Origin of the sequence: Phytohabitans sp. LJ34 (assembly GCF_052068095.1) — a bacterium.
Classification (GTDB): Bacteria; Actinomycetota; Actinomycetes; order Mycobacteriales; family Micromonosporaceae; genus Phytohabitans.
In genome coordinates this window covers 1-44,388 of the sequence record NZ_JBQHDG010000042.1, presented here as the reverse complement: position 1 = coordinate 44,388, position 44,388 = coordinate 1, and the positions used below count along the sequence as shown (strand labels likewise).

Below are 44,388 nucleotides of genomic sequence, written 5' to 3'. Positions count from 1 at the left end.
AAGACCCGAAGTCAGTCCGTCGTAGGGTCAGACCCCCGACGGGAGGTGCTCACAAACATCATCTCTGTCCGTCGTGGTCCAGACCGCTGCTCCCGCGGCCTCACCCGTCCACCGCTGGTCACGCTCACCCCGGATGGCGCCGCGCACGGCCCGTTTGTCCACAATGCCCCACCGAAGCGACGGGCGCCAGGGCCGGACAGACACGCCGTCACCACGAGTAACCGCCACAGCGGCGTGAAACAGGGTCCGATGCCAGATCTTGGAGAGTTAGGGCGCCATTTCAACCCTAAGTCTCCTAGATCTCAAAGCCCGACCCCGGACGCTGGTAACGCTACGTCAGGATGTCGGAGGGGTAGAGGCATACGGCTGTCCGCGAACGGACCCGAGGGGCTTGCACCGCGGACCCGGCAGTGGACGGCCGGCGGTTTCGGCTCGCTCCGCGAGCCGCCAGCCGGCAGCGGTGCCCGCGGGAGCACACGGTCTACAACTGACAGTGAGCGCGGGCAAATCCAGAAAGGGCAGACACCCTGACTCCGAAAGGTCTAGAGACCTTTCGGGGTAGGGATCAGGGCGCTGTCCACAGACGTCCCCCAGTCGGCGGCGATGGCGTCGAGCGGCCTTCGTCGCCGCCAGTAGCCACCAAGACGGCATCCACGGCGCGAGCTTCGAGATCTAGAACGGTTAGGTCGGCAGATCAGCCCTAACCGTTCTAGATCCGGAAGCCCCCTCCAGGCCGGTAACGCCGCGTCACATGCGGTGCGGCGACAGCCGGGCCGGGCCGCGGCACCGGTCCGACAAGGTGCGGCCCAGGGGGCTCGCTCCCGGGTCAGGTGCGCGGCAGCGGGACCTTGGACCAGTCGGTGTCGGAGGCCAGGTAGAAGCTGGTGTACGACGGCTGGTTGTAGGTGGTCTGCTGCCTCGCGACCTCGGCGCGGTACTGCGGGTCGTGCATCAGCGTGTAGAGCTTGTGGCCGGTGACCTCCGTGCTCAGGAAGACCCGGATCGCGGTGCTGTCGAGCGTGCGCACCAGCAGCTCCTCGCGCCAGTCACCCAGCACGTCGGCGACCAGGCCCGGGTTGCCCTTGGTGCCGTTGTTGGTGGTGGTGCCGGTGGCGGTGAGCAGCCGGCCGCGTTTCCAGTCGTCGACGGTCGTGTCGGCGGGCGCCTGGCCGTTGACGATCTGGGTGGTCAGGTCGGCCGCCCAGCGGATGCTCATGTTGGTGCCGGGCGTGGTGGGCGCGAGCAGGTCGCCGTCCGCGGAGAAGAGGCCGATGCCGAGGTCGGCCGCGTTCGGCGGCATGGCCGGCCAGGCCTCCAGGCCGGGCACGGCCGGCTCGACGTCGCCGACCATCGCGCGTCCGGTGTCGCGGCCGGTGTAGTCGCCGAACAGGACCTCGCCGGTGGCCGCGTCGCGCATGGCGTGGCCGTACGGTGCGAACGTGCCGCCCTCGTGGCAGGTGTAGATCTCCAGGCCGGGGCGGGCCGGGTCGATGTCGGTCACGTGCATCGCGTCGCCGTGGCCGAGGCGCACGTTCTGGCCGGCGACCGCGCTCGCCGGTGGGCCCACCGCGAACGAGCTGTACAGCAGGGTGCCGTCGTGGTCGATGGTGGCCGCGCCGTACACGATCTCCTGCTTGCCGTCACCGTCCACATCGGACGCGCTGAGCGAGTGGTACCCCTGCGTGGTGAGCGTCTTGAACTCGGGGTCGGTGCCGTCGCGGCCGTGCGGGCTGTCGTTGAACGGGTTGGTCATCGGCGTCCAGCCGCTGTCGACGTACCACCGCTCGCGCAGGCGCCGGCCGTCCCAGTCGTAGGCGACCAATGTGGACCGGGTGTAGTAGCCGCGGGCGAAGACCGCCGAGGGGCGCTTGCCGTCGAGGTAGGCCACGCCGGCGAGGAAGCGGTCGACGCGGTTGCCGGGCTCGATGCGGGACATCGCGTAGTCGCCCCACATGAGCCCGTCGTCGTGGCGGCCCGGCTTGTAGTCGACCGTCTGGAGCTCGCGGCCGGTGGCGCCGTCGAAGACGGTCAGGTACTCCGGACCGTCCACGATGAAGCCTTCGAAGTTGCGCAGGACGTTGCGGGCGCTGCGGGCCGGTGCGTACACGTCGATGAAGTGGTCGACCAGCGCCTCGGCGTCCACACGCGACAGCGGGTAGGCGTACGCCGGCGGGATGCCGAGCGCGGCCTCCAGTGTGGACGGCCACCGGCCGGCGACCACCTCGGGGTGCCTGTCCCAGCCCTGGAAGACGCCGACGAGGCGCTCGCGGTAGTCCGCGGCGCTCAGCCGGTAGTCGTCGGCGTGCGAGTACCCGGCGCGGATGTCCCGCCTGGGCATCGTGACGTAACGGGTCTCGCCCGCCGTGCCGTCCCGCTTGTACCGGGTCACCCGGGTGCCCGGCGCGGTCTTGAACATCATCTCCGAGCGGCCGTCGCCGTCGAAGTCGTACACGAGGAACTGGGTGTAGTGCGCGCCGGCGCGGACGTTGACGCCGAGGTCCACGCGGTACAGGAGCGTGCCGTCCGCCTCGTAGGTGTCGATGTAGACCGGGCCGGTGTAGCCGACCTGGGACACGTCCTTGGAGTTGGAGGGGTCCCACTTGACCACGTACTCGTACTGGCCGTCGCCGTCCACGTCGCCGACGCTGAGGTCGTTGGCGGAGTAGGTGTACGCCTCGCCGCGCGGGGTCACGCCGTCGGCGGGCTTGCGCAGCGGGATGTCGCGGGAGGCGCCGGACCAGGGGGTCACCGCCGCGCTCCGGGCCACCTCGCGGCCGCGGACCAGCGTGCCGATCCGGTACCGCGACGTGGCGGTGCCGGCCGCGTCGAGGTAGTTGGTGCTGTCGGTGACGGTGGCGATCGGCCGGCCGTCCCGGTACACCCGGAAGTCGGCGCCGGTCAGGCCGGTGGCGGAGTGGCCGGTGGCCTCGTGGCCGAGCAGCCGCCAGCTGAGGAAGATCCCGCCGTCGGTGGTGGCCGCGACGAGGCCGCGGTCGAGGCGTTCGAGGCGGGGGCCGGTGCGGCCGTGACCGCCGGCCGAGGCCGGGACGGCGCCGAGGGTCATGAGGGCGATCGTGCAGGCGCTCGCGAGCAGCGCGCGGGTCCGGGTATGCATCAGCGCCTCCGTTGGTGGGCGGCTGGGTATCGACGGGCACAGTGATGAAACGTTTAAACAAAGTAGAAGGCTATGGATTCAGGAAAGCGCTTGTCAAGGCTCTGGCCTGCGCGATCGTTAGGCCGTTTTGTCCAGCTCGACCGCTGCCGCCGGATCTGTCTCGCGAAGCACGGCGCGGGCCAGCAGGCGCTCGTAGCCGTCGCCGTGGCGGGTGACCTCGCGGGCGCTCTCCCGCCACAGCTCGGGATCGCCGTCGATCGTCATCAGGACGCCGACGAGCTCCTGGCGCAGGCAGTCGAGCGGCGGGTCGTCGTAGTCGTACCACCCGGTGGTCGTGAGGTGCCGCACCAGCGGGTCGCCGGGGCCCACCTCGTCGGCGAAGTACCGGATGGCGGCGACCAGGTCGACGTCGCGGTCGGCCTCGTCGCCGTACTGGTTGAGCGCGGCCAGCGCCCACAGCCACAGGCGACCGCCCGGCTCCTCGGGGTGCACCAACTCGGCCGCGCCGGGGACGCCGGCGGCGAGGAGCGCGGTGGCCGCCGCGAGCCGGGGCAGGCCGGAGGCGTCCGGGTCGGGGGCGATCCGCATGGCCGCCGCGAGCCGGTCGCGGCGGCTGAGAAAGGTGACGGCCGCGGCGCGCACGTCGTCCGGTGCGGACCGGTCCACCGCCAGCCGGGCGAGCGTCTCGAGCGCGCCCTCGTCCGCTGTGGAGTCGTCTTCGGCCAGCGCGGTCGCGGCCGCCGCACGGACCAGCGCGGTCGTGTCCGGCGCGGACATCGCCTCGACGCCTACGGCCGGCTCTCCCGCGGCGACGAGCATCGCCACCGCGAGCGCGCGGGCCTCGTCCGGCGCCGCCGGGTCGCCGAGCATGGCGCGTAGCACCGCCAGGCCTTCCGGATCGCCCTCGTTGGCTACGTGCCGCGCGGCGAAGGCGCGGACGACCGGGTGCGTGCCGGCGCCGGTGGGGACCGGCACGCCGGTGGCGTACAGCTGGATGCCGAGCACCGCGTGCAGGCGGACCCACCAGGTCGGGCCGTTCGCCGCGAGGTCGGCGAGCACCTCGGCGCCGTGCCGGGCCAGGCCGTCCGTGCCGTGCTCGGCGAGCGCGGCGGCCGCGGCGCAGCGGGTGTCCACCGGTGCCGCGGGGGCGGTTGCCAGGCGGGTCAGGACCTCGGCGGCGTTGTCGAAGTGGCGGCGCAGCGCACCGACGGCGAGCTCGCGGCCGTCGCCGGTCGTCGCGCGGTCGGTGACGATCGACTCCAGCGCCGCCAGGCCCGCCGCCCGGCGCGGACCCTCGTCCTCGCCGGCCAGCCACCGCGCGACCGGGATGCGCACCGCCGGCGCCAGCGCGCCGTCGCCGGCGAGGCGGACGAGCGCGTCGTAGTGGTCGGCCGAGTAGAGGGCGTACGCGGCGGACAGCCGGTTGTCCTCGGGGACCGCGGGGTCGCGCGACAGCTCCAGCGCGGTGTCCACCGCCTTGGCCGCGCGCACCAGCAGGTCCGCCATGAACTGGCTGTCGTCCGCCCGCATCGTGGACTCGCGCAGCAGGGCGGCGAGATGCCCGGCGGCCGCCGCCTCGTGCGCGGCGGTGACCGGGCGCATCGTGGTCAGGAACGCCTGCGCGACCCCCAGTCGCAGCACCGGGTCGCCGGCGAGGTGGATCGCGGCGTCGTGCGCCTCGCGGTCGCCGTGCTCGACGAGCTGCTGGGCCGCCTCCAGCCGCATCTCCACGTCGAGGTCCGGGTCCGCGGCGAGGCTGGCGAGGACCCCGGCGGCCAGGCGGGCGGCGGCACCCTCGCGGCTCCGCATGACGCCGGCCGCGGCGACGACCCGGGCCCGCGGGTCGGCCGACCGGTCCTGTGCCCGCCGCTCCAGGTCGGCGCGCTCCGCCGCGCCGCCGTGCTGGTACAGGTCGCGGGCGGCGAAGTGGCGCACCACCGGGTCGGCGGCGGGGTCGTCGAGGAGCTCGGCGAAGGCGCGCAGCGCGCCCGCGAGGTCGGCGGGCCCGCCGTCGTCGGCGAGGGCCTCGGCGGCGCGGTAGCGGGTGCCGCTGGCCAGGCCGCCGTCGGCCGCCCACCGCCGGAGCGTGCGCCGCTCGGGCGGGCCGCCGGACTGCACGAGCGTCTTCGCCACGAGCCCGCGCTCGACCCAGTCGTCGCCGGCGTCGCGCACCAGCCGCTCCATCAGCGTCCGGGCGGCGGCCCGCTCGCCGCCGGTGCCGAAGCGGAACAGCCCGTCGAGCACCTGGCCGCGCAGGCGCCCGGTCGTCCCGGCGTCCGCGCCCAGCTGGGCGAGCCAGGCCCGGTCGGCCGCGGTGCCGTACTCGGCGAGATCGACCGCGGCGTGCCCCGGCACGATGTCCCACGGGTCCGCCTCGGGCGGCCGGCCCGCCTCCACCAGAGCGGTCAGCGACCGCCGCCCGGTGGCGCGCTCCACGGGGTCGCCGTGCAGCGCGAGGCCGCGGGCGGCGGCGAGCCGCACGTCCGGCGGGTCCGCCGCGCCGACGGCTTCGGCCACCGCGGCGAGGCCGGGCGGTCCCCCGTACGTGGCGAGCGCGCGCAGGGCTTCTTCGCGCTCGTACGCCCTCACGTTGGCGTCCCTCGCGATCGCCCGCAGCACGTCGAAGCCGACACCCCGATCGGCGGCCGCGCCGTCGCGTAGTAGCGCAACCGCGACCATGCCACGCGGACCCGTGCCCACCGAAGGGTCGCGAGCGAACGCCGCGGCCTGGTCGGCGCCGGGCCCGTGCGCGACGAGGTCGACCAGGATCGGTCCGCGATCGGACTCCTCCGCGCGGTTCAGCAGGCCGCGGACGGTGTCCACGATGGACTCGCGCTCGTCCGGACCGGCGAAGCGCAGCATGCCGCCGACGGCGGCGCGGCGGATGCCGGGCGCCACCGCGCGGTCGGCGGCGACGGCGGCGAGGCGCCGCCGGGCGTCCGGCCCGCCGTACTCGGCGAAGGGTGCGACGGCGAGGATGTCGTCGGTGAGCAGGCCGTCGAGCACGTGCACGGCGCCGGTCCGCTGTGCCGCGTCGCCGTGCCGGGCCAGCGCGGCCGCGACCAGCACGCGCCAGTAGCTGGACCCCTCCTCGGTGGCCCGCGCGAGCAGGCCCGCGCGGTCGGCGTGCGTGCCGTGCTCGGCTAGGGCGACCGCGGCGTCGTGGGCGGCCCAATCCTCCTGGTCGCCGCCGGCCAGGGCGCGCAGCGTGTCGAGCCCGCGGGCGGCCACCGGCCCGGTGCCGAGCCCGGCGGTGACCTCGGCGAGGGTGGCCCGCTCGGCGGCCGTCAGGTCGGTGTCGTCGAGCGCCGGCAGCAGCGCCTCGACCGCCTCCGGCCGGCCCGCGGCGGCGAGCAGGCGGGCGGCGGTGCCCCGGAAACCGGCCGGCTCGTCCGCGCTGCCGGCGACCGCGGCGAGGCGGTCGGCCGCGAACGGGTGGGCGGCCACGGCCGCGACCGTCTCCTCGTGCCGGAAGCTGCCGTACCGCCGGCCGGCCTCGCGGCACCGGGCGACGATGTCGGCGGCGGCACGGCGCTGGAACGCCGGGTCGAGCGGCACCCCGTCGGCGAGGATCTCGGCGAGCGTGCGCAGGTCGACATGGTCGCCGTCGAGCAGCGCCTCCACCGTGGCCGCGGCGGCCGGCTCGCGGCGGACCGCCGCCGCCACCGCGAAGAGGCCGAAGCCGCGGGTGGCGCCGTCGTCCACCGCCGCGAGGCTCTCCGGCATGCCGAGGGCGCGGTGCCGGGCCGCCAGGTACTCGGTGAAGCTCGGGTGGGTGAACTCCGCGTCAGCGCCGGCCGGACCGACCAGCCCGGTCTCGGCCAGCAGCGCGGGCACCAGATGCGCCCACGCGGGGTCTGCGGCGACGAGCCGGCGGGCCCGGTCGCCGTCCCCCAGCACGTCGGTGACCCACGTGGTGGCGATGCCGGCCAGCGGGGCCGGGTCGCCGGCCAACCGCCGGTCGGCGAGGTGGCGGAGCAGGTCTTCGGTGTGCAGGAACAGCTCCCACAGCAACGCCTGGCCGCTCGGGTCGCCGCGCCACACCCGTGCGCGCGGGTCGTCCGGGTCACTCTCGGCCACGTCGCGGGGGCTGCGGCGGCGCCGGAGCGAGAGGTCGACGTACGCCTCGTACAGGCTGGCCCGGCCGGCGGGCAGCGGCTGGTCGAGCGAGCGCCCGAAGACGACCGCCGCGATCGTGGCGAGCAGCGGCGTGCGGACCAGCCCGCCCAGCCGGTCGGCGGCGACCCGGGCGAGGAAGCGGCCGGCCAGGTCGCCACCGTTCGGGTGTACCGCGGCGAACCAGCGGCGCGCGAACACGGCCAGGCCGTCCACATCGAACGGTCGCAAGTGGAACTCGGTCGCACCGGCCGCGCGCAGCGGGGCCAGCTCGCCCTCGCGCGGCGGCCGGGTCGTGACGACGATCCGGTGCGGCGCGCCGGGGTCGGCCAGCCACATCGCGAGCCGCCGCACCACGTCGCGGCGCTCTCCCGCGTCGACGACCTCGTCCAGCCCGTCGACGACCACGAGCCAGTGACCGCCGCCGGGCGGCGCCGCGGCGAGCAGGGCGGACAGGTCGTCCTCGGCGAGGCGGGCGGTGCGGGCCAGCCCGGCGGCGACCGCCCGGTGCAGGTCCGCCGAGGGGCCGAGCAGCCGCGCCGGCACGACGAGCGGGAGACCGGCCGGGCCGGGCGTGCCCTCCCCGGCGGCCAGCCACCGCTCGGCGGCCTCGGCCACCACCCGCGAGACCACTGTGGACTTGCCCGAACCGGCGCCGCCGACCAGCACCGCCCCGCCCGGCGCGGAGACCACCTCGGCCAGGTCGACCTCGGTGACCCGCGGCTCGGCGGGTGGTTTGCCCTGGTCGGGTGGGCCGGCGACGGCCGCCGCCCGCTCGATCCGGCCGGCGCGGAGCGTCACGTACACCGCGGCGAGCTCGGGCGCGGCACCGCCCAGGGCGGCGAGGTAGGGCAGCGCCCCGGCGTACGCCCGCTGGGCCCGCAGCAGCGCCGGCAGCACCGGCGGCCGGGCGGCTGGCCGCGGCGGCGGTGCCGGACGGCCGGACCGCCACTGGAGCACGGCCACGACGACGCCCGCCACGGCGACGACCAGCCCGCCGAGCGCGATCCACTCCTCCAGGGCCATGTCACGGGAGCGTACGACCGCTGGGCTACCCGTGGAGGGCCCGCCGGAGTCGGATGCCCGCCACAAGCGTCACCAGTGTGCCGCCCGCTCCGGCGAGCACGAACGTGACCGGCGCCGACGTCGCATCCAGCAGCACGCCGCCGGCCACATAGGACAGCGCGGCGGCGGCGCCGACGGCGCCGTACAGGGTGCCGAAGACGCGGCCCATGAGCCCGACCGGCACGAGCCGCTGCACGAGGGTGTTGCTGGCGACGTCCATCGCGGCGATGCCCAGCCCGCGCACCGTCTGGAGCGCGAACGCGGCCGCCACCGCCCAGGCCAGCCCGGTGAGCAGGTTGCCGACGCTGCTCACCGCGAACCCGGCCACCAGCAGCCCGGCCATCGCGAACCGGCCGGCGTACCGGGTCAGCAGCGCGTACCCGGCGAGCAGGCCGATCCCGACGCCGGCGAGCAGGACGCCGACCGCCGCGTCACCGGCCCGGAACGTGTCCTTGGCGAGCACGACCAGCGCCACGTCGTCGATGCCGGTGAACGCCACCACGCCGCAGAAGCCGAGCGCGACGACCCGTACCGCGGGGGTGGCCCACATGTAGCGCAGCCCCTCCCGGGCACCGGCGAGCAGCGCGGGCGCCGCCGTGGCGGGCGGGATCGGGCGGAGCGTGGCGAGCAGCACGGCCGAAATGGCGAACGTGGCGGCGTCGACGAGCAGCGCCCCGCGTACCCCGGCGAAGGGAAGGAGCGCGGCGGCGAGCAAGGGGCCGACGGCCTCGGCCCCGTTGGTGCCGAGGCCCAATGTGGAGTTCGCGCCGGGCAGGTCGCGGTCGGCGACGAGGGCCGGCACGGCGGCCCGGGAGGCCGGTAGGAAGATCTGGCCGGCCAGCGCGCGGAGGCCGACCAGGACGAGCAACAGCGGCAGGTTGTCGAGCGAGAGGGCGATCAGCACGAGCAGCGCGCCCTGTGCCAGCTCGCACCCGATCATGACGCGGCGCAGGTCGAAGCGGTCGCTGATCGCCCCGGTCAGCGGCCCGAACAGCGACGGCGCGAAGTCGCCGACCAGCAGCAGCACCGAGACGGCGAGCGCCTGGCCGGTCGAGTCGGCGACGTGCACCATGAGCGCGACGAGGCTGAGCGCGTCGCCCGCGCTGGACAGGAAGCGGGCCGCGAGCAGCGTGCGAAACAGTGCGGTCCTCCCCCGTCACGGCTGGCGCGACACGAGGCGCCGGCTCTCCTCCAGCTCGACCAGCGCCGCGCGCACGTGGTCGAACGAGGCCGCGGCGCCTCCGTCGATCGCCGCCAGCAGCGTCGCACGCCGGGCCAGCTCGGCGAAGAACGACGCGGTCATCCCGGCGGTCGCCGTGACGATCTCCGCCACCTGCGGCTCGGTCAGCGACAGCCCGCGCCCGTACAGGCGCAGCAGCGCCGCGCGTCCGGCCTCGTCGGGCAGCGGCAGCTCGACGGCCAGGTCGACCCGGCCGGGCCGCTGGGCCAGGGCCGCCTCCAGCAGGTCGGCCCGGTTGGTGGTGAGCAGGAACGCCACGTCGGCGTCGCCGGAGAGCCCGTCCATCTCGTTGAGCACCTGGAACAGCAGCGGGTTGTCCATGCCGTGCCGCATGTTACGCGACTCGGCGACGAGGTCGACGTCCTCCATCACCACCAGGGCCGGCTGGAGCAGGCGGGCCAGCCCGCACGCGTGCTGGATGAACTGCTGCGCCATCCCCGGCAGCAGTACCACCGTGAAGTCCGGCAGCCGCGACATCAGATATCGGACGGTGTGGGTCTTGCCTGTGCCCGGTGGGCCGAAGAGCAGCACGCCCCGCTTGAGCGGGTGGCCGGCGGCGCGCAACAGCTCGCGGTGGCGGGCCATCCCGACGATCTGGCGGTCGACGGAGTCGAGCGTGCCCGGCGGCAGCACCACGTCGTGCGCGTCGAGCGCCGGCCGCGCGTGGAAGCGCAGCGGCCCGACACCGCCGTGGCCGAAAGCGACCTCGTCCGTCTCGAAGGAGACGACCTGGCCGCGGAAGACGTTGTGCGTGACCATCAGCCGCCGCACCTCGGCGAGCATGCCCTGCGCGGCCGCGGGGTCGGCGGACAGCACCTCCAGCTGCACGGCGGGCCGGCCGTGCCGCGCGGAGCTGCCGCGCAGCAGGGCGACGAGCCGCGCCGGCCCGTCGGAGACCAGGAAGATGCCGAAGTTGACGACCCGGCGCTCCACGCCGACCCCGGCCGGCGCGGTCGCGTAGTCGACCCCGCCGGGCGAGAACATGTGGTGCCGCGCGGACAGCTCGACCACCTCGGCGAGGCTGTGCATGTCGCGCATGCCCTGGCCGGCGACCCCGATCAGCTCGGCGGAGCGGCCCTCGCCGGCGAGGTATGCCTCGAGCGCCACCTGCACGTTGGCGTGGTCGAAGGTCTGGTAGGACTCCGCGACCACCGGCAGCCCCGTCGGCTCCACGCCCAGGTGACCGGTGATCATCGCGATCAGCTCGGAGGGCCGGTCACCGGCCCGCTCCAGCACCAGCTGGAGAAACCGCTGGAACAGCCGGCCGAACTCGGCCAGATCCGCATCGTTTGGCATCGACCAACCTCCCCCGTTGAACCCACGATCCACGGCGTGCGTGCCTTTGGGCAAGGCCGCCCGGAGCAAGCTTTTCCGGCGGTTAGCCGCACCTTAAGGTTTGCTTCCGGTTGATCCGGCGCCGGTGGGGTGCGATCCGCCGCAAAGTGGCGCAATCCACCGCCATGCTTCCTCAAAACCGGCTTAAACAAAGGGTTTCGCGCGTTTGACGTGCCTCGACGCGCCGGGAGTACGCTCCGCCCGCTGGGCTGACGTTGTCACCGCCGCTGCTCGGTACCCCCGCTCTCCGCACCCTGGAGTCCCGCTCATGGCACACCACGTCCGGATCCGTTTGGCACTCGCGACGCTCACCGTGTTCGCCACCGCGCTGGCCGGCTGCGCGGGCCAGCCCGGCGAGCAGGAGGTCCTGAACGAACCGCAGGCCGCCGGCGATCTCGGAGCGCCCAACGAGTACTCGGAGTCGACCCCGGCACCCGATCCGACCACGCCCGCGGCGCGCGACAAGCCGCCGGCGACGAGCCCGGCCACCCGGCGTCCGGCCCGGCAGCCGGCCCCGCGCACCGAGGAGACCGGCGAGTCCGACCAGACCGACGCGCCCCGGGCACCGCGGCCGCCGGCCGCGAACACCCGGACGACCCGCCCGCCGGTCACCACCGGCCCACCCCAGCCCGGACGCGGAGACGGCACCCACCCGACCACCCGGCCACCGGTCACCACTGGCCCGCCGCAGCCCCCGACCACCGCGCCCCCGCCCCCGCCGCCGACCACGTCCGCGCCACCCGGCCTGGACTTCGGGCCGGACGAGTGCGCGGAGGGAAACGACCTGCCGCGGCACGACGGCTTCCAGAACGGCGGCCGGTGCGTGGACACCGAGATGGGCGAGCTCGCCGACGCCGCGAACAACCCGTCGCTGCTCATCACCGACGCACCCGAGCGGGTCGGCGTCAACCAGCCCTTCACGATCCGGGTCAGCACCCGCAACCTCGTCCGCGACCGCTTCCTGCCGGCCGGGCGCGGCGGGTACTACGTGGACATGTCGATCCTCAACGAGCGAGGCCTGGTGCGCGGCCACTTCCACACCGCCTGCCGCGTGCTCACCAGCACCCGGGTGGCACCCGAGCCCGCGCCCGCGCCGGCGTTCTTCGTCGCGACCGAGGACAGCCGCGGCGGCACCGAGCCGGACATCATCGAGATCCGGGTACCTGGCCTGCCGCAGGAGGGCACCTTCCAGTGCTCCGCCTGGGCCGGCGACGCCTCCCACCGCGTCCCGATGATGCAGCGCGCCAACCAGATCCCCGCCCTCGACTCGGTACGCGTCGAGGTCCGCTGACCCCCGGCCGCCACAAGCGGCCGGCGCGATCGGGATGCCACGTCGGGCCTCTCCTTGATCGGCGCGTTCGAACAAGGAGATTTGAGCTGCCGCGACGCCCGTCGTGGTCCAGACCGCTGCTCCCGCGGCCTCGCCCGTCCGCCGCTGGTCACGGTCACCCCTTTGCCCGGCGGATATGCGGCCCGCGGTGCAGGGGTGTTTGTCCACAATGCCTGTTGCCGAACAGGCGGCGAGAGACCGAAACAGGCCTTCGTCTCCCTGAGTAACCGCCGCCGCCGTGCGTGAGTGGCTTGCGTCTGGACCACGACGGGCGTCGCGGTAGCTCACCGAGCCCTCGCGTCGGTGGCGCGGGGCGTGAGCGCGAGCCCACGCCCCGGACCGATGGCGCGGCTACCGCGTGAAGGCTTGGAACTCGGACACGCGTACCTGGGTGGCGAACGGGCTGGCCGTCGCGCAGTCGGTCGCCGCCGTCGGGTCGGCGTCCTGTTCGCCGGCGTAGGACGGGTTGCCGGTGCACTGGCTGGCCACCACCTCGAGGCGCAGGTGGGTGGCGGGGGTCGGGGCGAAGCGGAACTGCCGCAGGTTGAGCGTCGGCGCGGTCGGCCGGAAGCTGAACGACGGGAACGCGTTGGTCTCGCTGCGGTACACCCGCCGCCAGCCGGCGTCCGTGGCGCAGTCGGCCGTCGTGGCGTCGCAGGCCCACACCGCGAACGAGCGGAGCGCGGAGAACCTGTTCTGCACGTTGGGGTCGACGTCGCCGGTGATCGGCGGGCGCAGCAGCGCGCTCACGTTGACCACGCTGACCTTCTGCGGCAGGTCACCGGTCAGGTCGACGGTGAGGGTGCGGCCGGCCACGCCGTCGAGCGAGGCCCAGTTGGTGCCCTCGGTCTCGTCGATCAGCTTGTCCACGTTGACGCCCGGTCCGCTCACCGTGGCGCCGCCGGCCGCGGAGGCCAGGTTGCGCGGCAGGTTGACCTTGAGCTCCTGGGCGCGGCCGGGCAGGAAGAGCGTCGTGAACTTGCGGTGGCCGTACCCGGGGCCGGCGGCGACGAGGTTGAACTGCTTGCCGCCGAGGATCTCGAACGTGTCGGGCAGGGCGGTCTCCGGGTCGGTGTCGGCGACCGGGGTCACCCGCGCCTCGTAGTCGCCCACGTACAGCCGGATCGGCGCACCGTCGGAGTCGCCGAGCGGGCGGAGCGTGACGGTGGCGTTGTCCGCGTACGGGGAGGCGAAGCTCGGCACCGGGTCGGCGTCGCTCGGGCCGCTGGTGGCGTCCCGGCCCATGCCGGCCTGCGCGAACGCGTTCCACATCAGCTCCTGGTTGGCCCCGCCGAAGCGGACCAGGTCGGCGGCGAGCATGTTGTCGCGCATGTCCAGCATGCTGAACTGGCTGCCGGCCTGGAGCAGGAACGAGTCGAACAGCAGCTGCGCCCACCGCCGGTTGCCCGGGCAGGAGCTGACCTCGACGAGGCCGTCGGCGCAGCGGGCCTGGAGCGACGGCGTGCCGTTGCCGTACTTGGCGAGCAGCGCCGCGCGCAGGCGCACCTGGGTGGCGCTCCAGATCTCGCCGTCCGCGTGCACCTGCTGGCCGACCAGGTCGTACCCGACGTCGGAGTAGTTGAGCGGGCTGCGGGTGGAGTCGTAGTTGCGGATGCCGGTGGTGGTGTTGCCGGTGACGTACGCGCCGGTGATGAAGGGGCTGTCGCCGGGCGCGCGCAGGCCGTACTCGTACAGGTACTCGGCGGCGATCAGGTCGCTCCACGACTCGCCCATCGCGCCACCCTGCGCCGAGCCGATGCCGGTGTCCGGGCCGGCGATCATGCGGTTGGTGATCGCGTGGGTGTACTCGTGGCCGATCACCGTCATGTCGTAGTCGCCGTCGACGCACGGCGGGTACGCGCCGCCGGCCTGCGGCTGCCAGAGGAACATGTTGGTCACCGGCGGGAGGCCGTCGCGGCCGGTGTTCTGGTTGGCGTTGTTGCGGCTGCCGCCGAGCGCGTTCGACTGGGCGCGGCCGGTTTCCGGGTCGGCGCCGAGGCCCTCGCCGGAGACGTTCACCAGCTGCATGTTCCAGGCCGACTCGGTGAAGCCGAGGTGGAACGCGAAGTCGTGCATCCGGTTGTGCATCGCGAAGAGGTTGGCGATGGCCGCGTCGGCGTCGTTGCGCTGCGCGGAGGTGAAGACCGTCGGGTTGCAGCGGGCCTGCCGCCACTGGTCGGTGAACGGGTAGATGTACTCCCGGTTCGGGCTCGGCGTCGCCGGTACGGCCGGGGTGCCGGCGCCGAGGCTGAGCGTGTTGTCGGCGGCGTTGCCGCGCGAGGTGAAGGTCGGCAGGCCGGTGGCGACGTCGACGTCCCAGGCCTGGCCGGTGTTCGGGTCGCGGACCTCCCGCACGCACCGGCTCGACGGCTGGAGGCACCACAGCACGCGCGGGTCGCGGCCGGCGACGACGCTGGCCGGCGGCGTGGTCTGGAATACGGCCCAGCGCGGGTTGTCCGAGTCGAAGTCGACAAGGTCCTCGCGGACCAGCACCCCGCCGGTGCGACCGTCCACATAGGTGGTGACGGCGAGCGGGTCGGCGACACCGGCCGCGGCGGTGAGCGTCACCGCGTACGCGTCGCGCGGCCCGTCGGCGGGGGTGGGCACCGCGACCCGCTTGACCGCGCTCGTGCCGACGCCCGCGCCCAGGCCGGCGTCCGCGCGGGCGACGGCGACCGCCTCCGCCTCGCTGAGCGTGGCCGGCTCGGGCGCGCTGGTGTCGCGGGAGAGCGACGACGTCACGCGCACCGCCTTGCCGCCGCTGACCAGCACGGTCACCAGGCCGTCGTGGCCGGCGGGCAGGTCGCCGAAGCGCTGCCGCAGGGTAACCACGGTGCCGCTGCCGATCGGGCGGACCAGCAGCGGCTCCAGCGCCGCGACGGCCGCGTCGTCCAGGCCGAAGAGGTCGCTGTTGCCGGCCAGGTACGCGCGGGCGGCCGCCTCCGCGTCGGCGGGCAGGCCGGTCGCGAGCGGCTTCGCGCCGTTGCCGAGCGCGCTCGGTGTACCCAGGGCGTTGAACCTGACCGCGCCCACCGATCTGGCGCGGGCGCGCTGCGCGGCGTTCGGTGCCACCGCGCCGCCGCGGTTGTCGAGGTCGCGGGAGACGTGCTTCTCCCCGGGCAGGCTGAGGTCGGCGGGTGCCGCGGGAGCCGCGGTCGCCGCGGTCGAAAAGGTCGGTGTGCCAGCGATGACGACGACGGCGGCGATCCATGCCGCGGCCACTTTGCGCACGACGGCCCCCCTTGGTCGATGCAAGTCTTTGCATGTGTGGATACTCGCCCACCTGCGACCGAGCAAGGGCAGGCCGTCGCATATACTCCTTTCGATGGCTCGTTCACGCAGGTCAGGACGGCGCCACCCGGAGTGGTATAGATCAAGCGGTATGGATGGCGCCGGCTTTAACGGTGTTCGTCCCGGTGCGACCGCAACGTCCCACGTCCTGATCGGGTTCGAGTCTTCGGATGATGTGTGGGAAAACTCCCGATCCGCGCTCAAGCCTGTCGCCGGGACGTCACATGCGGTTAGGTGAGCAGGCAGAGGGGTATGAACCTGCTTTCCCTACGGGATTTTCTTCGGTAACCGAACTCTTGGGCGATCGAGCCTCAATGCGGAGGTGGCGGCCATGGCGAGCACAGATGCGCCTGTTGCGGTTGGTGTCAAAGATCTTGTGACGGACGCGGCCGCCGTGCGCATGGCCGCCTCGGAGGCGGCGGCCACCGGCCGCCCGTTACACGTCGTACACGCGTTCATGTGGCCGCTGGAGCTGCCCCCGGGCGGCAGCGGCGAGGAACGCGAGCAGGCGGAGCGGATCGTGGCCGACGCGGCCGCGCAGGCCCGCGACTGGCACCGCGAGCTGGTCGTGTCGTCCGAGGTGGTCGACGGCGAGACGATCGAGGTGCTGCTGCGCGCCGCGGCCCGCGCCTCGATGCTCGTCCTCGGCAGCGACGACCCGGGCGGCCCGGCCGACCCGAGCGAGTCGGTGTCGTTCCAGGTGGCGGCGCGGGCCGTCGGGCCGGTGCTCTGCGCCCGCGGCTCCGACACGGCCTCCGGCCCGGTGGTGGTCGGCGTCGACGGCTCACCGGACGCGTCCGTCGGCCTGGCGACCGCCGTCGAGGAGGCGCGGCGCCGCGACGCCGGGCTGGTGGTGCTGCACGCCGAGGGCACCGCGTGCGCGGAGACCCTCACCGCGAGTGACCTGAAGGTCGAGCACCGCCGCGTCGAAGGCCCGGCCGGCCAGGCATTGATCGAAGCCTCCGGCGGCGCCCAGCTCGTCGTGGTCGGCGCGCAGGGCGACCGCCCGACACCGCTCGGCCCGGTCACCCAGGCGGTGCTGCGGCACGCGGACTGCCCGGTGCTGGTGGCCCGCAAGCGGCACGTGCCCGCCCAGGCCCGCATCTCAGGCCGCCGCCCGTCAGCCCGCCTAGGCCCGGCCCTGACGTAGCTCGCCCAGAGAGCTTCGCGCCCGCCCAGGCCGCATCGCGGGCCGCCGCCGTCGGCCCGCGTAGGCGCCCCTGCCCACGCATAGCTCGCGCGGGGACACCGCGGTAGCTCAAGTCTGATTTTGAACCAAGGCTTCGCGGCCGCGGCGGCCCTAACTCCGAACGGTCGCTTATGCCCGTCCCTCGCGCAGGACGTCTTCGAGGTCGAAGTTGACCGGCTCTTCGAGCTGCTCGTAGGTGCACGACCGCGGTTCGCGGTCGGGGCGCCAGCGGACGAACTGGGCGGTGTGGCGGAAGCGGACGCCCTCCATGTGCTCGTACCGCACCTCGACCACACGCTCGGGCCGCAGCGGCACGAACGACAGGTCCTTGCCCGCGGCCCACCGGCTGCCCTCGGAGTTGCGCGGGGTGCGGTGGCCCTCCATCTGCCGCGCCCAGTCCCACGGGTGGTTGTCGAACGTCGTCACCAGCGGCTGGAGCTCCTCGAACAGCTCCGCCCGCCGGGCCAGCGGAAACGCGCCGATCACGCCCACGCTGGCCAGGACGCCGTCGTCGTTGTAGAGGCCGAGCAGCAGCGAGCCGATGCGGTCCGGGCCGCTCTTGTGCAGGCGGTAGCCGGCCACCACGCAGTCGGCCGTGCGCTCGTGCTTGACCTTGAACATGACGCGCTTGTCCGGCTCGTACAGCCCGTCGAGCGGCTTGGCCACCACCCCGTCGAGCCCCGCGCCCTCGAACTGGTGGAACCAGCGCTCCGCCACCTCGCGGTCGGTCGTGACCGGCGTGGTGTGGATGGGCGACTTGGCCGGCGCGAGCGCCTCCTCCAGCGCGGCCCGCCGCTCGGCGAAGGGGCGCCCCGTCCAGTCGGTGTCGCCGAGCGCGAGCAGGTCGAACGCGACGAAGCGGACCGGCACGGTCTCGGAGAGCATCTTGACCCGGCTGGCGGCGGGGTGGATGCGCTGCTGGAGCATCTCGAAGTCGAGGCGGTCGCCGGACTCGCCGACCAGGATGATCTCGCCGTCGATGACCGCGCGCTCCGGGAAGTTGGCCAGCACGGCCTCGACGAGCTCCGGGAAGTAACGCGTCATCGGCTTTTCGTTGCGGCTGCCGACCTCGACCTCGGCGCCGTCACGGAAGATGATCGAACGGAAGCCGTCCCATTTCGGCTCGAAGCTCATCGCGCCCTCGGGCAGGCCCTTGACCGCCTTGGCCAGCATCGGCGGGACCGGCGGCATGATCGGGAGTCGCATGACCCCATTCTGGCCTGTCCGCGGGCCCGGGTCCGTACCCTTTTGCTCGTGGATCGTCCCGCGACGCCCCGCTTCGGCGCACTGCTGGCCGCGATCGTCCTGCTCTACATCCTGGTCATCGCGGTGGGGCGGAGCTCCGCGGCGGTACCCCTGCGGGTCCTCGTCCTCGGCGCGGCGCTGATGCTGGCGGTGCGCCTGGCCGGCCCGCGGCGCTGGGCCCGGGCGGCGCTGGCCGGCGCGGTCGGCGCGGTCGCGGTCAGCGCGGTCGCGGTCGCCGCCGGCGGCACCCGGCTGGCCACCGGCCTCAGCAGCGCCGCCACCTTCCTGCTCGTGTGCGCGACGATCGCCGCCACGGCCCGCACCGTCGCCGGCCGCCGGCGCGTCGACATCCAGGCGGTGGCCGGGGCGCTCGCCACGTACCTGCTGCTCGCGCTGCTCTTCTCCAGCCTCCACCAGATGGTCGCCGCGATCCTCGGCGGCCCCTACCTGACCGGTGTGGACCGGGTCGACGACGCCTCGGCGTTCCTCTACTTCAGCGTGGTCACGCTCACCACGGTCGGCTTCGGCGACATCGTGCCCGCCTCGAACGCCGCCCGCGCCGTCGTCGTCGCCGAGGCGCTGACCGGCCAGCTGTACCTCGTGTCGGTCGTCGCGGCCGTGGTGGCCCGCTGGACGCCCCGCACCCCGGCATGATGGGGTGCGTGCCCATCCGGATCCTGGTCGTCGACGACGAGCCGCAGATCGTGCGCGCGCTGCGGATCAACCTGCGCGCCCGGGAGTACGAGGTGGACACCGCCGCCGACGGGGCGAGCGCGCTGCACGCCGCCGCCAGCCGCCACCCCGACCTCGTCGTGCTCGACCTCGGCCTGCCCGACATGGAGGGCGTCGAGGTGATCCGCGGCCTGCGCGGCTGGACCGAGGCGCCGATCATCGTGCTCTCCGGCCGCGCCGGCAGCACCGACAAGGTGGCCGCGCTCGACGCCGGCGCCGACGACTACGTCACCAAGCCGTTCGGCGTCGACGAGCTGCTGGCCCGCATCCGGGCGGTCACCCGCCGGGTCGGCGCGGGCGGCGGCGGGTCACCCACCGTCCACATCGGACAGCACACGGTCAACCTGGCCGACCGGGTGGTCAACGCCGCGGACGGCAGCCCGGTCCGCCTCACGCCGACCGAGTGGCACCTGATCGAGATCCTCGCCGCCAACCCCGGCAAGCTGGTCAGCCAGCGACTTCTGCTGGAACGCGTCTGGGGTCCCACCTACACGCGGGAGACCAACTACCTGCGCCAGTACATGGCGCAGCTGCGTCGCAAGCTGGAGGACGACCCCGCGCACCCGCGGCACCTGCTCACCGAGCCCGGCATGGGCTACCGCCTGCTGCCCGGCGCCTGAGCCGCGGGCGACAGCCGGGGTTATCGCGGGCGGGGGCTGGGGCTGGGACGGCGCCCGCGCAGCGACTCCCCGAGCGTGGAGAGGCTGATCATCTGGGTGGGCGCCGAGAGCGCGGCCCGTAACCGGTCGTTTCCGGCCGGCGGCGCGGGTGGCACCACGCCCGGCGGCGGCTCCTCGACGTGCGGCTGCGCCTCGCGGGCCAGCAGCTCCCGCCAGCGCGCCGACACCTCCTGCCCCGCGGCCAGCTCCTCGCCCCGCCGCAGCAGCTCCCGGTCGTCGGCCGCGCGGCGGCGGCGCCTGTTGCGCTCGGCCGCGTCGCGGGCCACCTGCCGCGCCTGCGCCGCGCCCCGGGACAGGGTGGGCGGCACCGCCACCCGGCTGCGCCGCAGCCACTCCTCGCGGGCGGCCTCCTGCGCCGCGACCACCTTGCGCCTGTTGTCGGCGATCTGCCTGTTGACCGGCGGCAGCGGCCCGTCGTCACCGTCGAGCCAGCCGCGCAGCCGGCGCTTCACGTACGCCTCGGTCGTCCTCGGGTCGGCCGCCGCCGTGGGGATCTCGCCCGGCTGCGTCTCGCCGGTCGGCAGGTGGTCGAGGGCGTAGAGCACGTCGCGCGGCGTCCAGCCCGCCTCGAACCACAGCTGGAGCAACACCCGCAGCCGGTCGCTGCCCGCGCGGCGCAGCGTCGGCGAGACGTAGCAGAGCCACTCGCAGGCCATGAGCTGCTCGGTGTACCCATCCGGGACGTCGTGCATCGGCCACTGCGCGGGCGGGCGGCCGAGCGGGTGGCAGGCCCGGCACTTGCGCACGCCGTCGGTGTCGCGCACCATCCGGTCGCGCTTGTCACACCGCCCGCACCAGGCGCGCCGGCGGTACGGGTCGTCGTCGCGCCCGGCGAGCGGGTTGCACCGCTGGCACCTCCGCCCATCGGCGGTGAGCCGGGTGCGGCGATGGCACTCACCACACCACCGCCGCGCTTCCTCCACCGAGACGGCGGCGGACGGGTGGCAGGCGGCGCAGGGCTGCCCCTCCGGGTCGATGCGCGAGTGCGGGTCACACGCGCCACACCACGGAGAACTCACCCCTAGGTTTCTACACCGCCGCGGGCGCTCCGGTCGGGCGTTGCCCGATATGTTCCCGTTCACGCGTGTCGGCCGCGCCCCGGGAACGGCGATCAGCTGGTAACGGCTTCACGCCTGTCGGCCGCGCCGCGGGAAGGCGATCGGCTAGTAGCCGCGGAACAGCCGGCGCAGCAGGTCGAGGTCGGCTGCGCCGGAGGTGGTGACGCTGGCCGGGGTGTGCTCGGGTGCGAGCCGGCCGGCGACCAGGCGCAGCCACGACTCCGCGGGCAGGGTGATCTCGCCGTCGGGTGAGTCCGGTGCGGTGAGGTCCACGCTGATCGGCGCCACCAGGTGGAGCGCGAAGACGGACGTGGGCTCCGTCGTCGTCACCCGCAGGACGGCTTTGTGGCCGTCGAGCACCTCCGGCCGGCTGGCCCAGGCGAGCGTTTCGGGGGCCGCGTGCAGCAGCACCGCGGTGGCCTCCGGCGCCACCGCGGCGTGCTCGTCGAAGCCGACCCGCACGTCCCACGAGTGCAGGGCCACCTCGTTGAGGCGCATCCGCGCCGCCGTGGCGACGTCGGCCGGGGCGGGCAGAAAGCCGAAGTCGATCCGGAGGTCTTCGCGGGTCCGGGCGTCCAGCGACTCGAAGCGGGCGGTCAGGGCGTCGTTCGAGCGCAGGAACCCGTCCGCGCGTTCGCGGCGGGTCATCGCGTTCCAGCGGTCCCAGACCGACTGGTTGAAGTCGCCGCCGGGGCTTGGCCGGCCGGCCAGGGCGGCCTCGAGGACGGCCAGGGCGATCTCCGCGCCGCTGCCGAGGTGGCTGAGCACTCCGGAGACGTCCCACTCGGCGGCGCCCGACGGACCGGCCAGGTCGTCGTCGCTCAGCCCGGACGTGAACGCGGCGAGGCTGTCGTGGCCGGTACGGAGTGCGGCGATGACGGTGTCGGCGTTGCTCAAGCTCTCCTCCAAAGGGTTGACGCGCGGGCTTGCGCGCGAGGGTCGACGAGCGGGGTCTACGCCCGGCGCAGCGAGCGGGTCAGGCCCGCGGCGATGGTGGTGGCCAGCAACCAGCCGGCGGCGATCAGCAGGTACGCGAGCCACTGCTGGCCTCCCGACGGCTGGAAGGCGCGCTCCTGGCCCAGGTCGACGATGGGCAGCAGCAGGTCGAGCGTGTAGATCACCGGCTGGAAGGAGGGTGCGGGATCCTCCACCGGCTCGGGGCGGAAGCTCGCGTGCAGGACCGTGCCCACCACGAGCAGCGCGAGCAGCCACCCGGCCGCGCGCAGGGGGCGGTAGCCGTAGCCGACGGTGACGTCCTGGAGGGTGCCCCACGCGCGGGCGTACCAGGCGCCGACCGCGCTCTGCCGGCGTTGCTTGGCCAGCAGCACGGTGCGGGCCCGCGGGCCGTCGCCGAGGGCCTGGTAGACGGCGGCCAGCTGCTCGTACGGCTGGGGGCGGAAGCCGCTCGGTCCGCGGGCCAGCCAGGGCAGGCGGGAGTCGTCGCCGGACGGTTCGAGCACGTCGTAGCGCAGGCCGTCGAGGTCCATCGTGGACGACCAGGTCCGCGGGTCGTCGCGGAGGATGCCGACCGTCGCGTACCGCAGGTCGACCGTGCCCTCCGGCGCGGTGGCCCAGCGCAGGGCCAGCTCGGGCGTCTCGAGCCGCCAGCAGGAGACGGCGATCTCGCCCGGCGCGCGGACGGTCGCGTCGTCGAAGCAGACGCGGCTGCCGACCTTGGCGCCGGCGAGGCGTACCCGGCCCTCGGCCACGAAGCCGTGGCAGAGGTTGAACAGCGCGCCGACCGTCACACCGTGCGCGGTGAGCGCGGCGCCGCCGGGGTTGCGCAGGTGGGCGCCTTCCATGTGGACCGGCCCGGTGACGGTGGCGTCGAGCAGGCTCGTCTCGCCGTCGATCGTGAGGCCGCCGCGGCCGTCGAGCATGCCCTCGATCGTGGCGAAGTCGGCGTGCAGCGCGATCCCGCCGGGGTGGCGCAGCGACGCGCCGTCGAGCCGCAGCGTGCGGACGACGCGGGCGCTCAGCACCCGCACCTGGCCCTCGGCGGTGAACCCGTCGTGCAGGTAGAGGCCGCCCTCGAGGGTCGCGCGGCTGGCCCGCAGGGCGACACCGCCGGGGTTGCGCAGCACCGTGCGGCTGAACGAGAGCGCGGCCGCCACCCGCGCGTGGCGCAGCGTCACCTCGCCCTGGATCTCGGCCCACCGGCAGTAGAAGGCGGCCTCGACGGCGAGGTTGTCGGCGTCCATGGCGTGCGCGGCGGGCGCGGCGGTGATGCGCACGCGGTCGAGGTCGGCGGTGCCGCCCAGCCGGGCGTTGGTGAGCGCCAGGCCGCCGTCGAGCTTGGTGCCGGTCAGCACGAGGTCACCGCCGATGGTGGCGCGGCGGGCGTACAGCGCCCACTCCGAGGCGCTGCCGCCCAGCACCGCGTCGGCGACGAGCAGGCCGCCGGTGATCTGCGCGCCGGGCAGCCGCACCCCGTCGCTCACCGTGCAGCGGCTCATCTGGAGGTGCCCGTCGACGCGCACGTTGGAGCCGAGGAACCCGGGCATCCGCGACCCGGCGAAGCTGGTGTGCGACATGCGCGCCCAGTACAGGTCGGGCACGTCGTCGAAGTCGCAGTCTTCGAGCAGCAGCGGGTGGGTGACCTCGGCGAACGCCAGCCGCAGCCGGCCGGTGACCCGACCGCCGCGCAGGTGTACGGCGGCGGCCCGGCCGGGCGCCTCCTCGCGCAGCAGGTCGGCGACGACCGAGGCGCGCACCGAGGCGCCGGCGGCATCGACCAGCGTGCCCGTGGCGAACCCGTCCCACAGGGCCTTCTCGACGTCGGTGAGATCCGGGGGCGGCGGCACGCCCTACATTGTGCGGTGTGGGTCGAGAGGCAGCCGAGCGGGCCGTCGCGGAGGCGCACCGGCGGGAGTGGGCGTTCGTGCTCGCGGCGACGGTGCGGGTCACCCGCGACCTCGACGTCGCCGAGGAGTGCGTGCAGGACGCCTACGTGACCGCCCTCGACACGTGGAGCCGGGACGGAGTCCCACGCAACCCCGGTGCCTGGCTCACCACCGCCGCCCGAAACCGGGCACTGGATGTGCTCCGGCGGGACAAACTCTTTCGTACCAAGATGCCGCTTTTGATCGAAAGGGAGGGCACGGAAGGCACGGAGGCCGAGCCGGCCGGCGGCGAGATCCCCGACGACCGCCTGCGCCTGGTCTTCACCTGCTGCCACCCGGCGCTGGCCCGCGAGGCGCAGGTGGCCCTCACGCTGCGCCTGGTGTGCGGGGTGGCCACGCCGGACATCGCCGGCGCGTTCCTGGTGTCGGAGCCCACGATGGCCGCGCGGATCACCCGCGCGAAGAAGAAGATCGCCGCGGCGGCCATCCCTTACCGGGTACCGGCGGCGGCCGAGCTGCCGGCGCGGCTGGACGCGGTGCTGACGGTGATCCACCTGCTCTACACCACCGCGCACACCGCGCCGACCGGCGCGAGCCTCACCCGCGCCGACCTGGCCACCCGCGCGCTCGACCTGGGCCGCATGCTGCTCGCGCTGATGCCGGACGAGCGCGAGGTGAAGGGGCTGCTGGCGCTGCTGCTGGTCACCGACGCGCGGCGGGCTACCCGGGTCGACGCGGAGGGGCGGCTGCTGCGGCTGGAAGACCAGGACCGCTCGCGGTGGGACCGCGACGCGATCGAGGAGGGCCACCACCTCGTCGTGGCGGCGCTGCGCGGGGGCGGCGGCCGCTTCGGGCTCCAGGCCGCGATCGCGGCGCTGCACGCGACCGCGCCGAGCTACGCGGAGACCGACTGGCCGCAGGTGCTCACCCTCTACGACGCGCTGCTCGCCGCCTGGCCGTCACCCGTCGTCGCGCTCAACCGGGCGATCGCGGTCTCGATGGTACGGGGACCGGAGGCCGCCCTCGCCGACCTCGCCGCGCTGGAAGGCGACGAGCGGCTGGCCGGCTACCGCTACCTGCCGGCCACCAAGGCCGACCTGCTGCGCCGCCTGGGTCGCGCCGGCGAGGCGGCGGTCGCCTACGAGGCGGCCCTCGAGCTGGCCGACAACGAGGCCGAACGCGAATTTCTCAAAACTCGTCTCGCCGAGCTGTCGAATTCGCGGTGACCCGCCCGTCGGGATGTCAGGAGCACCCCGACACGGACGGAGCATCACCGATGGACACCATGACCGCCACTTCGACCCCGGCACCGGCACGCGCCGGGCGCCGCGAGTGGATCGGGCTGGCCGTGCTGGCCCTGCCCACGTTGCTGCTCTCGCTCGACGTGAGCGTCCTCTACCTCGCCCTCCCCCAGGTCACCGCCGACCTCGGCGCGAACGGCACCCAGCAGCTGTGGATCCTGGACATCTACTCGTTCATGCTGGCCGGCTTCCTGGTCACGATGGGCACGCTCGGCGACCGGATCGGGCGGCGCCGGCTGCTGCTGGCCGGCGCGGCGGCGTTCGGCGTGGCCTCGGTCGTTGCCGCGTACTCGACCAGCGCCGAGATGCTCATCGCCACCCGCGCGCTGCTCGGCGTGGCGGGCGCGACGCTGATGCCGTCGACGATGGCGCTGATCCGCAACATGTTTCCCGATCCCCAGCAGATGGGCACGGCGATCGGCGTCTGGTTCACCTGCTTCGTCGGCGGCATGGCGGTCGGCCCGCTGGTCGGCGGCGCGCTGCTGGAGCACTTCTGGTGGGGTTCGGCGTTCCTGCTCGGCGTGCCGTTCATGGCGCTGCTGCTGGTGGTCGGCCCGATCCTGCTGCCCGAGTACCGCACGCCCGGCGCCGGCCGCCTCGACCTGGTCAGCGTCGGCCTGTCGCTGGCCGCGATCCTGCCCGTGATCTACGGGCTCAAGGAGCTGGCCCGCGGCGGGTGGGACCCGGTCGCCGCCGGCGCCGTCGTGGTCGGGCTCACCTTCGGCGCCACCTTCGTGCGCCGCCAGCGCGTCCTCGCCGACCCGCTGCTCGACCTGCGCCTGTTCGGGTACCGCGCGTTTCGCGCGTCGCTGAGCGTCATGCTGCTGACCGGCGTGGTGATGGCCGCGGTGTCGCTGATGTCCAGCATGTACCTCCAGGCGGTGCTCGGACTGTCCGCATTGGACGCCGGCCTGTGGCTGGTGCCGCAGAACGTGGCGATCGCCGCCGGCTTCCTCGTCGCGCCGCGGCTGGGCGCCCGCTTCCGCCCCGCTTACGTGATGGCCGGCGGGCTCGTGTTCGCCGCCTTCGGCCTCTCGCTGCACCTGCTGATCGACCCGGGCGACGGCACCCCGCTGCTGATCGGCGGGCTGGTGATCGCGCAGCTGGGCATCTCGCTGCCGATGGCCCTCGCGGCCAACGTGATCATCGGCTCGGCGCCGCCGGAGAAGGCCGGCTCGGCCGCCTCCCTCATGGAGACCGGCGGCGAGTTCGGCATCGCGATGGGCATCGCCACGCTGGGCACGCTCGGCACCGCGGTCTACCGCGACAGGTTCCACGCCCCGGCGGCCGTACCGGCCGAGGCGGTCGACACGGCCCGCGAGAGCGTGGCGGCCGCGGCCGGCGTGGCGGCGGGCCTGCCCCCGGTGCCCGCGGCCGAGCTGCTGCACGCGGCGCAGGTGGCGTTCACCTCCGGGGTGAACGTCGTGGGCGCGGCCGGCGCGGTCGTCTTCCTGGTCCTGGCGGCGATCACCCTGCGGCTGCGCGGCTCCGCTGGCGGCGACGCATAAAGCCGGTGGTGGGGACGCAGGCGGTACAACGCATAAAGCCGGCGGCGGCTCCGCATAGAGTCGGGGGGTGGCGGAGCTGCTTTCGGTCAACCTCGGTGTCCCACGGTCGAGCCCGGCCACGCGGATCGGCGTGACCGGGATCGACAAGCGTCCGGTCGACGGACCGGTGGAGCTGCGCGCGCCCGGGCCCAGGGGGTCCGGGCTCGGCAGTGGGGCGGTCGGCGACCGCATCCTCGACGGCGGCCACCACGGTGGCGACGACCAGGCGCTCTACGCGTACGCCCGGGAAGACCTCGACGAGTGGGGCGCCATACTCGGCCGCGCGCTGGCCGGCGGCGTCTTCGGGGAAAACCTCACCACCCGCGGCCTCGACGTGACCGGCGCGCTGATCGGCGAGCGCTGGCGGGTCGGGCCGGAGGTGCTGCTGGAGGTGTCACTGCCGCGGATCCCGTGCAACACGTTCGCACACTGGATGGACGAGCGCGGCTGGATCAAGCGGTTCACGGAGCGGGCGGCGCCGGGTGCCTACCTGCGGGTGCTGCGGGCGGGCCACATCCGGGCCGGTGATCCGGTCGAGGTGGTCGAGCGGCCGGACCACGACGTGACGATCGGGCTGACGTTTCGGGCGCTGACGCTGGAGCCGGACCTGCTGCCGCGGCTCCTGGCCGCCGGCGCGCTCCCCGAGAGCGTCCTCGCGAAGGCGCGGCGCCGGGTGGCCGCGGCCGGCTAGGCGGCCAGCGCGTGCGCGCCGCGCGACGCCACCGTGAGCGCCCACCGCATGCGCAGCGCCGCGCTCTCGGGGTGCTCGCCGTACTCGGCGGCCATGGCCGCGGCGCATCCGGCCGCACCGCCGCGTACCAGCAGGCTCGTGTGGATGGCCCGGGCCACCTGGGCGTCGGTGGGCCGGTCGGAGGGCTGGAGGTCACTGGCGAACAGGGCCTCGGCCCGCATGTTCTCGGTCACTGTGCTCACCGCCTCGGGATGTTTTCTGTGGTACGCGTTACAGACTCCCGTGGTTCACGGCTGACGCACATCCGGAGCTTTCCCAGACCGATCCCTTGGCTTACATCCCCGGGTTTCCCCTGAGCCAGCCGCTGTGATGGTCAACACCTTTGGCGCCTAAACGGAGTGAATCTGTCGGAGGCGATCTTTAGCCTCTCGAAGGCACCCAGAAAACGCAGTCGACACCGCTGCCTCGACCCCTCCGAAAGGGTATCGACATGTCTCAACAGACCGCCACGGGGGCGGACGCAACGGCCGGCGGCCAAGCGGTCGATCCGAAGCGGTGGCTCGCACTGCTCGTCATCGCCATCGCGCAGCTGATGGTCGTGCTCGACGGCACGATCGTCAACATCGCGATGCCGTCGGCGCAGGCGGATCTCGGCATCTCCGACGCCAACCGGCAGTGGATCGTCACCGCCTACACGCTGGCGTTCGGCGGCCTGCTGCTGCTCGGCGGCCGGATCGCCGACTACGTCGGCCGGCGCAAGATCTTCCTCATTGGCCTGATCGGCTTCGCCGGCGCCTCCGCACTCGGCGGCATCGCCGCCAACGCCGGCACGCTCTTCGCCGCCCGCGCCCTCCAGGGTGTGTTCGGCGCGCTGCTCGCACCGGCGGCGCTCTCGCTGATCACGGTCACGTTCACCGACGTGAAGGATCGGGCCAAGGCGTTCGGCGTCTTCGGCGCGATCTCCGGCGTCGGCGCCACCATCGGCCTGATCCTCGGCGGCGTGCTCACCGACTACACGAGCTGGCGCTGGACCCTGCTGGTCAACATCCCGATCGCGCTGATCGCGTTCGCGCTGGCGGTGCCGATCGTGCGGGAGAGCAAGGCGCACGGCAACACGCGCTACGACATCCCCGGCACCATCCTGGCGACCGGCGGCCTCGTCGCACTCGTGTACGCGTTCACCAAGGCGGCCGAGGACGGCTGGTCGTCGGCGGTGACGCTGGTGTTCTTCGCGATCGCCGCGGTGCTGCTGGTGGGCTTCGTGGTGTTCGAGTCGCGGACGAGCAACCCGCTGCTCCCGCTCCGCGTGGTGCTGCACCGCAACCGGGGTGGCTCGTTCCTTGTCTCGGTGCTCCTGGGCGCCGGCATGATGGGCATGTTCCTGTTCATGACGTACTACTTCCAGAGCACCCTGCACTACTCGCCGGTGCGCAGCGGCATCGCGTACCTGCCGTTCTCGCTGGCACTGATCGTCACCGCGATGGCGGCGAGCTCGTTGCTGCCGAGAGTGGGGCCGCGGGCGATGATGACGGTCGGCGGCCTGCTGGCCACCGGCGGCATGATCTGGCTGACCCAGCTGCGCATCGACTCGTCGTACCTGACGCTGATGCTCCCCGCCCTGGTCATCATGGCGGTCGGCATGGCGCTGGTCTTCGTGCCGCTGGGCAACACCTCGCTCACCGGCGTCGACAACCACGACGCGGGCGTGGCCAGCGCGATGGTCAACACCACCCAGCAGATCGGCGGCTCGCTCGGTGTGGCGCTGCTCAACACGGTCTTCACGACCGCGGTGACCGGCTACATCACCGACCACGGCCCCGAGTCCGCGGCGCTCGGCGCCGTCCACGGCTACAACGTGGCGTTCACGGTGAGCGCGGTGCTGCTGGCGGCGTCGACGCTGGTGACGTTCCTGCTGATCCGCAACACCCGGCATGACACGACGAAGGACGGCGTCACCGACGACGCGCCGGCGCTGGCCCCGGTCCACGTGGGCTGAGCGCGAGCGAGCGAAACGAGCGAGTGGGCGGGCTTCGGCCCGCCCCTCGTTTAGCGTGAGGACATGCGCCCGATCGGCGTGCCAGTGATCGCCGTGCTGGCCATGTGCGGGCTCGGCGGCTGCTCCGGCGCGGCTCCGTCGCCGTCCCCGTCGGCCCCGTCCGCGCAACCGTCGCCCGCGGCAGTGCGGCCGTCGCTCCCGTCCGCGCTGCCGTCTTCGGGTGCCTGGCGGGCGCCGCCGGCCAACGCGGTCTTCGACTACCAGATCGGCGGCGTGTACCCACCCGCCGCCGCGGTCGGTGTCGTCGACCGCGACCGCGCGGCCGCGCCGGTGCCCGGCCGCTACAACATCTGCTACGTGAACGCCTTCCAGACCCAGCCGGGCGAAAACGCGTGGTGGCAGGCGCACCATCCCACGCTGCTGCTGAAGGACGCGGGCGGCCGCCACGTCGAAGACCCGGACTGGCCCGGCGAGCGGCTGCTGGACATCGCCGACCCCGCGCGGCGCGAAGCGGTGGCCGGGATCGTGGGCGGCTGGTTCGCCGACTGCGCCGACCGCGGATACCAGGCCGTCGAGCCGGACAACCTGGACTCCTGGACCCGCTCCGCCGGGCTGCTGTCGCGGGCGGACGCGGAGGCCTACGCCCGCCTCCTGGTCCGCGCGGCGCACGCGCACGGCCTGGCCATCGGGCAGAAGAACACCCCGGAGCTCGGCGACGCCGGGATCGGCTTCGACTTCGCGATCGCCGAGGAGTGCGCCGTCTACGACGAGTGCGACGCGTACACCGCGGCCTACGGCGACCGGCTCTACGAGATCGAGTACACCGACAACGGCACCGACGCCTACCGCGAGGCCTGCACCGACCACGGCGCCCGCGTCTCGGTCATCCTGCGCGACCGCGACGTCACCCCGACGGGCGACGCCGCCTACCACTACGAGTACTGCTGACCCGCTACTCGATGTAGCCGGTGGCGGGGTCGACCTGGGCGAGGAAGTCGCGGATCGCCTCCCGCGCCTCCGGGAGGCCCAGGGCGGAGCGGTCGGAGCTGGCCACGGTGAAGCCGTATCCGGCCGGCCCGGTCAGCCACTCGAAGTCGTAGACGCCCGGCTCGCCTGCGCGGGCCCGCACGACGAAGTCCTGGCCGTCGACCGTCACCCTCTCCACGCCCGCAGCCTATCGCCGCCCCGCCCCGCCTCGTCCGGTCCGTCCTGTGGCGCTCAGGCGGACGTGATGTGGGCGTGCGTGTCCGGGCGGGTGTCGGGCTCGGGGCGGCGGTGGTCGGCGCGCCACTCCGCGCCCGCGATCAGCAGCGCCACCATCACGGCGCCGGCCGCCGCGCACACCGCGACCATCACCGCGACGTGGTCCTCGCCGGTGGCGGCGAGCACGACGTAGTACAGGCCGGGCAGCAGCGCCGTGCCGACCGCGGCGCCCACGCGTTGTCCGGTCTGGAGGGCGCCACCGGCGGCGCCGGCCATGCTCACCGGCACGTTGCGGAGGGTCATCGTGACGTTGGGCGAGATGACCAGGCCGCTGCCCACGCCGCCGATGAGCAGTGCGGGAGCGACCGCCCAGGCGGGCGCCCAGCGGAGGACGAACGCCGTGGCGACGAGGCCTACCGCTACCGTCACGAGTCCGAAAACGGTCAGCCGCCGCCCGAGGCGGTCGACAAGACGGCCGGCGACTACCGCGGCCACGGCCGAGCCGACCGAGAACGGGGTCACCGCCAGCCCGGAATGCAGCGGTGACCAGCCGAGCCCCTCCTGGAAGTAGAGGGCGAGCACCAGCCAGATGCCGCTGAACCCGACGAAGTACATCGTGCCCAGCGCGATGCCGCCGGCGTACCCGGGCGTGCCGGTCAGCAGCCGCGGGTCGAGCAGGGGTTCGCGGCCGCGGCGTACCGCGCGGGCCTCCCACCACGCGAAGCAGGCGATCAGCGCCGCGGCGGCCGGGAAGAGCCACCAGAGCGTGCGCAGCCCGCCGTCCTCGGCCTGTACCAGCGGCAGCATCGCGGCCAGCACCCCGCCGCCGAGCAGCAGGACGCCGACCGGGTCGAGATGCCCCCGCCCCGCGGCCGCGCGGGAGGAGCCGGGCAGCAGGCGGGCGGCGAGGATCAACGCGGCCAGGCCGATCGGCACGTTGACGAAGAAGATCCACGGCCAGCTCGCCACCGCCAGGATGAGGCCGCCGACCACTGGGCCGATGGCGGTGGAGATGCCGACGGTGGCGCCGAAGAAGCCGAACGCGCGGGCCCGCTCGGCGCCGCCGAACATCTGCTGGATCAGCGCGGAGTTCTGCGGGGCGAGGCTGCCCGACGCGATGCCCTGCGCCAGCCGCGCGATCACCAGCAGCTCGATCGACGGCGCGGCTCCCGCGGCCGCGCTGCACAGGATGAACGCGGCGAGCGCGACGAGGAACATCCGCCGCCGCCCCACCGCGTCGCCGAGCCGCCCCGCCGCGACGAGGGTGAGACCGAAGGTGAGCGCGTACCCGGAGACCACCCACTGCACCGATGCGGGTGAGGCGCCCAGCTCGCGCTGCATCGAGGGGAGCGCCACCGCCACGATGCTGACGTCGAGCAGCGTCATGAACCCGGCGACGAGGGTGACCCAGAGGGCCCGCCAGCGGTGTGGCAGCGGCTGGGTCAAGGGCCCTCCCCCGGGAACGGATCACACCATGGCTACCACAGATCGGGCCGCGATACTCCGCGCTACGAGATCCGCGTCCCGGCCCGCCCCACCGACCAGCATCGAGCTGAACGCCCGCTGGAACGCCAGTCCGGTGAAGTAGAGGCCCGGCACGCCCGGCTCGTCGAGCGGCCACCCGTCCTCCCCCACGACCGGCAGCTCGATCCAGCTGAAGTCCTGGCGGAAGCCGGTGCACCACACCACGTTCGCCACGTCGAGCACCCGGCCGTCACCGACGACGGGCTTCCCGTCCCGTATCCCCGTCATGCGATCGGTGACGCGCTCCACGCCGGCGGCGGCGAGATCGGCGCGCTTGACCCGCAGGAGCGGCCCGCCGTGCGCGCGGACGTGTCCGCGCATCTTGCGGCCGACCGGGGTGCGGAGGTTGAGCACGCGGGTCCACATCTGCCACAGCAGCGGGAAGATCGCGTGCGCCATCCGCCCCTCGATCGCGAACGGGATCTGCCCGGTGTCCCGCCCGCACAGGTACGTGCGGTGCGCGGCCGCGACCTCGTAGGCGACGTCCGCGCCCGAGTGCGAGGCGCCCACCACGAGCACCGGACCCTCGGCGAGCTGGGCCGGGTTGCGGTACTCGCTGGAATGCAGCTGGCGGATCTCCGGCGCGAGGCCGGCCGCGAAGTCCGGCACGCGCGGCGCCCGCCCGAAGGTGCCGGTCGCGACGACCACGTTGTCCGCCTCGTACCGCTCCTCGCCGGCCACCACCAGGTAGCGGTCGCCGTGGCGGACCAGGCGGTCGACGTGGACGCCGGTACGCACCGGCAGGTCGAACTCGGCGGCGTACGCGGCCAGGTAGGCGGCCACCTCGTCCTTGGTCGGGAACGACCAGGCCGGCGCGGGAAACGGCATGCCGGGCAGGCCGTCGTACCGGGCCGGGCTGTAGAGGCGCAGCGAGTCCCAGTGGCCGCGCCAGTTGTCGCCGACGCGGGCGTTGCCGTCGAGGATCAGGAACGGCCGCCCCCGCCGCGCCAGGTGGTAGCCGGTACTCAGCCCCGCCTGGCCGCCCCCGATGATCACGGTTTCGATGCGTTCGGTGTTCATACCGGAAACGCTATGGAGCCGGCGGCGCCCCCGCTTCGGGCGAACTCCGCAACCCGGGAGCGGCCGGCATGGGTATTTCTGCGTACGCCAGCCCGTGCGCGAACGCGTACGCGGCGGCGGCCGTGCGGGAGCCGACGCCCAGCTTGGTGAAGATGTTGCTGATATGGCGGGCGACGGTCTTCTCGCTGAGCACAAGCTCGCTCGCGATCGCGTGGTTGCTGAGGCCGGCGGCGACGAGCCCGAGCACCTCGATCTCGCGGGGGCTGAGCCCGGCGTGCGGGCGCCCGGCCGCCCGGGCACGGTCCGGCTCGGCGCCGAGCCGCGCGAACACCTCGCGGGCCGCCTCCAGCTCCATCGCCGCGGTGTCGTCGTCGCCGAGCGCCCCGCAGGCCCGCGCGACGAGCACGCGGGCGCGGGCCGCCTCGTAGGGCGCGTCCAGGGCGCGCCAGATCCGCCAGGCCGGGCGGGCCGCCGCGAGCGCCGTCTCCGCGTCACCCTCCGCGAGGGCGACGGCCGCGCGGGCGCATCCGGTACGGGCGTGCAGCGCCGGCCGCCCGAACGCCTCGGCGATCTCGTGGAGCTCGGCGGCGCACTCGCGGGCCGCCGGCACGTCACCGGTAGCGAGCATGATCTCGACGGCGGCCGGGAGCAGCCGCACCCGCGTCAACCGGTCGGGCGTCTCGGCGAGCGCCCGGCGGATCGCGCCCGCGGCGGCGTCGAGCCGGCCCTGGGCCAGCCGCAGCAGGGCGAGGCCGGGCTGCGCGTCCGCGCCGTAGCGGCTGGCCTGCCGGAACGCCTCCTCGGCCGCGGCCACCTCGCCCCGCAGCCGGTGGATCTCACCGAGCTGGTAGAACGCCGCGCCGGCCAGCATCTCGCCGAAGCCCTGGGTGAGCCGCTCGCAGGCGGTACGCGCCTGGCGGGCCGCGTCCGGCCAGTCGCCGGTGAGCTGGAGCAGCTCGGAACGGTGGATGAGGCAGATGCCCGAGTAGCCGCCGGTGAAGCGGGGGCTGCCGTCGACCCAGGCGTTGAGCGCCATCGTCCACTCCCGCGCCCGCGGCACCTCGTGCAGGTCATGGCAGATCGCGATGAAGCTGCAATAGATCGACCCGGCGATCCGCGGGCTGACCTCCCCGGACGCGACGGCCACCATCGCCTCGTCGAGCAGCGCCAGCCCCTCGTCGACCCGCTCCTGCCGCACCCGGGCCAGCCCTTGTACGTGGGTGGCGGCGGTGAGCAGGTCGGGGTCGCCGCAGCGCTCGGCCAGCTCGCGGACCTCGGTGGCGGTCTCGAACGCGCCGCCGTGGTCGCCCGCGCGCAGCCGCCCCTCGGCCTCGGGAAGCAGCAGGTAGCCGCGCTGGGCACAGTCGGGCGCGCCGTCGGCCAGGCGGGTCGCGCGGGCGAGCCAGCCGCCCGCGTACGCGAACTCGCCGCGCATCGCGAGCGTCTCGTGCAGCCAGTACACCGACCGCAGCGCGCCGGCGACGTCGCCCGCCTCGACCCTCGCCCGGTACTCCCGCTGGAGCAGCCGCACCGCCTCCTCGCCCCGGCCGAGCAGCTGGGTGGCCTCGCCGTAGCGGGCCAGGTCGTCGATGCCGAGGGTCTCGCCGGCGTCGGCAGTGGCGTAGTGCGCGCAGGTGTCCGCCCACGCCTGGCGGCGGTGGCTCTCCCGGGCGCGGGCCAGCGCGGCGGACACCTCCACGTGGTCGAGCCTATGCCGTCGACCCCGTGTCGACGTGTCGTCTATCCGTACGGGGTGTGCTGGTGAAACGTTTTAGGGTGCGGGAGGTACGGGCATGACGGCGGACGGCGTCACCGTGGGTGCGGACCACCGGTTCGCGCGGACGGTCACGGAGGCGTTCGCGCCGGCCGTGCTGGCGGCGGCGATGGTGGTGGGCTTCGCGCTGAGCAGCGCCGACTCGCTGCGCGCCGGGGTGCTCTGGGCGCTGCTCACGGCACTGTTCACCGCGGCCGTGCCGTACGCGATCGTCCGGGCCGGCGGCCGCGGTTTCCTCCCGCTCGGCCTGGCCTCCTGCCTGGCCGGCATCGGCGCCCTGGCCGCGCTGGGCGCGCCTCGCCCGCTGACCGCCGTCGTGGTCGTGCTCCTCACGACCGGCGTGGTGGTCACCGCCGTCAACCGAGCCTGGCGGCTCAGCGCCCACGCGGCCGTGGCGGCGGCGTCGGCGGAGACCCTGGTGATCGCGTTCGGCCAGTGGATGACGCCACTGTTCGTCGTGGTCGCCCTGGTCGCCTGGTCCCGGGTACGCCTCGGCGACCACTCCCCCGCCCAGGTGGTCACCGGCGCGATCGCGGGCGTGGTGCTGGCGCCACCGGTGTACGTGCTGGTCGCCTAGTCTCGTTGGCGTAGTGGGCCTCGCCGATCGCCTCTTCGGGGTGCGCCGGGCCCACCGCCCGCACCAACCTGTACGGCCGCGTCCTTGCCGACTGGAGCGGCGCCGAACGCGAGCAACTGACCGCCCTGCTGGGCCGGGCTGATCGAGGCCCGTGAGCCACGCCGGGCGCCCGCGCGGGACCACGCGCCGCCGCCTACGGTCGTCACATGAACCAACCGGACGCCCACGACGCCGGCACGGCTTTCGAAGCATGGCGGCGGGCGTTGATCCACCTGACCCGCACCGAGGCCGCCGCCCGCGAGTGGCGCTACGCCAGGTCCGCCTTCCGCCACCGGTTGGGCCGGGAGATCGCCGGCGCCGCGACCGGACCGGCCGTGTACGGGGTGTGGCTGGAGTGGGGCCTCGTCTACCTGGGCCAGACTCTCGACGCGAGACGCAGGCTGTACGACCTGCCGATCGGCGACAGCCACCACCTGGCCAACACGTTCCCACCCGAGGTGTGGCATCGGGTAGTCGTCACGACCTGGCCCGAGCTGCCCGCCGCCGCGGATATCGGCGAAATGTCTCCAGTGGACGTCGGGCTGGGTCTGGAGTACGGCCTGCAACGCCGGCTGCGCCCGCTCGCCAACGCCGAACGCCGCACGTCCGATGGCGCCTGGCGCCGCAACGACCTCGATCGGAGCCGCTCCCGCGGTGCCCGCGCCTACGACCGGGTCGGCCCGCTGGTGGCGGCGGTCGAGCGAGCTTGGGCGGTCGCGGGCTCCGCCGACCCCGGAGACATGCCGCCCCTCCCAGCGAGCCGCGTAATCCTCCCGGGAGCGCTGCTGTCCACCGCGATGACGTGAGAGGTCCGCGGGTGTCGACCCGGCTCGGGGCATGGGGCCCCGGTCTGACCGACGCCCGGGGGCGCGAGGATGTCCACGTGACCGTCATCGACAAGATCGCGTGGATCCACCTGGCGGGTGGCGCGGTCCTGAGCACCCGCTCGAAAGGCAAGGACGTGTACTACCTGCCCGGCGGCAAACGCGAGCCGGGCGAGAGCGACATGGACACCCTGGTCCGGGAGGTCCGCGAGGAGCTCGACGTGGCCATCGCGGTTTCGAGCTCCGAGCACCTCGGCACCTTCCACGCCCAGGCACACGGACACGCCACCGGCACCCTCGTGCGGATGACCTGCTACACCGCCGAGTACGCCGGAGTGCTGGGGGCGAGCAGCGAGATCGAGGAGATCGCCTGGCTGACACACCGCGATCGCCCGCGCGTATCTCCGGTCGACCAGCTCATCTTCGACCACCTGCGCGACACCGCCCGCCTCACGTCTTGAGGTGGTAGAGGTTGCGTCGGGGCTGTCGCTGTGGGTCCACATAGGCCGGTGGGATGAACTCCGGCAGCCCGTCGTCGCCGAGCCGCACCACCCAGTGTCCACGGTGGATGATGCGGTGGTGGTGACCGCAGAGCAGCACGCCGTTGTCGACGCTGGTCGGCCAGCCGTCCACCCAGGGGCGGATGTGGTGCCCGTCGCACCAGCGCGGCGGCCGATCACAACCCGGGAACGCACACCCGAGGTCGCGTAGCTCCAGCGCCTGCCGCAACCCCCCGGTGAACAGCCGCCGCCCCCGCCCCACGTCTAAGACCTGGCCGTCGCTGCCCAGCACGGCCGGGATCAGCTGCGCGTCACAGGCCAGCTGCCGGACCTGGGTGGCGCTGAGCCGGCCACCGGTGTCCAACAGGCCGATGCCGAGCTTTTCGTGCAGCCCGTCGTAGGGCACGGTGACCACCACGTGCGGCCGCTGCCCGCCACTGTCCGGCAGCTGCTCGGTCCGGATGGCCAGCCCGCAGACCTCCACCAGGGCGTCCGCGCGCCGCTGCGCGGGTGTGCGCGGCTCGCCGTGATCGTGCCGGGGCGCGCACAACGGGTCCAGGGCGGCGTTGACCGTGGCGGCGCCGGCCTCGTCCAGCCACCCGGTCACCCGGACCCGGCCATCACCCTGCCGGGTCAGGTGAAACGCGCGGCCCTGATGCGCCCGCTCTTCCATCCGCCGCAACGCCGCGGCGTCGGCCGCGTCGGCGATCTCCGGTGCCACGTGGGCGAGGATCCGCTGGCCGGCCTTACCCAGGATCGTCGGCTCGAACTGCCCAGCCTGGCCGATCAACACCGCCTCGGCCTTGTCGACCAGCTCGGCACCAAGGTCGGCGGGCAGCTGCTGGAGCGCGGCCGCGACGACGGCGGCCTGCTCGACGTTGACCGCACCGGCGGCCAGCGCCGCGTCGAGGGCCGGCCGCCGCTCCAGCTCCGCGGCCAGGTCGAGCATCCGCTTGGCCGCATGGACGCTGATCCGCAGATGCTCCCGCAACCACACCGCGGTGCTGGACGCGTGCTGAGCGACGGGCAGACCACGACCATCGATTTCCCGAACCACATGCAACTGCGCCGCCGCGATAGTCTGCGCGACGCGGTGAATGGTGTCCAAACAATCGACGAGCGCGGCATCGGAAAGCGACCACGTCGATACGTCAGCGCACTCAGCCGCGAGGCCTTCGAGCTGGGCTAACGCATCCACTAACACCCATTAATCGTCGCGCCCCGCCACCAAGAGCACCAGGTCCTCTCGCCGCCAACAGCAATTAATGCCACGATATCGTGGCATTAATAAATTGAGCGGATCACCGGTCGAAGCCGCGCCCGTTCCGCGGTCCCGGGCCGGCGACGGCCGCCAGACCGCCGCGAGCCGTGCCGGACACGGCGAACGCGACACCTAGGCCCCCGCACCGCGACCCGCTTTAATACCCGGACACCCGAGTCCGCCGCCGGACACAATGGCGCGATGCGCATCCGAGCGGTCCGTCAGGCCGAGCTGCCTCTCCTGCGCGACATCGAGCGTGCCGCCGGGGAAGGCTTCCGCGACATCGGCATGCCACAGATAGCCGACGACGACCCTCTACCGCTCACCACGCTCGCCGCCTACCACCAGGCGGGTCGGGCCTGGGTCGCCACCGACCCCACCGACGTTCCGGTCGGCTACCTCATCGCCGACGTCGTCGACGGCAACCTCCACATCGAACAGGTATCCGTCCATCCCCGCCGCGCCCGCCGCGGCATCGGGCGACGGCTCGTCGACCACCTCGCCGCATACGCCACCGCCACCGGCGTGCCGGCCCTGACCCTCACCACGTTCGCCGACGTGCCGTGGAACGCGCCGTACTACACCAGGTGCGGCTTCGTCACCCTGCACGACAGCGACCTCACCCCGGGCTGCGGGCCATCCGTCGACGCGAAGCCGCACACGGGCTGGACCGCTGGCCCCGCGTTTGCATGCGCCGAGACCTGTAAACGAACCTGCGACGAGCGCGCGAGACCCACGAACCTGGACTCTTCCCCAGTGGGAGGGTCCATGCTTGGCCGCGTGAACGGAGATCTTCTGCCGATCGGGCAGTTCGCCAGGTTGAGCCGGTTGAGTGTCAAGCAGCTGCGGCACTACGACGAGCTCGGGCTGCTGGTGCCGGCGCACGTGGACGCCGACTCCGGCTACCGCTACTACCGGCGCGACCAGGCCCGCGAGGCGTTGTCGATCGGGTTGCTGCGTTCGCTGGACGTACCGCTGCCCGTCGTTGCCCAGGTGCTCGCGGGCACGACGGGCGCGCTGGAAGGGGTACGCGAGACGCTCGACGCCGAGCTGGCGCGGCGGCGGCGCACACTCGCGGCGCTGGAGCGGGTGATGGCCGAGGGTTTGCCGGCCACGCCGGTGCGGGTGGTCACCGAGCCGGCCAGGCCGGTGGTGATGGTCCGGGAGACCGCGGCCGGGCCGGCCGACGTCGCCCGTGCCACCTCGGCGGCGATCGCCCGCCTGCTCGCCACCACACCCTTCGACGGCCCGCCGTGGCTGGTCGGCCTCTTCCCGATCGAGCTTGCCGACAGCTTCGAGGTCCGCGCGGCGCTAGCCGTGAACGCGGGCGAAACCCTCCCCGGCGGCACCTTCGCCTCCGCCACCCACGTCGGCCCGTACGACCAGATCTCCCTCACCGCCCACGCCGTCCTCGCCTGGTGCGCCGAGCGTGGGCACCCCCTGCGCGGGCCGATCCGTGAGGTCTACGTCTCCGATCCCGCCGTCACCGCACCAGAGCAGCTCGTCACCCACCTGATGATCCCGTTGGAGGACCGACCATGACACCGACCGTCACGACCTACGGCCGCACCACGTACCTCAGCGTCACCGGGCTGGGCGAGCCGGGCGGCGGCGAGCACGCCGCGGCCGTCCAGGCCCTGTACACGGTGGCCGCCGCCCTCGGCGTCACGCCCGGCCCGCTGGAAGGCCAGTGGTGGGTCGAGGACGAGCGGCCAGGCCTCCAGGTGCCCCGCGACCAGTGGCGCTGGCACGTGCTGCTCCCGCTGGCGGACGCCCCGCACGAGGGTGCGCTCGAACGCGCGGCGACGAACACGCGCGCCGCGTGCCGCGCCGTCGACCGGGTGCGGCTGGCCACCGTCACCGAGGGCGAGTGCGTGGAGCTGCTGCACGAGGGGCCGTTCAGCGAGGAACACCTGTCGCTGAAGGTGATGGAGGAGTTCATGGCCGAGCACGGCCTCACCGTCGACGGCCCGCACCACGAGGTGTACCTGACCGCCTTCGACGACCCGGCGCCCCGTACGTTGCTGCGCCAGCCGGTACGGCGGGCCTGAACGCCGTACGGCGCGCAACACCCAGCCGAACGGCCATGCCTCACAGAGAGTCGCTTTTGGCGGACAGCGAGTGCGTTTCCTGAGGACGATCTCCACTGACCCTCGCATGAGCAAAATGACCATGACCAATGCGGGCACAGCAAGGAGAACTCATGACACGTAGAGGTCGGACGCGCCGCACGGCGCTGCGAGTGGCTCTCGCCGCGACCGTCGCGCTCGCGTCGACGCTCCTCCTCGGCTCACCGGGCGCGCCGGCGGTGGCCGGGCCCACCACCAACGCCGCGCCCACCACCAACGCGGCGCCCACGCCCAACGCCGTCGTCACCTGGGACGCCCTCGCCCAGGAGTCCATCTGGGACGTCGCGCAGCAGCCGCCCAACGCGCAGGGCCGCAGCTTCGCGATCGTGCACGGCGCCATCTACGACGCGGTCAACGCGATCGCGGGCAAGCCGTACCAGCCGTATCTCGGTGCCCCGGCGGCGACGGGCACCGAGTCGGTCGACGCCGCCGTGGCGACCGCGGCGTTCCGCACACTCGAGTGGCTCTTCCCGGCCCAGCAGGCGGCGATCCAGGCGAAGTACGACAACTTCATGGCCGGCATCCCCAACGGCACGCCGAAGACGGCCGGCGCGGCGATCGGCCAGAAGACGGCGGCCGCGATGATCGTGGCCCGCACCAACGACGGCGCGTTCGGCCCGCGCCAGTGGGTAACCGGCACCACGCCCGGCGCGTGGCGGCCGACACCGCCGACGTTCGGCTCGGACGGGGCCTGGACGATGGACGTCAAACCGTTCCTGATCCCCAAGAACTCCAGCTTCCCCGTCCCCGCCCCGCCGAAGCTGACCAGCGCCCAGTACACCCGGGAGTTCAACGAGGTCAAGGCCATCGGCGCGGTCAACAGCACTACCCGCACCGCCGACCAGACCGACTCGGCCAGGTGGTGGCACGACCGCAAGCTGACCGAGTGGGAGATCAAGCGCCAGCTCGCGGTCAACAACGGGCTGACCAACCTCCAGGCCGCGCGGATGTTCGCGATGGTCGACATGGCCGAGACGGACTCGCTGATCGCCTGCTACTACGAGAAGTACAAGTGGAACTACTGGCGCCCGGTGACGGCGATCCAGCAGGCGGCGAGCGACGGCAACCCGCAGACGGCTCCCGACCCGGCCTGGATGCCGCTGCTCGTGACGCCGCCGTTCCCCGAGTACACGTCCGGACACACCTGCTACACGTCCGCCTCGATGGGCATGATGGCGTACTTCTACGGGACCGACCGGATGTCCTTCAGCGCCACCAGCGCCGCCACCGGCACGACCCGCTACTTCACCAGCTTCTCCGGTGCCCTGAAGGAGGTCGTCGAGGCCCGGATCTGGGGCGGCGTCCACTTCCGCGCCGCCGACGTCCAAGGCGTCAAGATCGGCACCTCGACGGTGGCGTACATCGTGCCCCGCTATTTCCGGCCGAACTACTAGAGAAACCGGGAGGGCCGGGCCACGCGGTCCGGCCCTCCCGCCGTCTACGCTCCTGGTCGTGCGGATCGGCACCTACAACGTCGAAAACCTCTTCAACCGGGCCCGCGCCCTCGACCAGCGCACCTGGTCGGCCGGGCGCCCGGCCCTCGAGGCGTACGAGCAGATCTGCGAGCTGCTCGAAGAGCCGCTGTACACACCGGACATCCAGGCGGACATCCTGCGCGTGCTGCGCAAGCTCGACCTGCTCAACGGCGACACGGCGAAGTTCGCCCGCCTGCGGCAAAACCGCGGCCGCCTGCTCCGCCGCTCGCGCAAGGACGGCGTGTTCGTGGTGGCGAAGGGCCGCGGCGACTGGATCGGCTGGGTCGAGCTGACCACCGACCGCGTCGACGAGCAGGGCATGCTCAACACCGCGCGGGTCATCCACGACGTCGGCGCCGACATCCTCGGCGTGATCGAGGCGGAAAACCGCATCGCGCTCAAGCGCTTCACCGACGCGGGCCTGCTGGTCGGCGGCGCCCCCCGATACCCGCAGGTCATGGTCGTCGACGGCAACGACGAGCGCGGCATCGACGTCGGCGTGCTCGCGACCGGCGCCTATCCCCTGGTCGGCCAGCGCAGCCACGTCGACGACACCGACGAGGTGGGGCGGATCTTCAGCCGCGACTGCCCCGAGTACCACTTCGCCACCCCGGCCGGCGGCCGCCTGGTCGTGCTCGTCAACCACCTGAAGAGCAAAGGCTACGGCGGCAAGGTGGCCTCCGACGCCACCCGCCGCCGCCAGGCCACGCGCATCGCCGCCATCTACCGCGACCTGCTCGCCGAGGGCATCACCGACGTGGCGGTGGTCGGCGACCTCAACGACACCCCGGAGAGCGAGCCGCTGGCGCCACTGCTCCAGGGCACCGACCTGCGCGACATCTCCACCCACCCGGCCTTCGACGACGGCGGCCGGCCGGGCACCTACGGCTACTGCACGGCCCGCAACAAAATCGACTACGTGCTGCTCTCCCCGTCGCTGTGGGCCCGCACGACCGGCGGCGGCATCTTCCGCAAGGGCGTCTGGGGCGGCAAGCGCGGCGTCCTCTGGCCCATCTACGACACGATGACCAAGGCGGTACACGCCGGCTCCGACCACGCCTGCATCTACGCCGACATCGACCTCTAGCGCGGTTTCACCCATCCGCCGTCGGTCCCGGTTACCCCCTCAACCCCCGGCGAGAGCGACCGCCAAGGGATGGCACCACCAGTCTCCAGGGACCTTCGGGGTCAGGGTCGCCGCACCGTCGTGGCGTTGCTTCGAGGCATATTTGCCCATGTCCGCGTCGGCTGCGGACCGTATGCTCCCGCGGGCACCGCTCCCGGCCGGCGGCTCGCCAGGGCGAGCCGAATTCCCCGGCCGTCCACTGCCGGGTCCGCGGGACAAGCCCGAGGGGGTTTTCGCCGGCGGTCGCCGACCCCTGCCTCCGCCATCTGAACGCAGACCGACGGGTTGTGCATCGATCCAGTCGATGGGGACGCGGTGCGTCACGACGACGACGGGGACGTCCAGTGTGTGGCGACCCTGCCAGCCCTCCGCCACCTCGAACAGCGTCCGGCCACAAACCGGTGCGCCGAGTGAGGACACCCACCGCCGCCCGTGCTCCGAGCTCGGCGGGGTCAGGTGGACGTCGAAGTCGCCGGCGGGAGTCGGGATCTCGATCTCGCCGTTTTGCAGCCAGTCGAAACAACCGGCCGATGGTGTTGTCCTGCTTGGCGACGTACCCGTCGAGCGACATGATCGCCTGCGCCACCACCTTGCCCACGGTGCCTTCCCTCCTCAGGTGCGCTGCGGCCGGTAGACGTGCACCACGATGCCGCTGGCAAACGACACGGCTTCGACGAGGCTCATGTGCCGCGAGTCCGGCAGCTGGTCGAACAATGCCCGTCCTGTGCCCAGCACCAACGGCTGGACCAAGAGGCGGTACTCGTCGATCAGGTCCGCCGCAGCCAGAGCGCCGGCGAACCGTCCACCGCCCCACACGATCACGTCCGGGCCAGGCTCGGCCTTGATCGCGGCAATCTCGGCCGCGAGGTCACCGCGCGCGACCTGAGTGACCGGCCAGGTCGCCTCGGCGTCGCTGAGCGTCTTGGAGAACACGACCTTTGGGATGTCGTTCATCGGGGCCGCGTACTCGTCGTCCGACTGCGGCCAGTACGACGACATCTGCTGGTACGTGACGCGGCCCATGAGGTGGGCACCGGCCTTGCTGATGCGATCGAGCTTCCACTGCTTGAGCTCGGCGCCCTCGGGGATCGCGACCCCGGGGTGCTCACGGTCGCTGTCAACGAACCCGTCCAGCGACATCGACATGTACAGAATGACGTCTCGCATGACCTATCTCTCCTCGATCTTGTTCCCGTCCGGTCGACGGTCGCCGAACAAACATCCCGAACCCTCGGACGACCACCGGTGCCCCGGCACTCTCGAGCACATGGTCTTGTCAGACCTAACACTGTCAAGCTTCTTGGCGACTTCACCCTCTCCCCGCGTGCCGGGCCCGGTCCAACACCTGAAACACGAAGATCCACGCAGTTTGGTTGTAGACCGTGGGCGCCTCCCGGGTCTGGCAGGATCTGGCCATGGCGGACGAGCTGGAGTTCCGGCTGCTGCGGTACTTCGTCGTCGTCGCGGAGGAGCTGCACTTCAGCCGGGCGGCACGGCGGCTGTTCGTCGCGCAGCAGGCAGTCAGCCGCGACATCCGGCGGTTGGAGGAGCGGCTCGGCGTGAGGCTGCCCGACCGGGACACCAGGCAGGTGACGCTCACCCCGGCCGGCGTCCGGCTCCTGGCCCGCGCCCGCCAGTTGCTCGCCCTGCACGACGAGACCGTGCGCGAGGTGCGCGCGGGCACAGCACCGTTGTTCGTCAACGTGGTGGGGCAGAAGCTGACGCCCGCGCTCGTGCTGGCCGCCGCAAAGCCGAGCAGACCAGCGTGTAGCCGCGGAACGGCGCGCCCCTCGGGCGAGCAACCGCCGCCGGAGCTACAGCGGCTCAGGGACCGATACTGAGGATGACTCCACATCGCGGGTGGGGGCGGCCCAGTGTCGCGAGTTGTCCCGAGCCAGCCGAGGCCTGGTCGCGAACCCGCCTGCTGCGGCACACCCGCGGCGGTACGGCGCAGCGGTGCCGGCGCTGCCGCGCCGGCCTTCGTATCGATGCGCTCAGCTCGACAACTTCGACGGCCGGGTACTCCCCAGGTGGGTGACCGCGACCAACGGCGGACGGGTGAGGCCGCGGGAGCAGCGGTCCGGACCACGACGGACAGAGATGATGTTTGTGAGCACCTCCCGTCGGGGGTCTGACCCTACGACGGACTGACTTCGGGTCTT

The 44,388-nt window shown here is 73.4% G+C and carries 33 protein-coding genes; 17 read left to right on the top strand and 16 right to left on the bottom strand.

Annotated elements, in window-relative coordinates; all coding sequences use genetic code 11:
- Window positions 1-826: 826 nt before the first annotated feature.
- The 4 genes from ACTMTJ_RS44000 to ACTMTJ_RS43985 all read right to left on the bottom strand — a co-directional run bounded on the left by ACTMTJ_RS44000 (window position 827) and on the right by ACTMTJ_RS43985 (window position 10,832).
- The gene (locus ACTMTJ_RS44000) at window positions 827-3,115 is read right to left on the bottom strand and encodes a rhamnogalacturonan lyase (protein ID WP_441224901.1); all 2,289 of its coding nucleotides are present in this window, start codon (window positions 3,113-3,115) and stop codon (window positions 827-829) included.
- A gap of 117 nt (window positions 3,116-3,232) precedes the next feature.
- Window positions 3,233-8,257, bottom strand: a complete 5,025-nt coding sequence (locus ACTMTJ_RS43995) for an NACHT domain-containing protein (protein WP_441224900.1) — start codon at window positions 8,255-8,257, stop codon at window positions 3,233-3,235.
- Window positions 8,258-8,282: 25 nt separating this feature from the next.
- Entirely contained in the window at window positions 8,283-9,437 is a 1,155-nt protein-coding gene (locus ACTMTJ_RS43990) for an MFS transporter (protein WP_441224904.1), read from the bottom strand.
- 15 nt (window positions 9,438-9,452) lie between these two features.
- A complete protein-coding gene (locus ACTMTJ_RS43985; protein ID WP_441224898.1) occupies window positions 9,453-10,832 on the bottom strand; it encodes an AAA family ATPase in 1,380 nt (459 codons plus the stop codon).
- Between the two features lie 307 nt (window positions 10,833-11,139).
- Here ACTMTJ_RS43985 and ACTMTJ_RS43980 point away from each other — a divergent pair, with 307 nt between their 5' ends.
- Window positions 11,140-12,162 carry a Pecanex-like protein 1 gene (locus ACTMTJ_RS43980; RefSeq protein ID WP_441224896.1) on the top strand — a complete coding sequence of 341 codons (1,023 nt, stop codon included), beginning with the start codon at window positions 11,140-11,142 and terminating at the stop codon, window positions 12,160-12,162.
- 390 nt (window positions 12,163-12,552) lie between these two features.
- Here the strand turns inward: ACTMTJ_RS43980 and ACTMTJ_RS43975 are convergent, their stop codons facing one another.
- On the bottom strand, window positions 12,553-15,432 hold the full coding sequence (locus tag ACTMTJ_RS43975; protein ID WP_441224895.1) for a M36 family metallopeptidase: 2,880 nt from the start codon (window positions 15,430-15,432) through the stop codon (window positions 12,553-12,555).
- A 391-nt stretch (window positions 15,433-15,823) separates the two neighbouring features.
- Here ACTMTJ_RS43975 and ACTMTJ_RS43970 point away from each other — a divergent pair, with 391 nt between their 5' ends.
- Window positions 15,824-16,642 carry a universal stress protein gene (locus ACTMTJ_RS43970; RefSeq protein WP_441224893.1) on the top strand — a complete coding sequence of 273 codons (819 nt, stop codon included), beginning with the start codon at window positions 15,824-15,826 and terminating at the stop codon, window positions 16,640-16,642.
- A gap of 168 nt (window positions 16,643-16,810) precedes the next feature.
- Here the strand turns inward: ACTMTJ_RS43970 and ACTMTJ_RS43965 are convergent, their stop codons facing one another.
- The gene (locus tag ACTMTJ_RS43965; RefSeq protein WP_441224892.1) at window positions 16,811-17,887 is read right to left on the bottom strand and encodes an ATP-dependent DNA ligase; all 1,077 of its coding nucleotides are present in this window, start codon (window positions 17,885-17,887) and stop codon (window positions 16,811-16,813) included.
- A 48-nt stretch (window positions 17,888-17,935) separates the two neighbouring features.
- Here ACTMTJ_RS43965 and ACTMTJ_RS43960 point away from each other — a divergent pair, with 48 nt between their 5' ends.
- Window positions 17,936-18,580 carry an ion channel gene (locus ACTMTJ_RS43960; RefSeq protein ID WP_441224890.1) on the top strand — a complete coding sequence of 215 codons (645 nt, stop codon included), beginning with the start codon at window positions 17,936-17,938 and terminating at the stop codon, window positions 18,578-18,580.
- A gap of 8 nt (window positions 18,581-18,588) precedes the next feature.
- On the top strand, window positions 18,589-19,278 hold the full coding sequence (locus ACTMTJ_RS43955) for a response regulator (protein WP_441224889.1): 690 nt from the start codon (window positions 18,589-18,591) through the stop codon (window positions 19,276-19,278).
- Window positions 19,279-19,298: 20 nt separating this feature from the next.
- Here the strand turns inward: ACTMTJ_RS43955 and ACTMTJ_RS43950 are convergent, their stop codons facing one another.
- The 3 genes from ACTMTJ_RS43950 to ACTMTJ_RS43940 form a co-directional block, all read right to left on the bottom strand.
- On the bottom strand, window positions 19,299-20,357 hold the full coding sequence (locus ACTMTJ_RS43950) for a hypothetical protein (protein ID WP_441224888.1): 1,059 nt from the start codon (window positions 20,355-20,357) through the stop codon (window positions 19,299-19,301).
- Between the two features lie 144 nt (window positions 20,358-20,501).
- Window positions 20,502-21,293 carry a maleylpyruvate isomerase family mycothiol-dependent enzyme gene (locus ACTMTJ_RS43945; RefSeq protein WP_441224887.1) on the bottom strand — a complete coding sequence of 264 codons (792 nt, stop codon included), beginning with the start codon at window positions 21,291-21,293 and terminating at the stop codon, window positions 20,502-20,504.
- 56 nt (window positions 21,294-21,349) lie between these two features.
- Window positions 21,350-23,200 carry a hypothetical protein gene (locus ACTMTJ_RS43940; protein WP_441224885.1) on the bottom strand — a complete coding sequence of 617 codons (1,851 nt, stop codon included), beginning with the start codon at window positions 23,198-23,200 and terminating at the stop codon, window positions 21,350-21,352.
- A 77-nt stretch (window positions 23,201-23,277) separates the two neighbouring features.
- On the opposite strand from ACTMTJ_RS43940, the gene ACTMTJ_RS43935 reads away from it, so the two are divergent.
- The 3 genes from ACTMTJ_RS43935 (at window position 23,278) to ACTMTJ_RS43925 (ending at window position 26,778) form a co-directional block, all read left to right on the top strand.
- The gene (locus tag ACTMTJ_RS43935) at window positions 23,278-24,465 is read left to right on the top strand and encodes an RNA polymerase sigma factor (protein ID WP_441224902.1); all 1,188 of its coding nucleotides are present in this window, start codon (window positions 23,278-23,280) and stop codon (window positions 24,463-24,465) included.
- A gap of 50 nt (window positions 24,466-24,515) precedes the next feature.
- The gene (locus ACTMTJ_RS43930) at window positions 24,516-26,048 is read left to right on the top strand and encodes an MFS transporter (RefSeq protein ID WP_441224883.1); all 1,533 of its coding nucleotides are present in this window, start codon (window positions 24,516-24,518) and stop codon (window positions 26,046-26,048) included.
- 67 nt (window positions 26,049-26,115) lie between these two features.
- Complete coding sequence (locus ACTMTJ_RS43925) at window positions 26,116-26,778, top strand: MOSC domain-containing protein (protein ID WP_441224882.1); 663 nt, start codon at window positions 26,116-26,118, stop codon at window positions 26,776-26,778.
- On the opposite strand, the gene ACTMTJ_RS43920 is transcribed toward ACTMTJ_RS43925, so the two are convergent.
- Complete coding sequence (locus ACTMTJ_RS43920; RefSeq protein WP_441224880.1) at window positions 26,775-27,020, bottom strand: hypothetical protein; 246 nt, start codon at window positions 27,018-27,020, stop codon at window positions 26,775-26,777. The two genes, ACTMTJ_RS43925 and ACTMTJ_RS43920, sit on opposite strands and share 4 nt — an antisense overlap.
- A 248-nt stretch (window positions 27,021-27,268) precedes the next feature.
- On the opposite strand from ACTMTJ_RS43920, the gene ACTMTJ_RS43915 reads away from it, so the two are divergent.
- On the top strand, window positions 27,269-28,774 hold the full coding sequence (locus tag ACTMTJ_RS43915; protein WP_441224879.1) for an MFS transporter: 1,506 nt from the start codon (window positions 27,269-27,271) through the stop codon (window positions 28,772-28,774).
- Window positions 28,775-28,837: 63 nt separating this feature from the next.
- Window positions 28,838-29,722, top strand: a complete 885-nt coding sequence (locus ACTMTJ_RS43910; RefSeq protein ID WP_441224878.1) for an endo alpha-1,4 polygalactosaminidase — start codon at window positions 28,838-28,840, stop codon at window positions 29,720-29,722.
- Between the two features lie 4 nt (window positions 29,723-29,726).
- Here the strand turns inward: ACTMTJ_RS43910 and ACTMTJ_RS43905 are convergent, their stop codons facing one another.
- The 4 genes from ACTMTJ_RS43905 to ACTMTJ_RS43890 are packed head-to-tail and all read right to left on the bottom strand — an operon-like array spanning window position 29,727 to window position 34,220.
- Window positions 29,727-29,939: a hypothetical protein gene (locus tag ACTMTJ_RS43905; protein ID WP_441224877.1), complete on the bottom strand. Its 213-nt coding sequence runs from the start codon at window positions 29,937-29,939 to the stop codon at window positions 29,727-29,729.
- Window positions 29,940-29,992: 53 nt separating this feature from the next.
- The gene (locus ACTMTJ_RS43900) at window positions 29,993-31,423 is read right to left on the bottom strand and encodes an MFS transporter (RefSeq protein WP_441224876.1); all 1,431 of its coding nucleotides are present in this window, start codon (window positions 31,421-31,423) and stop codon (window positions 29,993-29,995) included.
- Window positions 31,424-31,444: 21 nt separating this feature from the next.
- Window positions 31,445-32,521: a flavin-containing monooxygenase gene (locus ACTMTJ_RS43895; protein WP_441224874.1), complete on the bottom strand. Its 1,077-nt coding sequence runs from the start codon at window positions 32,519-32,521 to the stop codon at window positions 31,445-31,447.
- A 10-nt stretch (window positions 32,522-32,531) separates the two neighbouring features.
- Entirely contained in the window at window positions 32,532-34,220 is a 1,689-nt protein-coding gene (locus tag ACTMTJ_RS43890; protein ID WP_441224873.1) for a LuxR C-terminal-related transcriptional regulator, read from the bottom strand.
- A gap of 94 nt (window positions 34,221-34,314) precedes the next feature.
- Between ACTMTJ_RS43890 and ACTMTJ_RS43885 the strand changes: the two genes are divergently transcribed.
- The 3 genes from ACTMTJ_RS43885 to ACTMTJ_RS43875 all read left to right on the top strand — a co-directional run bounded on the left by ACTMTJ_RS43885 (window position 34,315) and on the right by ACTMTJ_RS43875 (window position 36,196).
- Window positions 34,315-34,872: a phosphoesterase PA-phosphatase gene (locus ACTMTJ_RS43885; RefSeq protein ID WP_441224871.1), complete on the top strand. Its 558-nt coding sequence runs from the start codon at window positions 34,315-34,317 to the stop codon at window positions 34,870-34,872.
- A gap of 206 nt (window positions 34,873-35,078) precedes the next feature.
- The gene (locus ACTMTJ_RS43880; RefSeq protein ID WP_441224869.1) at window positions 35,079-35,717 is read left to right on the top strand and encodes a hypothetical protein; all 639 of its coding nucleotides are present in this window, start codon (window positions 35,079-35,081) and stop codon (window positions 35,715-35,717) included.
- Window positions 35,718-35,794: 77 nt separating this feature from the next.
- Window positions 35,795-36,196: an NUDIX hydrolase gene (locus ACTMTJ_RS43875; RefSeq protein ID WP_441224867.1), complete on the top strand. Its 402-nt coding sequence runs from the start codon at window positions 35,795-35,797 to the stop codon at window positions 36,194-36,196.
- Here ACTMTJ_RS43875 and ACTMTJ_RS43870 read toward each other — a convergent pair.
- Window positions 36,186-37,433: a DUF222 domain-containing protein gene (locus ACTMTJ_RS43870; protein WP_441224866.1), complete on the bottom strand. Its 1,248-nt coding sequence runs from the start codon at window positions 37,431-37,433 to the stop codon at window positions 36,186-36,188. The genes ACTMTJ_RS43875 and ACTMTJ_RS43870 overlap by 11 nt on opposite strands.
- A 264-nt stretch (window positions 37,434-37,697) precedes the next feature.
- On the opposite strand from ACTMTJ_RS43870, the gene ACTMTJ_RS43865 reads away from it, so the two are divergent.
- The 4 genes from ACTMTJ_RS43865 to ACTMTJ_RS43850 all read left to right on the top strand — a co-directional run bounded on the left by ACTMTJ_RS43865 (window position 37,698) and on the right by ACTMTJ_RS43850 (window position 42,187).
- Window positions 37,698-39,038, top strand: a complete 1,341-nt coding sequence (locus tag ACTMTJ_RS43865) for a GNAT family N-acetyltransferase (protein WP_441224865.1) — start codon at window positions 37,698-37,700, stop codon at window positions 39,036-39,038.
- Window positions 39,035-39,547 carry a GyrI-like domain-containing protein gene (locus ACTMTJ_RS43860; protein WP_441224863.1) on the top strand — a complete coding sequence of 171 codons (513 nt, stop codon included), beginning with the start codon at window positions 39,035-39,037 and terminating at the stop codon, window positions 39,545-39,547. The genes ACTMTJ_RS43865 and ACTMTJ_RS43860 overlap by 4 nt, the downstream gene beginning before the upstream one ends.
- 152 nt (window positions 39,548-39,699) lie before the next feature.
- Window positions 39,700-41,019, top strand: a complete 1,320-nt coding sequence (locus ACTMTJ_RS43855) for a phosphatase PAP2 family protein (RefSeq protein WP_441224862.1) — start codon at window positions 39,700-39,702, stop codon at window positions 41,017-41,019.
- Between the two features lie 58 nt (window positions 41,020-41,077).
- Window positions 41,078-42,187: an endonuclease/exonuclease/phosphatase family protein gene (locus tag ACTMTJ_RS43850; protein WP_441224860.1), complete on the top strand. Its 1,110-nt coding sequence runs from the start codon at window positions 41,078-41,080 to the stop codon at window positions 42,185-42,187.
- Window positions 42,188-42,838: 651 nt separating this feature from the next.
- Here ACTMTJ_RS43850 and ACTMTJ_RS43845 read toward each other — a convergent pair.
- Window positions 42,839-43,393, bottom strand: a complete 555-nt coding sequence (locus ACTMTJ_RS43845) for a dihydrofolate reductase family protein (protein ID WP_441224858.1) — start codon at window positions 43,391-43,393, stop codon at window positions 42,839-42,841.
- Between the two features lie 248 nt (window positions 43,394-43,641).
- Here ACTMTJ_RS43845 and ACTMTJ_RS43840 point away from each other — a divergent pair, with 248 nt between their 5' ends.
- The gene (locus ACTMTJ_RS43840) at window positions 43,642-44,067 is read left to right on the top strand and encodes a LysR family transcriptional regulator (RefSeq protein WP_441224856.1); all 426 of its coding nucleotides are present in this window, start codon (window positions 43,642-43,644) and stop codon (window positions 44,065-44,067) included.
- Window positions 44,068-44,388 lie beyond the last annotated feature (321 nt).

Coding starts and splice junctions, on each gene's coding strand:
- ACTMTJ_RS43980 (WP_441224896.1), top strand. CDS start 11,140: ATGGCACACCACGTCCGGATCCGTTTGGCACTCGCGACGCTCACCGTG.
- ACTMTJ_RS43880 (WP_441224869.1), top strand. CDS start 35,079: ATGAACCAACCGGACGCCCACGACGCCGGCACGGCTTTCGAAGCATGG.
- ACTMTJ_RS43885 (WP_441224871.1), top strand. CDS start 34,315: ATGACGGCGGACGGCGTCACCGTGGGTGCGGACCACCGGTTCGCGCGG.
- ACTMTJ_RS43985 (WP_441224898.1), bottom strand. CDS start 10,832: ATGCCAAACGATGCGGATCTGGCCGAGTTCGGCCGGCTGTTCCAGCGG.
- ACTMTJ_RS43845 (WP_441224858.1), bottom strand. CDS start 43,393: ATGCGAGACGTCATTCTGTACATGTCGATGTCGCTGGACGGGTTCGTT.
- ACTMTJ_RS43995 (WP_441224900.1), bottom strand. CDS start 8,257: ATGGCCCTGGAGGAGTGGATCGCGCTCGGCGGGCTGGTCGTCGCCGTG.
- ACTMTJ_RS43965 (WP_441224892.1), bottom strand. CDS start 17,887: ATGCGACTCCCGATCATGCCGCCGGTCCCGCCGATGCTGGCCAAGGCG.
- ACTMTJ_RS43895 (WP_441224874.1), bottom strand. CDS start 32,521: ATGAACACCGAACGCATCGAAACCGTGATCATCGGGGGCGGCCAGGCG.
- ACTMTJ_RS43970 (WP_441224893.1), top strand. CDS start 15,824: ATGGCGAGCACAGATGCGCCTGTTGCGGTTGGTGTCAAAGATCTTGTG.
- ACTMTJ_RS43915 (WP_441224879.1), top strand. CDS start 27,269: ATGTCTCAACAGACCGCCACGGGGGCGGACGCAACGGCCGGCGGCCAA.
- ACTMTJ_RS43930 (WP_441224883.1), top strand. CDS start 24,516: ATGGACACCATGACCGCCACTTCGACCCCGGCACCGGCACGCGCCGGG.
- ACTMTJ_RS43860 (WP_441224863.1), top strand. CDS start 39,035: ATGACACCGACCGTCACGACCTACGGCCGCACCACGTACCTCAGCGTC.
- ACTMTJ_RS44000 (WP_441224901.1), bottom strand. CDS start 3,115: ATGCATACCCGGACCCGCGCGCTGCTCGCGAGCGCCTGCACGATCGCC.
- ACTMTJ_RS43855 (WP_441224862.1), top strand. CDS start 39,700: ATGACACGTAGAGGTCGGACGCGCCGCACGGCGCTGCGAGTGGCTCTC.
- ACTMTJ_RS43910 (WP_441224878.1), top strand. CDS start 28,838: ATGCGCCCGATCGGCGTGCCAGTGATCGCCGTGCTGGCCATGTGCGGG.
- ACTMTJ_RS43865 (WP_441224865.1), top strand. CDS start 37,698: ATGCGCATCCGAGCGGTCCGTCAGGCCGAGCTGCCTCTCCTGCGCGAC.
- ACTMTJ_RS43840 (WP_441224856.1), top strand. CDS start 43,642: ATGGCGGACGAGCTGGAGTTCCGGCTGCTGCGGTACTTCGTCGTCGTC.